Source organism: Streptomyces sp. AC558_RSS880 (genome assembly GCF_019049255.1).
Classification (GTDB): Bacteria; Actinomycetota; Actinomycetes; order Streptomycetales; family Streptomycetaceae; genus Streptomyces.
Window position 1 is genome coordinate 57672 of the sequence record NZ_JAGMUJ010000060.1, and the last position, 55807, is coordinate 113478.

At 72.6% G+C, this 55807-nt stretch carries 53 protein-coding genes, 3 tRNA genes and 2 pseudogenes (2 of these 58 only partly in view); 27 read left to right on the plus strand and 31 right to left on the minus strand.

Annotated elements, in window-relative coordinates:
* On the minus strand, positions 1-1024 hold the 5' portion of the coding sequence (locus KUM38_RS21000; protein ID WP_217130954.1) for a VanW family protein. It extends 719 nt beyond the left edge of the window; the window shows 1024 of its 1743 coding nt (coding positions 1-1024); the start codon lies at positions 1022-1024; its stop codon lies off the left edge, out of view.
* Positions 1025-1371: 347 nt separating this feature from the next.
* On the opposite strand from KUM38_RS21000, the gene KUM38_RS21005 reads away from it, so the two are divergent.
* From KUM38_RS21005 to KUM38_RS21015, 3 genes are read left to right on the plus strand one after another with little or no spacing between them, the layout of a single operon-like run.
* Entirely contained in the window at positions 1372-1956 is a 585-nt protein-coding gene (locus tag KUM38_RS21005) for a helix-turn-helix domain-containing protein (protein ID WP_217130955.1), read from the plus strand.
* The gene (locus tag KUM38_RS21010; RefSeq protein ID WP_217130956.1) at positions 1953-2498 is read left to right on the plus strand and encodes a GNAT family N-acetyltransferase; all 546 of its coding nucleotides are present in this window, start codon (positions 1953-1955) and stop codon (positions 2496-2498) included. Before KUM38_RS21005 ends, KUM38_RS21010 begins: the two co-directional genes overlap by 4 nt.
* Positions 2499-2528: 30 nt before the next feature.
* Entirely contained in the window at positions 2529-2888 is a 360-nt protein-coding gene (locus KUM38_RS21015; protein ID WP_217130957.1) for an MmcQ/YjbR family DNA-binding protein, read from the plus strand.
* Between the two features lie 152 nt (positions 2889-3040).
* Here KUM38_RS21015 and KUM38_RS21020 read toward each other — a convergent pair whose 3' ends face one another.
* Both KUM38_RS21020 and KUM38_RS21025 read right to left on the minus strand, forming a co-directional pair.
* Positions 3041-3733 (minus strand): metal-dependent transcriptional regulator, encoded by a 693-nt coding sequence (locus KUM38_RS21020; RefSeq protein ID WP_217130958.1) that lies wholly within the window; start codon positions 3731-3733, stop codon positions 3041-3043.
* Positions 3734-3742: 9 nt separating this feature from the next.
* Positions 3743-4276, minus strand: a complete 534-nt coding sequence (locus KUM38_RS21025) for a YbhB/YbcL family Raf kinase inhibitor-like protein (RefSeq protein WP_217130959.1) — start codon at positions 4274-4276, stop codon at positions 3743-3745.
* Positions 4277-4435: 159 nt separating this feature from the next.
* On the opposite strand from KUM38_RS21025, the gene KUM38_RS21030 reads away from it, so the two are divergent.
* The 9 genes from KUM38_RS21030 to KUM38_RS21070 all read left to right on the plus strand — a co-directional run bounded on the left by KUM38_RS21030 (position 4436) and on the right by KUM38_RS21070 (position 12645).
* Entirely contained in the window at positions 4436-5128 is a 693-nt protein-coding gene (locus KUM38_RS21030) for a GntR family transcriptional regulator (protein ID WP_217130960.1), read from the plus strand.
* Between the two features lie 118 nt (positions 5129-5246).
* The gene (locus KUM38_RS21035; protein ID WP_217130961.1) at positions 5247-6203 is read left to right on the plus strand and encodes a GlxA family transcriptional regulator; all 957 of its coding nucleotides are present in this window, start codon (positions 5247-5249) and stop codon (positions 6201-6203) included.
* A gap of 112 nt (positions 6204-6315) precedes the next feature.
* Positions 6316-7314 carry a type I glyceraldehyde-3-phosphate dehydrogenase gene (gene gap, locus KUM38_RS21040; RefSeq protein WP_217130962.1) on the plus strand — a complete coding sequence of 333 codons (999 nt, stop codon included), beginning with the start codon at positions 6316-6318 and terminating at the stop codon, positions 7312-7314.
* Between the two features lie 127 nt (positions 7315-7441).
* Positions 7442-7515: transfer RNA gene (locus KUM38_RS21045), tRNA-Pro, on the plus strand.
* A gap of 1 nt (position 7516) precedes the next feature.
* Complete coding sequence (locus tag KUM38_RS21050; RefSeq protein ID WP_217130963.1) at positions 7517-8230, plus strand: LuxR C-terminal-related transcriptional regulator; 714 nt, start codon at positions 7517-7519, stop codon at positions 8228-8230.
* Between the two features lie 168 nt (positions 8231-8398).
* Positions 8399-9682, plus strand: coding sequence for an ABC transporter substrate-binding protein (locus KUM38_RS21055; RefSeq protein WP_217130964.1), 1284 nt, complete (start codon positions 8399-8401; stop codon positions 9680-9682).
* 5 nt (positions 9683-9687) lie between these two features.
* Complete coding sequence (locus KUM38_RS21060; protein ID WP_217131018.1) at positions 9688-10608, plus strand: carbohydrate ABC transporter permease; 921 nt, start codon at positions 9688-9690, stop codon at positions 10606-10608.
* Positions 10608-11441 (plus strand): carbohydrate ABC transporter permease, encoded by an 834-nt coding sequence (locus KUM38_RS21065; RefSeq protein WP_217130965.1) that lies wholly within the window; start codon positions 10608-10610, stop codon positions 11439-11441. Before KUM38_RS21060 ends, KUM38_RS21065 begins: the two co-directional genes overlap by 1 nt.
* Positions 11442-11466: 25 nt before the next feature.
* Complete coding sequence (locus KUM38_RS21070; protein WP_217130966.1) at positions 11467-12645, plus strand: ABC transporter ATP-binding protein; 1179 nt, start codon at positions 11467-11469, stop codon at positions 12643-12645.
* Positions 12646-12656: 11 nt separating this feature from the next.
* Here KUM38_RS21070 and KUM38_RS21075 read toward each other — a convergent pair whose 3' ends face one another.
* From KUM38_RS21075 to KUM38_RS21100, 6 genes are all read right to left on the minus strand, one after another.
* Entirely contained in the window at positions 12657-13193 is a 537-nt protein-coding gene (locus KUM38_RS21075; RefSeq protein WP_217130967.1) for an NUDIX hydrolase family protein, read from the minus strand.
* Positions 13194-13215: 22 nt separating this feature from the next.
* Positions 13216-14028: an SAM-dependent methyltransferase gene (locus KUM38_RS21080; protein ID WP_217130968.1), complete on the minus strand. Its 813-nt coding sequence runs from the start codon at positions 14026-14028 to the stop codon at positions 13216-13218.
* 116 nt (positions 14029-14144) lie between these two features.
* Positions 14145-14801 (minus strand): endonuclease, encoded by a 657-nt coding sequence (locus KUM38_RS21085; protein ID WP_217130969.1) that lies wholly within the window; start codon positions 14799-14801, stop codon positions 14145-14147.
* Between the two features lie 5 nt (positions 14802-14806).
* Positions 14807-15139 carry a DUF3140 domain-containing protein gene (locus tag KUM38_RS21090; RefSeq protein ID WP_217130970.1) on the minus strand — a complete coding sequence of 111 codons (333 nt, stop codon included), beginning with the start codon at positions 15137-15139 and terminating at the stop codon, positions 14807-14809.
* Between the two features lie 42 nt (positions 15140-15181).
* Positions 15182-15664, minus strand: a complete 483-nt coding sequence (locus tag KUM38_RS21095; protein WP_217130971.1) for a Dps family protein — start codon at positions 15662-15664, stop codon at positions 15182-15184.
* Positions 15661-15921, minus strand: a complete 261-nt coding sequence (locus KUM38_RS21100) for a WhiB family transcriptional regulator (RefSeq protein ID WP_217130972.1) — start codon at positions 15919-15921, stop codon at positions 15661-15663. The genes KUM38_RS21095 and KUM38_RS21100 overlap by 4 nt, the downstream gene beginning before the upstream one ends.
* A gap of 159 nt (positions 15922-16080) precedes the next feature.
* On the opposite strand from KUM38_RS21100, the gene KUM38_RS21105 reads away from it, so the two are divergent.
* Both KUM38_RS21105 and KUM38_RS21110 read left to right on the plus strand, forming a co-directional pair.
* Positions 16081-17268, plus strand: coding sequence for a thiolase family protein (locus KUM38_RS21105; RefSeq protein WP_217130973.1), 1188 nt, complete (start codon positions 16081-16083; stop codon positions 17266-17268).
* Positions 17269-17344: 76 nt separating this feature from the next.
* Positions 17345-18118 carry a sulfite exporter TauE/SafE family protein gene (locus KUM38_RS21110; RefSeq protein WP_217130974.1) on the plus strand — a complete coding sequence of 258 codons (774 nt, stop codon included), beginning with the start codon at positions 17345-17347 and terminating at the stop codon, positions 18116-18118.
* Here the strand turns inward: KUM38_RS21110 and KUM38_RS21115 are convergent.
* Positions 18104-19555 carry a diacylglycerol kinase family protein gene (locus tag KUM38_RS21115; protein WP_217131019.1) on the minus strand — a complete coding sequence of 484 codons (1452 nt, stop codon included), beginning with the start codon at positions 19553-19555 and terminating at the stop codon, positions 18104-18106. The two genes, KUM38_RS21110 and KUM38_RS21115, sit on opposite strands and share 15 nt — an antisense overlap.
* Positions 19556-19676: 121 nt before the next feature.
* Between KUM38_RS21115 and KUM38_RS21120 the strand changes: the two genes are divergently transcribed.
* The gene (locus KUM38_RS21120) at positions 19677-20426 is read left to right on the plus strand and encodes a cobalt-precorrin-6A reductase (protein ID WP_217130975.1); all 750 of its coding nucleotides are present in this window, start codon (positions 19677-19679) and stop codon (positions 20424-20426) included.
* Between the two features lie 136 nt (positions 20427-20562).
* On the opposite strand, the gene cobF is transcribed toward KUM38_RS21120, so the two are convergent.
* The gene (cobF, locus tag KUM38_RS21125; protein WP_217130976.1) at positions 20563-21336 is read right to left on the minus strand and encodes a precorrin-6A synthase (deacetylating); all 774 of its coding nucleotides are present in this window, start codon (positions 21334-21336) and stop codon (positions 20563-20565) included.
* A gap of 56 nt (positions 21337-21392) precedes the next feature.
* On the minus strand, positions 21393-21923 hold the full coding sequence (locus KUM38_RS21130; protein WP_217130977.1) for a DUF309 domain-containing protein: 531 nt from the start codon (positions 21921-21923) through the stop codon (positions 21393-21395).
* Between the two features lie 99 nt (positions 21924-22022).
* Here KUM38_RS21130 and KUM38_RS21135 point away from each other — a divergent pair.
* Positions 22023-22096: transfer RNA gene (locus KUM38_RS21135), tRNA-Pro, on the plus strand.
* 138 nt (positions 22097-22234) lie between these two features.
* On the opposite strand, the gene KUM38_RS21140 is transcribed toward KUM38_RS21135, so the two are convergent.
* The 3 genes from KUM38_RS21140 to KUM38_RS21150 all read right to left on the minus strand — a co-directional run bounded on the left by KUM38_RS21140 (position 22235) and on the right by KUM38_RS21150 (position 28079).
* Complete coding sequence (locus tag KUM38_RS21140; RefSeq protein WP_217130978.1) at positions 22235-25543, minus strand: NACHT domain-containing protein; 3309 nt, start codon at positions 25541-25543, stop codon at positions 22235-22237.
* A 296-nt stretch (positions 25544-25839) separates the two neighbouring features.
* Entirely contained in the window at positions 25840-26898 is a 1059-nt protein-coding gene (locus KUM38_RS21145; RefSeq protein ID WP_217130979.1) for an endonuclease/exonuclease/phosphatase family protein, read from the minus strand.
* A gap of 458 nt (positions 26899-27356) precedes the next feature.
* On the minus strand, positions 27357-28079 hold the full coding sequence (locus KUM38_RS21150) for an SMI1/KNR4 family protein (RefSeq protein WP_217130980.1): 723 nt from the start codon (positions 28077-28079) through the stop codon (positions 27357-27359).
* A gap of 181 nt (positions 28080-28260) precedes the next feature.
* Between KUM38_RS21150 and KUM38_RS21155 the strand changes: the two genes are divergently transcribed.
* Positions 28261-29241 (plus strand): aldo/keto reductase, encoded by a 981-nt coding sequence (locus KUM38_RS21155; RefSeq protein ID WP_217130981.1) that lies wholly within the window; start codon positions 28261-28263, stop codon positions 29239-29241.
* Between the two features lie 14 nt (positions 29242-29255).
* Here KUM38_RS21155 and KUM38_RS21160 read toward each other — a convergent pair whose 3' ends face one another.
* Genes KUM38_RS21160 through iolC form a run of 5 tightly spaced genes read right to left on the minus strand, consistent with a single transcriptional unit; the run spans position 29256 to position 34748 of the window.
* On the minus strand, positions 29256-30041 hold the full coding sequence (locus KUM38_RS21160) for a GntR family transcriptional regulator (protein WP_217130982.1): 786 nt from the start codon (positions 30039-30041) through the stop codon (positions 29256-29258).
* A 32-nt stretch (positions 30042-30073) separates the two neighbouring features.
* A complete protein-coding gene (iolD, locus tag KUM38_RS21165) occupies positions 30074-31945 on the minus strand; it encodes a 3D-(3,5/4)-trihydroxycyclohexane-1,2-dione acylhydrolase (decyclizing) (protein WP_217130983.1) in 1872 nt (623 codons plus the stop codon).
* Complete coding sequence (iolB, locus tag KUM38_RS21170) at positions 31942-32835, minus strand: 5-deoxy-glucuronate isomerase (RefSeq protein ID WP_217130984.1); 894 nt, start codon at positions 32833-32835, stop codon at positions 31942-31944. The genes iolD and iolB overlap by 4 nt, the downstream gene beginning before the upstream one ends.
* A 28-nt stretch (positions 32836-32863) precedes the next feature.
* Entirely contained in the window at positions 32864-33742 is an 879-nt protein-coding gene (locus KUM38_RS21175; RefSeq protein ID WP_217130985.1) for a deoxyribose-phosphate aldolase, read from the minus strand.
* A gap of 13 nt (positions 33743-33755) precedes the next feature.
* Positions 33756-34748 carry a 5-dehydro-2-deoxygluconokinase gene (gene iolC, locus KUM38_RS21180; protein WP_217130986.1) on the minus strand — a complete coding sequence of 331 codons (993 nt, stop codon included), beginning with the start codon at positions 34746-34748 and terminating at the stop codon, positions 33756-33758.
* Between the two features lie 316 nt (positions 34749-35064).
* Here iolC and KUM38_RS21185 point away from each other — a divergent pair, with 316 nt between their 5' ends.
* Genes KUM38_RS21185 through KUM38_RS21205 form a run of 5 tightly spaced genes read left to right on the plus strand, consistent with a single transcriptional unit; the run spans position 35065 to position 40029 of the window.
* A complete protein-coding gene (locus KUM38_RS21185; protein ID WP_217130987.1) occupies positions 35065-36084 on the plus strand; it encodes a sugar ABC transporter substrate-binding protein in 1020 nt (339 codons plus the stop codon).
* Positions 36084-37160: an ABC transporter permease gene (locus tag KUM38_RS21190; RefSeq protein WP_217130988.1), complete on the plus strand. Its 1077-nt coding sequence runs from the start codon at positions 36084-36086 to the stop codon at positions 37158-37160. Before KUM38_RS21185 ends, KUM38_RS21190 begins: the two co-directional genes overlap by 1 nt.
* A gap of 5 nt (positions 37161-37165) precedes the next feature.
* Positions 37166-38077: an ATP-binding cassette domain-containing protein gene (locus KUM38_RS21195; protein WP_217130989.1), complete on the plus strand. Its 912-nt coding sequence runs from the start codon at positions 37166-37168 to the stop codon at positions 38075-38077.
* 1 nt (position 38078) lies between these two features.
* Complete coding sequence (locus tag KUM38_RS21200) at positions 38079-38981, plus strand: sugar phosphate isomerase/epimerase (RefSeq protein ID WP_217130990.1); 903 nt, start codon at positions 38079-38081, stop codon at positions 38979-38981.
* Between the two features lie 28 nt (positions 38982-39009).
* Positions 39010-40029 (plus strand): Gfo/Idh/MocA family protein, encoded by a 1020-nt coding sequence (locus KUM38_RS21205; RefSeq protein WP_217130991.1) that lies wholly within the window; start codon positions 39010-39012, stop codon positions 40027-40029.
* 116 nt (positions 40030-40145) lie between these two features.
* Here the strand turns inward: KUM38_RS21205 and KUM38_RS21210 are convergent.
* The 4 genes and pseudogenes from KUM38_RS21210 to KUM38_RS21225 all read right to left on the minus strand — a co-directional run.
* Positions 40146-41129 (minus strand): annotated as a pseudogene (locus KUM38_RS21210) (Gfo/Idh/MocA family protein); the annotation flags it as partial.
* Positions 41126-42130, minus strand: coding sequence for a Gfo/Idh/MocA family oxidoreductase (locus KUM38_RS21215; protein ID WP_217130992.1), 1005 nt, complete (start codon positions 42128-42130; stop codon positions 41126-41128). The pseudogene KUM38_RS21210 and the gene KUM38_RS21215, both read right to left, overlap by 4 nt.
* Positions 42131-42182: 52 nt before the next feature.
* Positions 42183-42959 carry an SDR family oxidoreductase gene (locus KUM38_RS21220; RefSeq protein WP_217130993.1) on the minus strand — a complete coding sequence of 259 codons (777 nt, stop codon included), beginning with the start codon at positions 42957-42959 and terminating at the stop codon, positions 42183-42185.
* Positions 42960-42977: 18 nt separating this feature from the next.
* On the minus strand, positions 42978-44153 hold the full coding sequence (locus KUM38_RS21225) for a phytanoyl-CoA dioxygenase family protein (RefSeq protein ID WP_217130994.1): 1176 nt from the start codon (positions 44151-44153) through the stop codon (positions 42978-42980).
* Between the two features lie 107 nt (positions 44154-44260).
* Here KUM38_RS21225 and KUM38_RS21230 point away from each other — a divergent pair, with 107 nt between their 5' ends.
* Complete coding sequence (locus KUM38_RS21230; RefSeq protein WP_217130995.1) at positions 44261-45295, plus strand: LacI family DNA-binding transcriptional regulator; 1035 nt, start codon at positions 44261-44263, stop codon at positions 45293-45295.
* Between the two features lie 159 nt (positions 45296-45454).
* Here KUM38_RS21230 and KUM38_RS21235 read toward each other — a convergent pair whose 3' ends face one another.
* The gene (locus KUM38_RS21235; RefSeq protein WP_217130996.1) at positions 45455-46615 is read right to left on the minus strand and encodes a Gfo/Idh/MocA family protein; all 1161 of its coding nucleotides are present in this window, start codon (positions 46613-46615) and stop codon (positions 45455-45457) included.
* A 91-nt stretch (positions 46616-46706) separates the two neighbouring features.
* On the opposite strand from KUM38_RS21235, the pseudogene KUM38_RS41995 reads away from it, so the two are divergent.
* Positions 46707-47003, plus strand: a pseudogene (locus KUM38_RS41995) (PIG-L family deacetylase); the annotation flags it as partial.
* Between the two features lie 228 nt (positions 47004-47231).
* Here the strand turns inward: KUM38_RS41995 and KUM38_RS21240 are convergent.
* Positions 47232-47810: a TetR/AcrR family transcriptional regulator gene (locus KUM38_RS21240; protein ID WP_217130997.1), complete on the minus strand. Its 579-nt coding sequence runs from the start codon at positions 47808-47810 to the stop codon at positions 47232-47234.
* A 355-nt stretch (positions 47811-48165) separates the two neighbouring features.
* On the opposite strand from KUM38_RS21240, the gene KUM38_RS21245 reads away from it, so the two are divergent.
* From KUM38_RS21245 to KUM38_RS21255, 3 genes are all read left to right on the plus strand, one after another.
* Complete coding sequence (locus KUM38_RS21245) at positions 48166-49608, plus strand: MFS transporter (protein ID WP_217130998.1); 1443 nt, start codon at positions 48166-48168, stop codon at positions 49606-49608.
* Positions 49609-49675: 67 nt separating this feature from the next.
* Positions 49676-49749 (plus strand) — tRNA-Pro (locus tag KUM38_RS21250).
* Between the two features lie 222 nt (positions 49750-49971).
* Positions 49972-50580: a hypothetical protein gene (locus KUM38_RS21255; protein ID WP_217130999.1), complete on the plus strand. Its 609-nt coding sequence runs from the start codon at positions 49972-49974 to the stop codon at positions 50578-50580.
* Here KUM38_RS21255 and KUM38_RS21260 read toward each other — a convergent pair.
* The 5 genes from KUM38_RS21260 to KUM38_RS21280 all read right to left on the minus strand — a co-directional run.
* Positions 50524-51801: an LLM class flavin-dependent oxidoreductase gene (locus KUM38_RS21260; RefSeq protein WP_217131000.1), complete on the minus strand. Its 1278-nt coding sequence runs from the start codon at positions 51799-51801 to the stop codon at positions 50524-50526. The two genes, KUM38_RS21255 and KUM38_RS21260, sit on opposite strands and share 57 nt — an antisense overlap.
* On the minus strand, positions 51798-53210 hold the full coding sequence (locus KUM38_RS21265; protein ID WP_217131001.1) for an NtaA/DmoA family FMN-dependent monooxygenase: 1413 nt from the start codon (positions 53208-53210) through the stop codon (positions 51798-51800). The genes KUM38_RS21260 and KUM38_RS21265 overlap by 4 nt, the downstream gene beginning before the upstream one ends.
* 120 nt (positions 53211-53330) lie before the next feature.
* Positions 53331-54281 carry a fumarylacetoacetate (FAA) hydrolase gene (locus tag KUM38_RS21270; RefSeq protein WP_217131002.1) on the minus strand — a complete coding sequence of 317 codons (951 nt, stop codon included), beginning with the start codon at positions 54279-54281 and terminating at the stop codon, positions 53331-53333.
* Between the two features lie 37 nt (positions 54282-54318).
* A complete protein-coding gene (locus KUM38_RS21275) occupies positions 54319-55626 on the minus strand; it encodes a pyridoxal phosphate-dependent aminotransferase (protein ID WP_217131003.1) in 1308 nt (435 codons plus the stop codon).
* A gap of 40 nt (positions 55627-55666) precedes the next feature.
* A protein-coding gene (locus KUM38_RS21280; protein WP_217131004.1) for an AMP-binding protein crosses the window boundary here: on the minus strand, positions 55667-55807 show its final stretch. The gene runs 1572 nt beyond the window's last position; the window shows 141 of its 1713 coding nt (coding positions 1573-1713); its start codon lies off the right edge, out of view — the gene reads right to left on this strand; it ends in the stop codon at positions 55667-55669.

Consider the following 55807-nt stretch of genomic DNA (forward strand, 5'->3'; position numbering starts at 1 on the left):
GCTGGATCCGCCGCGCGTCCACCTCGCCGGTGCGGGCGGCGCCCGACCCGGTGAGCAGGGGCAGGACGGCCTTGCCCAGGGCCTTGTCGGTGACCTCCACGCCGGGCCTGGCGTCGGCGGCCACCACGACCTTGTCGCCCTCGAGCCCCAGCCGGGCGTTCCGGGGGGTGGTGGGCAGACCGTTCAGGACGTCGGCCACCGCGGGCGCGGCACGCAGGCCCTTGCTGTCGAGTTCCGGTGTGAGCCTGCCGGCCTCGTCCGGCCGCATCGTCAGGTGATCGTCCAGCACGGCCGGGGTGATCGTGAACCGCTTGCCGCCCGCGGTGAGCGTGACCGGCGCCGACATCGCCGGCTGCGCGAACTCGCGCACCGCCCGCCGCACCTCGGCCGCCGTGACCTTCGGCTCGGTCTCGTGTGCGGGCAGCACCGTGACCGAGTCCGCCGCGCCGCGCAGGAAGGGGGCGCGCAGGGCACCGGTCGCGGCGTCCACGTCCAGCGCGTACCCGGTGCGCGGGGCGGTCTGCTCGACACGGCCGTCGGCGAAGGAGACGGCGCCGTCGCGGACCTTCTCGTCGAGCGTCGTCGCCAGCTTCCCGAGGGCGGCACGGGCCTTGTCCTCGTCGACCCGCACGACCGGCTCGATCTCACCGCCGGAGCGGAACAACCCGCCGATCACACTGACCGGACCGGTGCCCGTGGACGTCGCCCGGTCAAGGGTCTCCCGGATGCCGAAGGTGAGCCCCGCCTGCCGCGGATCGACCGCACCCTCGCGGTCGCCGACCTTCACCGCCAGCTTCCGCGGGCCGGCCGCCACCAGGCGCTCCTCCAGCTTCCGGGTGGCCTCCTCGCGGCTCAGGCCCCCGATGTCCACGCCGCGCACCGTCGTGCCCGCCTCGATCTCACCGCCGGTGAGCAGCAGCCCGGCGAGATACAGACCGCCGATGCCCACGGTCAGCGCACCGCCCGCCAGGGCGACGGGCGGGAGGGAGGATATGCGGGGGACGGCGGGTACGCGGGGGCGCATGGGTCTCCTGAACGATCGACGGGGCGTGCCCTCGATGTCACGGCACTGTGCGCGAGAGCCGTCGGCCAAGCTAGGCACGACCAGGTGCCAAAGGGTATATCCCAGGTCACGTCGGGCGTTGTGGATCAGCGGCCCGACGGACGGGCGGAACGGGACCCGGCATGCCCGGCCGCCCGGCCCTTCCCGTGAACGGGCGGCCGCTCCGGGGCCGCCCGCTCACGATCCGCCGCGGTCGGCCGTGACGCTTCTCTCCCTTTGTCGTGCTCACGGCAGGTGAAGGATGTACGGTCATCCGGCCGCCGTCCGTGACGGACAGGGAATCCCGGATATGGGATATTCTCCCGGATATGAAATGCGATGAACCGGGGCCGTCCCCGGACCCCGTCGATCTCCGGCTCGGCGCGCGACTGGCCGAGCTCAGAGCCGAGCACGGCTGGTCCCTCGGAGAGCTGGCGGAGCGCAGCGGTGTCAGCCGCTCCACCCTGTCCAGGGCCGAGCGGGCGGAGACGAGCCCCACCGCCTCCCTGCTGAACCGTCTCTGTGCCGTCTACGGCCGGACCATGTCCCAGCTGCTCAGCGAGATCGAGGCGGCCCCCGCGCCGGTGGTGCGGGCCGCCGACCAGCCGGTGTGGGAGGACAGGGCGTCCGGATTCGTCCGCCGGTCCGTGTCCCCGCCGCACGGCGGACTGCGCGGCGAACTCGTCGAGGGGCGGCTCGCGGCCGGTGCGGACATCGCCTACGACCGGCCGCCCGTACCCGGCCTGGAACAGCACATCTGGGTGCTGGAAGGAGCCCTCGCCGTGACGGACCGGGACGTCGAGCACCGTCTCGGCGACGGTGACTGCCTCAGGCTCCGCGTCTGGGGGCCGACCCGGTTCCGCTGCCCCGGTCCCGAAGACGTGCGCTACGTCCTGGCGGTGGTGCGGCCGTGAACGTCATCCGGCTCGACGCCACTCGACTGACCGGCCTGATACCGGAATTGGCCGAGCTGCTGGCCGACACGGTGGACGGCGGCGCCTCCGTCGGCTTCCTCGCCCCGCTCGACCGCGCGGAGGCGGCCGCCTGGTGGAGGGAACGGTCCACGGCCGTCGCCGCCGGCCGGCTCGCGGTGTGGGTGGCGTACGAGGAACCCGGACGGGTGCTGGGCACCGTGAGCCTCGCCCTTCCCGACAAACCCAACAGCACCCACCGCGCGGAACTGGTGAAGCTGATGGTGCACCGTGCGGCCCGTGGCCGGGGCCTCGGCCGGCGGCTGCTGGCCGTCGCGGAGGAGGCGGCCGCCGCGCGGGGCATCACCCTGCTGCACCTGGACACCGAGACCGGCAGCCCGGCCGAGCACCTCTACCGCTCCTCCGGCTGGACCCCCGTCGGAGCCATCCCCGACTACGCGGCGGACCCCGCCGGGGTGCTGCGGCCGACGACGATCTACTACAAGCGCCCGGGAGCGGGCCCCGTACCGGCCGGCACCGGGTGAGTGTCAGTGCCGGCCGCTACGGTGCCTGCCATGCCGGATGCCGAAGACGTACGACGGATCGCCCTGTCCCTGCCGGACACCACGGAGAAGGTCGCCTGGAGCATGCCCACGTTCCGGGTCGCGGGGAAGATGTTCGCCACCCTGCCCGAGGACGAGACCTCCATCGCCGTGCGCTGCCCCAAGGAGGAGCGCGACGAACTGGCCCTCGCCGAACCGGAGAAGTTCTGGATCGCCGGCCACGAGGCGCAGTTCGCCTGGGTCAGGGTCCGCCTCGCCGCCCTGGAGGACGAGGGCGAACTGCGCGACATCCTCGCCGACTCCTGGCGTCAGGCGGCCCCGCCGCGGCTCCTCGAGGCGCACCCCCGGCTGGGCCTGCCGCCCGCGGGCTGAGAACCGCTCGGGCGTCGTCGGCGCCCCGCGGCATGAGCCGTACGCCGCTGTCCTGACGGTCGTGGCGGATGACGCGGACGGGGAGGGTTCCCGACCACGACCGTGGTCGGGAACCCTCCCCGTCCCTGTCCCCGTCCGGGGCACTGCTGACCTCAGGGCCTGGTCACGAAGATGCGCGCGGCGGCCGGCGCGGGAAGCTCGGCGGTCGCCCGGTCGTCGCCGACCGCCACGCCGCCGGGCGACGGCCTCACACGCACGATCGCGCCGGGCCGCACCCCGGCGTGCCGCAGGGCGTACATCAGCCGGGAGTCGTTCTGGACCGGCTCCGCGATGCGGCGCACGACCGCGCTCACGCCGTCCGGTTCGGGCTCCAGGTCACTGAGGCTGACCGTGGTGTCGTCGGGGAACGGTTCCGCGGCGCTGTCCTCACCGAGCTCCGCCAGGCCCGGGATCGGATTGCCGTACGGCGAGTGGGTCGGGTGGTGCACCAGCTCCAGGACATGGCGCTCGACGGCCTCGCTCATGACGTGTTCCCAGCGGCAGGCCTCGGCGTGGACCTGTTCCCACTCCATGCCGAGCACGTCGAGGAGCAGGCACTCGGCGAGCCGGTGCTTGCGCAGGACACGCACGGCCAGTCGGCGGCCCTCGCCGGTCAGCTCGAGGTGCCGGTTGCCGGCGACGCGGAGCAGGCCGTCGCGCTGCATGCGGGCGACGGTCTGGCTGACCGTCGGGCCGCTCTGCTCCAGGCGTTCGGCGATGCGGGCGCGAAGGGGGACCACGCCTTCCTCCTCGAGCTCCAGGAGCGTACGCAGGTACGCCTCGGTGGTGTCGATGAGCCGGGACATGCCGACCCGTCAGGCGGGCGTCTCGGCGGTGGCGGTCAGCACCGCGCGGCCGAGGGTGTGGCCGGCCATGGTGAAGCCGAGGACGGCCGGGGTGGCGTCGGCCGGGACGCCGATGGAGGCGACGTCGAGGGCGTGCACCACCACGAAGTAGCGGTGCGGGCCGTGCCCGGCCGGCGGGGCGGCGCCGATGTAGCGGGCGGCGCGGGCGTCGTTGGGCAGTTGGAAGGCGCCTTCGGGCAGGCCCGGGCCGGCGTCGTCGCCGGCGCCCTCGGGCAGCTCGGTGACGGTGGCGGGGATGTCGGCGACCGCCCAGTGCCAGAACCCGGACCCGGTGGGGGCGTCGGGGTCGTAGACGGTGACGGCATAGCTCCTGGTGCCTTCGGGTGCGCCGCTCCAGGACAGCTGCGGGGAGACGTCCTTCCCGCCGGGCAGGCCGGAGGCGTGCTGCTCGGGCGGCCAGGCGGCCCCGTCGGTGACGGTGGTGCTGGTGACGGTGAAGGACGCCGCCTCGGGGAGGCGGGCGAAGGGGTCGTTGGCGCTCATCGCGTCGTTCCTTTCTGAGTTCTGCGCTGGGGCGGTGGTGGGGCCGGTCATCGGATCCGCACGGCCGACGGAACGGCATCGCCGGACAGCTGCCGCCCTCTGCAAAATCGACAGTACCACGAATAATCGATTATTCGTGAGATCGTCTATGCTGAGGCCATGACTGGTACGGCTCTTCCCCCGACCCCCTCCGGGAAGCGGATGCTTTCCGAGCAGGTGTACGCACACCTGCGGGACGCGATCCTGCGCGGTGACCACGCCCCCGGTGCCCCGCTGAAACCGCAGGACCTCGCCAAGGCACAGGGGGTGAGCCTGGCCGTCGTGCGCGAGGCGCTCGTGCGCGTGGTCGGCGAGGGCCTCGCCGACCGGCTGCCCAACCGCGGCTTCGCCGTCCCGGCCTTCTCCGACCGCCGCTGGCAGCAGATCGCGGAGGCCCGCCGGACCGTCGAGCCGGTCATGCTGCGCATGTCCATCGAGCGCGGGGACGTCGACTGGGAGGCCCGCGTGCGCGCCGCCCATCACCGCCTGGCACGCACCCCGGTGTACGTGCCGGAGGAGGGCGAGTACTACAGCGGCGCGTGGTCCGAGGCCCACCGGGTGTTCCACCGCACCCTGCTGGAGGGCTGCGGCAACCCCGTCCTGCTGGAGACGTTCGACCGGATGTGGACCGCGAGCGAGCTGGCCCGCCGCTGGTCGACGCACCGCAACCCCGGCCGGGACGGCGTCCTGGAGCACCGCCGGCTGGAGGAGGCGGCGCTCGCCCGCGACGCCGACACCGCGGCCGAGGTGTTGGCCCGGCACCTCACCCGGACCGCGGACGTGCTGACCGACCGCGCGCCCTCGAACCCGTGAGGGAATCCCGGTGCGCCTCCCCGCCCCGACGGGGGAGGAACCGACGGTCCGGCCGGTGCCGTCCGCCCGGTCCACGCGGTGGGCGTGGCAAGGCCACGCCCCGCGTAACCTCTCTCCTGTGTCAGCCTCACGCCTTCGTCGCGTCGCCGTCCTGATCCTCGAGGGGGCGAAGCCGCTCGACGTCGGCATCCCCGCCCAGGTGTTCACGACCCGCGCGAGCATGCCGTACGAGGTGCGGGTGTGCGGGGCCGCACCCGGTCCCGTCACCGGCGGCGACGGCCTGTCGTACCACGTCGCCCACGGCCCGGACGCGCTCGCGTGGGCCGACACCGTCTTCATCCCCGGCTACCGGTTCCCGGACCGCGACGACCCGCCGGAGGCCGTCGTCGACGCGCTGACCGCCGCCCACGCCCGGGGCACGCGGCTCGCCGCCATCTCCACGGGCGCCTTCGCGCTCGCCGCCACGGGTCTGCTCGACGGCAGGCGGGCCACGACGCACTGGCACTACACGCGGGCGCTGGCGGCGAAGCATCCGCGCGTCCGGGTCGACGAGAACGTTCTGTTCGTCGACGAGGGCAGCGTGCTGACGTCGGCCGGCGCCGCGTCGGGCATCGACCTGTGCCTGCACATCCTGCGCGGCGACCTCGGGGTGGCCGCGTCCAACCACGCGGCCCGCCGCCTGGTCGCGGCCCCCTACCGCAGCGGCGGTCAGGCACAGTACGTGCCGCGCAGCGTGCCCGAGCCCCTCGGTGAGCGGTTCGCCACCACCCGCGAGTGGGCACTGCACCGGCTCGGTGAGCCCCTCACCCTGGAGGTGCTCGCCCGGCACGCGGCGGTCTCGCCGCGCACGTTCTCGCGGCGCTTCGTCGAGGACACGGGCTACACGCCGATGCAGTGGGTCATGCGCGCCCGCGTCGACATGGCCCGCGAACTGCTCGAACGTTCGCAGCGGAGCGTCGAGCAGATCGCCGCCGACGTCGGCCTCGGCACCGGTGCCAATCTGCGGCTGCACTTCCAGCGCATCCTCGGCACCACGCCGAGCGAGTACCGGCGCACCTTCGCCCGGGGCGAGTAGCCGCCGGGCACGTGGCACGATCCTTGCGAACCGTGGCGATCACGCCGCTGTCAGGGGTGGATGCCGCACGCGACGCTGGTGGCGAACCGCAAGGACCGAAGGGACACCACTCATGACGCGTATCGCGATCAACGGATTCGGCCGCATCGGACGCAACGTGCTGCGCGCACTGCTCGAACGCGACAGCGACCTCGAGGTCGTCGCCGTCAACGACCTCACGGAGCCCGCCACCCTCGCCCGGCTGCTCGCCTACGACACGACGGCCGGCCGGCTCGGTCGCCCGGTGAACGTCGACGGCGACGCCCTCGTCGTCGACGGCCGCCGCATCACGGTGCTCGCCGAGCGCGAACCGGCACAGCTGCCCTGGGCCGAACTCGGCGTGGACATCGTGCTCGAGGCGACCGGCCGCTTCACCTCGGCCAAGGCCGCCCGTGCCCACCTCGACGCCGGCGCGAAGAAAGTGCTGGTCGGCGCACCGTCGGAGGGCGCCGACGTCACCCTCGCGTTCGGGGTCAACACCGACGCGTACGACCCGGCCGCGCACACGATCGTCTCGAACGCCTCGTGCACGACCAACGCGCTCGCGCCGCTGGCCGCGGTGCTCGACCAACTCGCCGGCATCGAGCACGGCTTCATGACGACGGTGCACGCCTACACGCAGGAGCAGAACCTGCAGGACGGTCCGCACCGCGACGCCCGCCGCGCCCGCGCCGCCGCCGTCAACATCGTGCCGACGACGACGGGCGCCGCCAAGGCGATCGGACTCGTGCTGCCCGGTCTCGACGGCAAGTTGTCGGGCGACTCGATCCGGGTGCCCGTTCCGGTGGGCTCCATCGTCGAACTCAACACCACCGTCGCCCGCGAGGTGACGCGCGACGACGTACTGGCGGCGTACCGCGCCGCGGCTCAGGGGCCGCTCGCCGGAATCCTCGAGTACTCGGACGACCCGCTGGTGTCGTCCGACATCACGGGAAACCCGGCGTCGTCGATCTTCGACTCGGCCCTCACCCGCGTCGACGGCCGTCACGTCAAGGTGGTCGCCTGGTACGACAACGAGTGGGGTTTCTCGAACCGCGTGATCGACACCCTCGAACTCCTCGCCGCCCGCTGACCGGGCACCGGAGCGGCGCCCCCGGCCTCGGCGGCCGCGCCCATAAACGCGTGCGCGATCACCGCCCCGAGTGCGGTATGGTTTCCATGCACGTTCGGCCGGGGGAAACCCCAGGTCAGACGGGCAACGGGACGTGGCGCAGCTTGGTAGCGCACTTGACTGGGGGTCAAGGGGTCGCAGGTTCAAATCCTGTCGTCCCGACTTGCTGAACAGCAGGCCGGAGGCCGCATCGGGGACACCCGAGGCGGCCTCTCCGTCGTTTCCTCGTGTTTCGGCCCGCCGCGCCGACCGGCTCGCCGAACTGGCCGGGCAACCGCGCCGCGAACAGGCGGACCGGATGCGCCGCGCGGTCGCCGAGGAGCAGCGCAGGATCGCCCGCGAGCTGCACGACGTGGTCGCCCACCACATGTCGGTGATCAACGAGGCCGCCGCGTCCCCGTCCGGACCAGGGACGCAGGCGGAGAGGCCGCCCCTGCCGCGCGTGCTGGTGCTCACTACCTTCGACCTCGACGAGTACGTGTACGCGACCCTGCGCGCCGGCGCGTCCGGCTTCCTCCTCAAGGACACCGGGCCCGAGCGGCCGCTGGAGGGGATCGGCGCCGTCGCGCGCGGGGACCTGCTCTTCGCGCCGAGCGTGACCCGCAGGCTCATCGAGGCGTACGTACAGCGCTCGGAGCCGGTGCCGGACTCCCCGGCGTCCCTGGAGGCGCTCACCGCCCGGGAACGCGAGGTGCTGCTGCTCACGGCGAGAGGGCTGTCCAACGCCGAGATAGCCGAACAGCTCTTCATCAGCGAGGCGACGGTCAAGACCCATCTGAACCGCACGATGACCAAGCTCGACCTCGACAGCCGCGCCCAGGCCGTCGTCGTGGCCTACGGGACCGGTCTGGTGGTGCCGGACGGCTCCACCGGCTGAAACGGCACCGGTGTCGGCGCCCGCACGCCGAGCGCCGTGGTGAGTCATGGGTGAGCCACGGATGAATGTCCTTGATATCGGCCTATGTCCTGTTTAGCGTTCGCCGGGTAGGCACCGCCGCGGGATCGGACACCCGCGCCGCGATCCCGGAAGCGAGGTGTGGAGCGCGTGCACGCGAGGCGCGGACGTACCGGAAGGCCGCGACGGACGCGGGCGCTGGTCGCGCTGACCCTGCTGGCATCGACGCTCGCCGCCTGCGGCGGCGACGAGGACACCTCACGCCCCACCCTCAACTGGTACAACTTCCCCGACGACTCCGGCGCCCTGCAGAAGGCCGCCGACCGCTGCAGCCGGGCGTCCGGCGGCCGCTACCGGATCAGCTACAACAAACTGCCCCGGGCCGCCGACGGCCAGCGCCAGCAGATGGTGCGCAGGCTTGCCGCGGAGGACGACTCCCTCGACATCCTGGGCCTGGACGTCACCTGGGCCGCGGAGTTCGCCGAGGCCCGCTGGATCCGCGAGTGGACGGGAGAGGCGAAGCGCCGGGCCACCGAGGGCACCCTCCGCGTCCCGCTGCAGACGGCCACCTGGAAGGGCAGGCTCTACGCCGTCCCGTACAACACCAACACCCAGCTCCTGTGGTACCGCGAGGACCTGGTGCCCACCCCGCCGAAGACCTGGTCCGAGATGCTGAACATGTCCCGCGGCCTCGCCCGGCAGGGCAGACCGCACTACGTGGAGATCCAGGGCGCCCAGTACGAGGGCCTCACCGTCTGGTTCAACTCGCTGGTCAACAGCGCGGGCGGCACCATCCTCAACGCGGGCGCCACCGAGCCCTCCCTCGGCCCGCCCGCCGTACGGGCCGCCTCGATCATGCGGGAACTCGCGAACTCCCCGGCCGCCGACCCCTCCCTGCCCAATCAGATGGAGGACCAGAACCGCCTGGCCATGGAGTCGGGCGTGGCGGCCTTCGAGCTCAACTACCCGTTCGTCTATCCGTCGATGAAGGCGAACAACCCGCGGCTGTTCGAGAACTTCCGCTGGGCGCCCTACCCCCGCGTCGACGCCGACCGCCCCGCCCGCCCCACCATCGGCGGCATCGACCTCGCCGTCAGCGCCTACTCCCGCCACCCCGGCCTGGCCTTCGAGGCGGCCCTGTGCCTGCGCAACCGGGAGAACCAGCTCACCGCCGCGCTCGAGGGCGGACTGCCGCCCACCCTGCGCGCCCTGTACGACGAGCCCGCCTTCATGAAGGAGTACCCCTTCTCCGAGGAGGTGCTGGCCGCCCTGGAGTCGGCGAGCGTACGGCCCCTCACCCCCGCCTACCAGAACGTGTCGATCGCCGTCTCCCACACCCTGTCCCCGCCGTCCGGGATCCAGCCGGAGAGCGCGGTCGACACCATCGGGGAACAGATCGACCAGGCCCTGCGATCCGAGGGTGTGATCCCGTGAGCACGATGGCGGAGCCGACCAAGGACAGGGCGAAGGACAGGAAGGCCCTCTCCGTCGGCGCCCAGCAGGAACGCCGCCTGGGCTGGCTGCTGTGCGCACCGGCCGTCCTCGTCATGACCGCCGTGACCGCCTACCCCATCGGTTACGCCGTCTACCTGTCCCTCCAGCGCTACGACCTGCGCTTCCCGGCACGGGCCGAGTTCGTGGGCCTGAGCAACTACGGCGCGGTGCTGTCCTCCCCGTTCTGGTGGGACGCCTTCTGGGTCACGGTGTTCCTGACCGCCGTGTCCGTGGCCATCGAGCTCGTCCTCGGCATGGGGCTCGCCCTGGTGATGCACCGCACGCTCTTCGCGCGCGGCACGGTGCGCACCGCCGTCCTCGTCCCGTACGGCATCGTCACCGTCGTCGCCGCCTTCTCCTGGCAGTACGCCTGGACCCCCGAACTCGGCTACCTCGCCGAGCTGTTGCCCAGCGGCGACGCCCCGCTCACCGAACAGTGGCCCGCGCTCTGGCTGATCGTCCTCGCCGAGGTGTGGAAGACCACCCCCTTCATGGCGCTGCTCCTGCTGGCCGGCCTCGCCCTGGTCCCGGAGGAGACCCTGAAGGCGGCCATGGTCGACGGCGCCACCCCCTGGCAGCGGTTCACCAAGGTCATGCTGCCGCTGATGAAACCCGCCATCCTGGTCGCCCTGCTCTTCCGGACCCTGGACGCGTTCCGGATCTTCGACAACATCTACGTCCTGACCTCGGGCGCCCAGGGCACCGGCTCCCTGTCGATCCTCGGCTACGACAACCTGTTCACCGCGCTGAACCTGGGCATCGGGTCGGCGATCTCGGTCCTGATCTTCCTCTGCGTCGGGATCATCGCCTTCACCTTCGTCAAGCTGTTCGGCGCCGCCGCACCGGGCGCGGAGGTGAAGCGCTGATGACCGCCGTCGGCAAGTCCCACGCCACCCGCTGGGGCGTCGTCAACGTCGTGGTGGTGCTGTACGCCCTGTTCCCGGTGTGGTGGATCGCCGCACTGTCGTTCAAGGACCCCGGCACCCTCACCGACGGCAACTACATTCCACGGGACTGGACCTGGGAGAACTACCGGGGCATCTTCGAGACCTCCGAGTTCACCCGGGCGCTGGTCAACTCGATCGGCATCGCCCTGATCGCCACCGTGATCGCGGTGATCCTCGGCACCATGGCCGCCTACGCGGTGGCCCGGCTGCGGTTCCCCGGCAAGCAGGTCCTCATCGGCATGTCGCTGCTCATCGCCATGTTCCCGCCGATCTCCCTGGTCTCCCCCCTGTTCAACATCGAGCGGATCATCGGGATCTTCGACACCTGGCTCGGACTGATCATCCCGTACATGACCTTCTCGCTGCCGCTGGCGATCTACACCCTGTCGGCGTTCTTCCGGGAGATCCCCTGGGACCTGGAGAAGGCCGCCAAGGTGGACGGGGCCACGCCCGCGCAGGCCTTCCGGCTGGTCATCGTGCCGCTCGCCGCGCCCGGCGTGTTCACCACCGCCATCCTCGTGTTCATCTTCTGCTGGAACGACTTCCTGTTCGCGATCTCGCTGACCTCCACCGAGTCCGCGCGCACGGTCCCCGCCGCGATCGCGTTCTTCACGGGCAGCTCGCAGTTCCAGCAGCCCACCGGGTCGATCGCCGCCGCCGCCGTGGTGATCACCATCCCGATCATCATCTTCGTCCTGCTCTTCCAGCGGCGGATCGTCGCCGGACTGACCTCCGGGGCGGTCAAGGGATGAGCGTGAAGGCAAGGAGGCGCCGCCCATGGCCGAGATCGTCCTAGAGGGAGTCACCAAGCGTTATCCGGACGGGTCCCTCGCCGTGCGGGACGTGGACCTCGACATCGCCGACGGCGAGTTCGTGATCCTGGTCGGCCCGTCCGGCTGCGGCAAGTCGACCACCCTGAACATGATCGCCGGCCTCGAGGACATCACCGAGGGCACCCTGCGCATCGGCGGCCGGGTCGTCAACGACCTCGCCCCCAAGGAGCGGGACGTCGCCATGGTGTTCCAGAGCTACGCCCTGTACCCGCACATGAGCGTGCGGGAGAACATGGGGTTCCCGCTGCGGCTGGCCAAGGTGGACAAGGCCACCGTCGACAGCAAGGTCGAGGAGGCCGCCCGGGTGCTCGACCTGAGCGAGTTCCTGGACCGCAAGCCCGCCAACCTCTCGGGCGGACAGCGCCAGCGGGTGGCGATGGGGCGGGCGATCGTCCGCGACCCCAAGGCGTTCCTCATGGACGAGCCGCTGTCCAACCTGGACGCCAAGCTGCGGGTGCAGATGCGCACCCAGATCTCCCGGCTGCAGCGCCGCCTGGGCACCACCACCGTGTACGTCACCCACGACCAGACCGAGGCGATGACGCTCGGCGACCGGGTCGTGGTGATGCGGCAGGGCCTGGTCCAGCAGGTCGGCACCCCCGCCCGGCTCTACGACATGCCGCGCAACCTGTTCGTCGCGGGCTTCATCGGCTCCCCGGCGATGAACTTCGTCAGCGCCTCCCTGTCCGGCGGCGTCCTGCGCACCCCGCTGGGCGACCTGCCGATCGACGACCGTGTGCGCCGGGCGCTGGAACGGCGGGACGCGCCGCGCGAGGTGATCGTCGGGCTGCGCCCCGAGGCCTTCGAGGACGCGAGCCTGGCGCCCGGGACGGGCGGCCCCGTCGTCACCGCCACCGTGGACGTGCTGGAGTCGCTGGGCTCCGACGCGTACGTCTACTTCAGCGCGGAGGGCGGGCCGGTGACCACCGCCGAACTGGAGGAACTCGCCACGGACTCGGGCGCGCGCGACACCGGGGCCCAGGGAGCCCAGCAGATCGTGGCCCGGCTGAACGCCGCCACCCGGGCCCGTGAGGGCGCACCCGTCGAGCTCCGGATCGACATGGGCAAGGCCCATGTCTTCGACCCGTCGACCGGCACCAACCTCACCCACGCGGAGAGCTAGCGCCCCCTGTGTCAGATCACGCAGCCCGCGTGGGCCAGTGCCTGCTTCAGCAGCACCCCGTGACCGCCCGGCATCTCGCTCTGCACCGCCTGCGACACGGCATCCTGCGGGCTGAACCACACCAGGTCGAGGGCGTCCTGCCGGGGCCGGCAGTCACCCGCCACCGGCACGATGTACGCCAGCGACACCGCGTGCTGCCGGGGGTCGTGGAAGGGGGTGACGCCCTGTGTGGGGAAGTACTCCGCGACCGTGAACGGCTGCAGCGACGCCGGGACGCGCGGCAGCGCCACCGGGCCGAGGTCCTTCTCCAGATGGCGCAGCAGGGCGTCACGGACCCGTTCGTGGTGCAGCACCCGGCCGGAGACCAGAGTCCGGCTGACCGTTCCGTCGGGCCCGATGCGCAGCAGCAGACCGACGCTGGTGACTTCACCGCTGTCGTCGACGCGCACGGGCACGGCCTCGACGTACAGGATCGGCATCTGGGCGCGTGCCATCTCCAGATCGTCGGAGGACAGCCAGCCCGGCGTGGTTTCGGTCATGTCAGACATTGCTTGATCATACTTTCAGCGGTCAGGGCTTCACGGCCACCGCGCCGTACTGCGGCACCACGGCGGCGGAGTCGGAGGCGGCGTGCCACCGCGAGCAGGACACCAGGCCGGGCTCGACCAGGTCCAGTCCCTCGAAGAAAGCGGTGATGTCCGCGGCACTGCGGGCGGTGATCGGGGGAGTGGCGTTCTCGTTCCAGAACTCCATGGCCGGGACCTGCAGTTCGCCACCGACCTCGGGGTCGAACGTGGGGTGCGTGAGGACCAGGAAGCTGCCGGAGGGCACCGACGCCATGATCCGGCGGACGATCTCCCGGGCCTTGTCGGTGTCGAGCACGAAGTTGAGGATCCCCAGCATCATCACCGCGACGGGCCGTGTGACGTCCAGGGTCCCGGCGGCGCGTTCCAGCAGGGCGTCCGGGTCGTGCACGTCGGCTTCGACGTAGGCGGTGGCGCCCTCCCGCGTGCCGGCCAGCAGGGTACGGGCGTGGACGAGCACGAGCGGGTCGTTGTCGACGTAGACGATCCGTGAGTCCGGCGCGATCCGCTGCGCGATCTCATGGGTGTTGTCCGCCGTCGGCAGGCCGGTGCCGATGTCGAGGAACTGCCGCACACCGCGCTCGCGGGCCAGATACGTCACCGCCCGGCCCAGGAAGGCCCGGTCCGCGCGGGCGATGTCCCGGACGACCGGGTTGATCGAGGCGACGTGGTCGCCGACCTGCCGGTCGACCTCGTAGTTGTCCCTGCCGCCGATCCAGTGGTTCCACACACGCGCGTTGTGCGCCACACCGGTGTTCAGCCGCGTCGAGCCGCTCGGTGGGGTGTGGCTCTCACTCACGGTCCCTCCCTCTCCCTCGCCCGTACGGCCGTGGCCGGGCCGCCGCGGTCATTGTGCCGCGTGGCGATCACGGTGTCCCGCGAACGGGGGAGGGGAAGAACCCTGCTGACGGAGGGTCACGGGGAATCGGCCCGGCGCAGCGAGTCCTCGGCCACGTGCCTGTCGATCGCCGCACGGACCAACGCCGCCGCCAGGACGGCCGGTTCGGTGCGCCCCGCGAGGCCGAGGAGCCGGTCCGGGTCCTGCGGCAGCTTCAGCCGCTGCGCGCCCTGAAGGGCCTTGGCGTCCAGCCACGGCGCCACCTCCGGCCAGACGCGCTGGACCTCGCGCAGGAAGATGTCGGCACCGGCCGGCCCCACACCGGGGAACTCCTGCAGCAGGCGGCGCAGTTCGCCGACGTCACCGTCCGCGTCCTTGCGGAGCCCGCGCAGGTCACCGCCCCAGCGCTCGATCAACAGCTCGGCCTCGTCGCCCAGTTGGGTCGCGGTGCGTTCGTCGTAGCGCCGGTAGCCGCCCCGGCCGAGCGCGTCCACCCGTTGCTGCCAGCCGGCCTCCGCCATGCGGCGGGGATCGCGCAGCCCCGCCTCGTGCAGGGCACGGGCGGAGGCCACGGCGATCGATCCCTTGATGCGGGCGCTGAGCAGATGGGCCAGCACCAGCAGCCGGTACAGCGGCTGCGGGGTGTCCTTCAGCCCGATGCCGGCCTCCTCCGCGTACGTCCGGCCGTACGCGCCGACGAGGGCACGCACCACCCGTTCGTCCCGGCCGGCCACGGCGGCTACGGCTTGAGCGGGTCGTGGCCGAGGGTCATCAGGCGGTGCCGACGGGGCGTGTCCTCGGCCACGGGCTCGTTCTCCGGGTCCGTCTGCGCCGTGACGGTGTCCACGACCTCCGCCATCACCCGCAGGTCGTCCTCGGTGAGGTCGGTGCGGCGTTTCTGCAGGATGGCGAGGACGTGCTGCCCGGTCTCGGAGCCGGCCCGGTCGGGCAGCGGCTCGGTCGTCTCGTCGGCGTCGCTCACCCGCAGCCAGGCCGCCAGTTCCGCCGAGGTCATGTTCACCACGCGGTGGAAGTCGTCCCACAGCGCGTCCATCTCGAGGGCGTCGCTCATGATGTGCCCCTTACGTGCGTGCGTCTGCCGGTACCGGGGCGGTCAGGACTCGCCCGGGAAGTTCTCCGCCTCGAACATCCAGCGCTGCTTCTCCAGGTCCGCCGTGATCGAGATCAGCAGGTCCTGGGTGACCAGGTCCGCCTTCTCGGTGGCGTCGATGCGCTCGCGCAGGCGCGTGACGGCCGTGCCGAGCGCCTCCGTCATCACCTGCACGGCCTCCGAGTCGCGCAGCCAGCCCTCCTTCGGGGCCGGCAGCGAGAAGACCTTGGCGATGGTCTCCGGGCGGCCGTCCGGCGGCACACCGAGCGCCGCGGCCCGCTCCGCCACCGTGTCGGCGTGGGCGCGCGCGGCGGAGACCACCTCGTCCAGCTGGAGGTGTACGGAACGGAACCGCGGACCCACGACGTTCCAGTGCGCCTGCTTCCCGATCAGCGACAGTCCGAGCAGGTCCACCAGGGTGTCCTGGAGGGCCTCGCAGGAGACCCGGCGGGCCTCGTCGGGCAGGGTGCTCCTCACAACGGTCATGGAGTGCTGTTCCTCCTTCTCGAATCGTCCGTGGTACCGCGGAGCGGTGTCGTGCGCCCGTCCTCGCCGGGGTCGCCCCGGACGCCCGGGGCCGGGCCGCCGTCGAGCGCGAGACCGGGACACGGTGCGGTCACCCGGCACCGCGCGCGGACGCGCTCGGCGGCGGCGAGGTCCCGCGACGCCGGTCCCGTCGGCCCGACGGGGAGGAACGGCTCCGGGTCCTCTCCCGCACAGGCCGCGCTCCGCAACCACTCCATGAACGCGCGGGTGCCCCCGGCCCTCCGGCGCAAACACGGCCCCGAAGCGGGCAACTTCCCAGGGAGCCGCCCGCGGTCTATAGTCCGAAACTAGCGGTGCTAATTAATAGTGTCGCCGGTCACACAGCACAGCCATCGGCATCGGTCAGGAGTCCTGTCGTGCGTCCCGTCCACTTCGCGGCCGCCCGCCGCACCCCCATCGGCAAACTGCGCGGAGCCCTCTCCACCGTACGGCCCGACGACCTCGCCGCCGCCGTGATCCGCGGCCTGGTCGCCGACGTGCCCGCGCTGGACCCGGCCCGCGTCGACGAGGTCTACTGGGGCGCCGCCAACCAGGCCGGCGAGGACAACCGCAACGTCGCCCGCATGGCCGCGCTGCTCGCCGGGCTCCCCGAGTCCGTCCCGGGCGCCACGGTCAACCGGCTGTGCGCCTCCGGCCTCGAGGCCGTCACCACCGCCGCCCGCACCATCGCGGCCGGCGAGGCCGACATCGTCATCGCCGGCGGTTCCGAGTCGATGAGCCGGGCCCCCTTCGTCCTGCCCCGCCCCGACGAGGCCCTGCCGCACCGCATGGAGACCGCCGACACCCGCCTCGGTTGGCGGCTGGTCAACCCCGCGATGAAGGAACTCCACGGGGTACTGGCCATGGGCGAGACGGCCGAGGAGGTCGCCGCCCGGTACGGCATCCCGCGCGAACGCCAGGACGAGTTCGCGCTGCGCAGCCACCAACGGGCCGCCGACGCCCGCAAGAACGGTCACTTCGACGACGAACTCCTGCCCGTGACCCGCCCGGACGGAGTGGTCGTCGACGCCGACGAATGCGTCCGCGAGGACACCTCCATCGAGAAGCTGGCCCGGCTGAAGCCGGTGTTCCGCGCGGGCGGTTCGGTCACCGCGGGCAACGCCTCCCCGATGAACGACGGCGCCGCCGGCCTGATCCTGGTCAGCGAGGAGGCCCTGAACGAGCTGGGTCTGGAGTCGCTCGGCCGCTACGTCGCCGGCGCCTCCGCCGGCGTCCACCCGGACGTCATGGGCATCGGCCCCGTCCCCGCCACGCGCAAGGTGCTCGCCCGCGCCGACTGGACCGTCGGCGACCTCCAGGAGGCCGAGTTCAACGAGGCGTTCGCCGCCCAGGCCCTGGCCTGCGTCGACGAGCTCGGCATCGACCCCGGCCTGGTCAACCCCAGCGGCGGCGCCATCGCGCTCGGCCACCCGCTGGGCTGCTCCGGCGCCCGCATCCTCACCACCCTGCTGCACCGCATGCGCCGCACCGGCGCCGGACGCGGCCTGGCGACCATGTGCGTGGGCGTGGGGCAGGGCAGCGCGGTGCTGGTCGAGCGGCACTGACCACCGCTTTGGGGCGCCATCAGGCGAGACGGTCCTTACGGGCGTCGATTGCTTGCGCATAGCATCGGTCCCCGCAATGAACACGATGACGCTCTGGCACCTCAACGGCTGGGAATTCGCCGCGCTCGCCTTCGCGGCCCTGCTCGTCGGCTTCTCCAAGACCGCCGTCAGCGGGGCCAACACGGTCAGCCTCGCCGTCTTCGCCGCCGTGCTGCCCGCCAAGGCCTCCACCGGCGTCCTGCTGCCCATCCTGATCGCCGGGGACCTGCTCGCCGTCCTCACCTACCGCCGGCACGCCCACTGGCCCACGCTGTGGCGGCTCTTCCCGGCGGTCGCGGCGGGCGTCGTCGCGGGAACCCTGTTCCTGGTGTGGGCGGACGACGGGAGCGTACGGATCTCCATCGGGGCGATCCTGCTGCTGATGACCGGGGTGACGGTGTGGCGGCGGCGGACGGCCGACGCGGACAAGGAGCCCGACGGGGTCGCCACCCGGGCCGGCCGCGCCAAGGCCCGCTCCTACGGCGTCCTCGGCGGCTTCACCACCATGGTCGCCAACGCGGGCGGCCCGGTGATGTCGCTGTACCTGCTCTCCACGGGCTTCCGGAAGCTCGGCTTCCTGGGGACCTCGGCGTTCTTCTTCCTGATCGTCAACACCTCCAAGCTGCCCTTCAGCGCCGGTCTCGGCCTGATCGACGCCGACTCGCTGCTCCTCGACGCGGCGCTCGTGCTGTTCGTGGTGCCCGGTGCGCTCCTCGGCAAGTGGGCCGTGAACAGGATCAACCAGCGGCTCTTCGAGCGGCTGGTGATCGCGGCGACGGTGGTGGGCGGCGTGCAGCTACTGCTGCCCTGAGCGGGGCCCGGCCGTCTCGTTCCGCCCGTCCGGCTCGCCCGGACCGGCGTGCGGTCCGGCCGGCGGCCGCGGTCCGTGGGGTGCCTCGTACGGTCGGTGGAGCCGGCTCGGCGCGGCGGTACGGCCGACCGTCGCCGCCAGCTTGCGCAGCCGCCGCCAGTCCAGCCGCGGCGGAGCCTGGGTGACGCCGGGCCGCCTGCGCGGGACCCGGACGCGCAGCGCGCCGGGTGCGATGCGGCAGTGGACGGGGGCGGGCAGGATCATGGCCTCCCCGTCGACCCCGGCCTCGATCTCCGCGCGGTCCGCCTCGACGACGACCTCGGTGGCGGTCACGATGGTGAGCCCGCTCGGCTCGGGGTTCAGCAGCAGGGCGGCGGCGCTGATGGCGCCCTCCAGCTTCACACCGAGGACGCCGAGCGCGGCGGAGTCGAGCCGTTCCCGCCGCCCGAGGCCGAAGGGGTCGCCGGTGCGATACGGATTGTTGCTGACCAGCACGGCCTGCGGCGCGATGAGCGTGGTGTCCCCCGCGCGGGCGACCAGCCGGGGCCCCTGCTGCCCGGTGAGCAGACCGGGCAGCATCTCCAGGCTGGTGCCGATCTTGTCGTCGCGGTAGGCGGGGCTCTGCACGATCGCCGCGTACGCGCCGAAGGAGGCGTTGTTCACGAACGGCTGCTCACCCGCGAAACCCAGGTCGACGCGGAGCTCGACGCCGTCCGTGAGCGCGTCGAGACAGGCGGCCGGGTCGCCGCGGTCGAGGCCGAGGTCCAGGGCGAAGTGATTGCGCGTCCCGGCGCTGATCACCAGGAACGGGATGTCGTGCTCCGCGGCCACGGCCGCCACCAGCGCCTGCGTGCCGTCGCCGCCGGCGGCGCCCAGCAGATCCGCGCCGTCCGCGACGGCGGCCCGGGCCAGTGCGGTGACGTCGTGCTGCTCGCCGGGCTCGAGCAGCACCACCCGGGCGCCCAGACGCTCCGCCTTCTCCCGCAGCCGGAACCGGCCCACCTTGCCGCCGCCCGACCGGGGATTCATGATCAGCACCGGCTTCCGGGGCGGCGGCAGCCGCCGCTCGCGCACCTGGGCCTGCCCGCCGCCCGTGCCGCGCAGCGCGAACCTGCCGCTCCACACCGCCAGCCCCCACAGGCCCAGGGAGACCAGCAGCGCCCAGAACAGCGTCACCGCGAACAGCGCGATCAGACCCGCCGGCACACACACGGCGACCAGCGCGGACACCCACCGCAGCGGGCCCCGCAGGGTCAGCGTCCACCACACGGCGGCCGCGCTGAGCCCCAGCCCCGCGACCCCGCACACCAGCAGCAGCAGACCGCGCGGCCCGCCGTAGACGAGGGGGGTCGCCACCGCGAGCGCGGCGGCGGCCAGCGCCCCCCGCGCCGCCCACCGCTGGGCGTGATAGCCCCGCCTGCTCCAGTCCACGACCATGCTTCCTCCAGTCACCCGGCGTCATCGTAGGGCGTGTGCGTACGGGTGTGCGGCCGGATGCCGATCTTCGTCGGGCGGGCCGGTGCCGGACCCGGCATCCGGGCCTCGTACCCTCGGCGCCATGTCCCCCCACGTCCTGGTTCTCGGCGGCACCACCGAGGCACGCGCACTGGCCGCCGAGCTGTCCGCCCGCCCCGGAACCAGGGTGACCACCTCCCTCGCCGGACGCGTGACCCGGCCGGGCGCGGTCGCCGGTGAGCTGCGCGTCGGCGGTTTCGGCGGCGCGGAGGGGCTGGCGGACTGGCTGCGCGAGCAGCGCGTGGACGCGGTGGTGGACGCCACGCACCCCTTCGCGGAGACCATCACGGCGAACGCGGCACGGGCCGCGGCCGCCACCGGGCTGCCCCTGGTGGTCCTGCGCCGCCCCGGCTGGCAGCCGGGCCCCGGCGACCACTGGCACCCGGTCCCGTCACTGGCGGCGGCGGCCGGCCTGCTGCCCCGGCTCGGACACCGGATCCTCCTCACGACCGGCCGCCTCGGCCTCGCGGCCTTCGCCCACCTGACGGAACCCCACTTCGTCGTACGGTCGGTGGAGCCCCCCGAGCCGCCCATGCCCCCGCACACGCACGTCCTGCTGGCCCGCGGCCCCTTCACCGTGGCCGGTGAGACGGCCCTGCTGCGCGCGCACCGCGTCGACGTACTGGTGACCAAGGACAGCGGCGGCGCGGCGACCGCCGCCAAACTCACCGCGGCCCGCGACCTCGCCCTCCCGGTCGTCGTCGTACGCCGCCCGCCCCTGCCGGACGGAGTGACCGCGGTCGGTGACGTGCCGGCGGTCCTGAGCCGACTGGACGCGCTCGGCCGGCCGTGACGGGCGGCCCGGTCTGCCGTGACCGGTTTGCCCGGTCCACGCCCTGCCGCTCGGCCCGCCGCCGACCGTGCTCGGCGGCCCGGTGCTCGCCCGGCCGTGTCCCGGCGGGTGGTCGTCGGCCGGCCGGACGGGCCGCTCAGCCCTCGGCCGGTCTCCGGCGCAGCAGATACGTGTCCATGATCCAGCCCTTGCGTTCCCGGGCCTCCGCGCGGAGCCGCTCGATACGGGGAGCCGCCTCGGCCAGCGGCCCGGAGACGAGGATCTCGTCCGGCGTGCCGATGTAGGCGCCCCAGTAGATGTCGACGTCCTGGTCGGCGTACGCGCGGAAGGCCTGGTGGGCGTCGAGCATCACCACCACGTCGTCCACGCCCTCCGGGAACCCCTCGGCGAGCCGCCGCCCCGTGGTGATCTGCACCGGGCGGGCGACCCGGTTGAGCCCGGTCCGGTGCCGGGCGACGAGCGCCGACACACTGCTGATGCCCGGCACGACGTCGTAGTCGAAGGCGACACGGCCCCGCTCCAGGATTTCCTCGAGGATGCCGATCGTGCTGTCGTACAGCGCCGGGTCCCCCCACACCAGGAACGCCCCGGTCTGGTCCTCACCCAGCTCCTCGGAGATCATCCGCTCGTAGATGTCCGCGCGGGCACTGCGCCAGTCCCCGACGGCGGGGGAGTAGGCCGAACCTCCGGCCGCCCGGTCCCGCTCCGGGTCACGCGCCTCGACGACGCGGTAGGCACCCCCCGGTATGTGCGCGTCGAGCATGTCCCGGCGCAGCCGGGTCAGGTCCGCCTTCGCCTCGCCCTTGTCCAGGATGAAGAACACGTCCGTGCTCCGCAGTGCCTTGACCGCCTGCAGGGTCAGCTGGTCGGGGTCGCCCGCGCCGATACCGATGACATGAATCTCTCGCACGCCCCCGAGTCTGCCGCACGGCACTGACAGCGCGTGCACCGCACCCGATCCCTCCGTCAGGATGCCCCGCGCAGCCGGGGCGCCCGCGCCCCCGCGTCCACGGGAACGCCGCCCTCCACCTCGGCCGCCAGTTCCCGGGCCCAGACGATCACACCGGGAAGATCGATCCCGTGCGGCCGACGCCCGTCCCCCGCTCCCGCGGCCCACGCCTCCGCCGCACCGGCCCCCCGCCGCAGCAGCCGCGCCCCGCCGGTGACGTTCCCGCGCGCGGCATGGGTGAGCCCCACGGCGAGCTGGGCCAGCCCCCGCCACAGCTCCCGCTCCTCCTGCGGCCCCGACTTCCAGGCGTCCTCGAACACCTCGTGCGCGTGGAACGGCTTCCCCTCGTCCAGCAGCCGCTGCGCCTCCGCGACGCTCTCCTCCGGCCGCCGCACGATCCCCTCCGGCTGCCGGGGCACCCCCGGCGCTCCGTACGGCAGTGGCCGCCCGAGCCCGTCCCGCGGCCGGGCGTTGCGTGCCCGCCCCTCACCGTCCCGGTCCCGCGCGGCGGTCGTCCGGCCCGAGGAAGTGCTCTCCGTGCTGCCCATACGCCGATTGTCCCGCGCCCGGTCCGATTCGGGTCGGCCCGGGTGCGTGGGGTAAAGTGCTGTTCGCGCGATCACGCGGTTCACCGCACGTGAGCGCACCGGGACGTGGCGCAGCTTGGTAGCGCACTTGACTGGGGGTCAAGGGGTCGCAGGTTCAAATCCTGTCGTCCCGACTTGTGAGAGTCGCAGATCAGGGCCGGTTTCAGAGATCTCTGAAACCGGCCCTGGCCGTTCTCCTGATCGAGTCCCGGCAGCACACCCGGAAGGCGGGACTCGTCGGGCACGAGGTACGGCCGCAGCCGGTGGGAGGCTCACCCGTTGTCCAGCTTCCACACCCGGACGCTTCCGTCACCGCCTGCCGAGGCGAGGCGCGTGTCGTCCGCGTCGAAGGCCAGCCTGGAGATCACCTGGGACGGGTCGTGGCCGGTCAGGTCGTAGAGGTGGGCACGCGTGCCGGTGTCCCACACATGGATGTGGCCGTCGCTGTGGGCCGTCGCGAGCCGCCGGGAGCTGGGGCTGAAGGCCAGCGCCTCGAACGAGGCGTCGGTGAAACGGTGGACGGCGATGCTGCCCGCGGGTTCCCCCGACGCAGGGTCCCACAGCGCGACCCTGGGGCGCAGACTCTCGTTGTCGGTGTGATCCGTCGCGAGCAGGCCGCGGTCGGGGCTGACGAGGGAGTAGTACTCGCCGCTCTCACACCCCTTCCGGTCGGCGTCACCCCCGAGAGCGAGAGGGCGGCCGGTCGCCACGTCCCACAGGTAGCGGACCCCGGCTGACTCGCACGCGTCGACGAGCACGGGCGGAGGGGCGTCACCGAGCCACGGCATCGCGTTCCATTCGTCGTCCTTGTCGAGTGGCAGGTAACCGAGTTCTTCCCCGGTCCGGGTGTCCACCACGGTGGCATCGTCGATCCCCAGCTTCCGGAGCCGTTCGCGCACGGCGGGGGTGGAGAACCGCGGTGCGAGATCGTCGCCCGACCGGACGCGTGGAGCCGGCCGGGACGTGTCCGGGCCGTAGGTCCGCGTGTCCCACCGGCTCAGCCGTCCGTCGCCGCTCGCGAGCAGGACGTCGCCGTCGAACTGGAGCAGGTCGACACGGTGGCCGACGTGGAAGCGTGCCGTGGAGACGTCCTCGGGGGCGACCGCGCGTCCGGACAGGAGGGCGGCCAGTACGGCGGCCACCGTTCCGGCGGCGGCCACCGCTCGTCGGAGCCGACGCCGTCGCACCGACGGGTTCGGAGCGGTCAGGGAGTCCCCCGTGAAGGCCGGTGACCGGGACACCAGAGTCTCCTGCAGCCGGATGTGCCGGAACTGGTACTGCCCGCCGGACTGCCGCAGCACGCCCCGTGCGTGGGCGTCGGCCAGAAAACCCATCAGCCGCCAGGGCAGCCGGCCGCGCACCCCGGCCGCCAGCCGCAGCAGGACGAACCTGGTCCACGCCCGGGACAGCAGCACGAGCAGGGCGGTGACCGTTCCGGGAAGCAGGAAGCACAGCGCGGCGAACGCGGTCGGGGAAATGCTGTCCGGCGCTTGCGGCCGGAAGCCGAAATCAGCCGCCTCACGGTACGCGCGGGCCGTCAGCAGTTGGGCCGGCGACGGTTCGTGCGACCAGCCGCTGATCCAGGTGAGCAGGATGTCGCCCAGCAGCCACTGGCACACCACGAGGAGCGGGAAGGCACAGGCACCGACGATCGCACCCGTGGCCAGCGCGCCGACGAGCGCGGAGCGCCGTTCGTCCCGGAGCGATCCGACCGGGTCCGCCTGGGCGGCGTGGCTCGGCGGGGCGTCGAGGCATTCGTGCGCCGCGAGACCGCAGGCGATGGCCAACGCGAGGGCGAGCGCGAGCACCACCGCGTCGTGCAGGTACGACACGTCGTACATATCTGCTTCGTCCTGCGTGGCGGTCAGCGCCATGAAACCCAGGACCGGCACGGCCGGAACCACGGTGAGCGCCAGCCCCGTCCGGAACCCCCGGCTGAACCGGGGCACGCTGCCGCGCAGCGACAGGGACAGGCGGCCCGGCAGGCGGCCGGCCGTCCCGTACCAGATGAGCATGGCGAGCACGGCGAAGCAGGAGCCCAGCAGGGCTCCGTAGGTGAGCGAGTCGATGCCGCTTCCCAACCCGAGCAACGGCAGGGCGACGGCGGTCAGCGCCCAGAGCAGGGCGCCGCACGCGAGCCCCACGCCGGGACCGGCCCACGCCGAGTGCAGCCGTCCGCTCATCAGCCACCAGCTCAGATCGCGCTCGCGGTGCCGGTGCAGATACAGGGCGAGGAAGGTCAGCCACTTGCGGGCCTTGACCGGGTCCGGACCGGCCTCACCTTCGCCGTCGGCCGGTCCGCCGGTCGACGGCGGTCCGGGCGCGTAGGCGGCCTCGATGAAGTGCTCGGTCAGGTGGTCCTCCACCGCGTGCCGACTGCCGAAGCGGCCGGTGTCGGCCAGTTCCCCGGGATCACCGCCGCGGCGCTCGTACACCGTGCGGGCCAGCGAGATCATCAGCGGTGTGGCCAGGGCCTGGGCCAGGGGGCTGCCGGGGCTGGACCTGAGGTGCCGGTACACCGGTTCCCAGTCGGTGCCGTCGGGCCAGGACACATCCGCCAGGTAGCGGACGGCGTCCTCGGCGGCGACCGGCCCGATCTCCACGACCGGGGCGCGATGGAGCGCGGGCGAACCGGCACGCAGCACGTCCTCGTACTCCGTCGAGCGACAGGTGATCACCACCGGGCGCTCCTGGCCGAGCGCCTGGTTCAGGGCCCGTACGGCGGTCCGTCGGGCGGCCTCGGGGATCTCGTCGAGGCCGTCGAGCACGGGCAGCAGCAGCCCGTGGCGGAGCAGGGTGCGCGGAATCTCCGGACGACCCGCGTAGTACGCCTCGGCCAGCCTGCGCACCAGCCAGTCGTTCAGCGACCAGCGCACCGGGTCCCAGGACGACACGGGCACGAGCACCGGCACCGGGCCGCCGGACTCCCGCCGTCCCTCGTCCAGCAGACCCAGGGTCAGCATCAGGGCCAGCACGGTCTTCCCCGAGCCGGGCTCCCCCAGGACCACCAGGCGTCCGCTGCCGATCCGCCGGTAGCCGGCAGCGAGCCGGTCCGCTGCCTCGTCGAACCGTCCGTCGAGCCGTCCGTCCAGGCGCAGTCGGACGACCCTGGCCGGCTGCCCCGCTCCGGCGGGGCCCGGTCCGGCCCGCCGGGTCCCCGGCACCCGGCCGGCGGCGGACCGTGCGGCACCGTCGCGCGGTGGCCCGGAGGGCACCAGCGCGTCCAGCCGGTCACTGACGTCGCGTTCGGTCGCCGACCACTCCAGCGGCAGCACACGGGGGTTGCGCAGCCCGCGCGACGCGGCTTCCGTGAGCCACTGGTCGCGCAGGATTCCGGCGAGGTCGTCCGCGAGGTCGGCGGGCCCGGGCGGCGGCTCCGCCTCGCCGCGCAGGAAGTCCGCCACCGATACGGCGAGTCCGGCCGCTCCCAGCAGGGCCCCGAGGATGCCGGCCACCTCGTTTCCCCGGGACGCTCCCCGGGTCAGGGACAGCACGATGATGCCGAAACTGACCAGGGCGAGCACCACGAACAGCCACATGTGCACGCGCCGTCGCCACGGACGGTCACTCCTCCACGCCATGCGGCTGAGCATGGCGGACGGGCGCGGAGAACTTCGGCGAAGCGGCCGGATGTCCGTCAGGCGGGTGACACCGGGCGAAGGACGCTGACGCCGGTGACCTCCCGGCCGGAACCGGTACGCGGCGGCGTGGTCGCCGGCCGGGCGGGCAACCGGCGCGGCAGGACCCCGACGAGGCACGAGAAGGGCGACTCGCCCTCCGGCCTCAGAAGGCTGCGGTGGTCATCGTCGCCGCCTGTGCTGTGGGGAGCGACTCATCCGCCTCGCCCCACAGGACCCGGTCTTGAGGGAGCACCTCTTCAGCGCAGTGTGATCCGCGCGGTGACCGGCAGGTGGTCGCTGCCGGTCGCGGGCAGGGTGCGGATGTGGGCGACGGTCGCCGAGCGGGCCATGACCTGGTCGATCCGGGCCAGCGGGAGGGCGGCGGGGAAGCTGAAGGCGAAGCCCCGCCGCGCCACGTCCATCCGTGAGGTGAGCGGGTCCAGTCCGCGGTCGTCGACCGTGCCGTTGAGGTCGCCCAGCAGGAGCACCGTCTTCAGCGGTTCGGCGGCGACGGCCTCGCCCAGCAGGCCGGCGCTCTCGTCGCGCGAGGAGGACGCGAGGCCGCTCGCCCCCACCCGGACCGAGGGCAGGTGCGCGACGTACGCCGCGATCTCGCCGTGCGGCGTGTGGACCGCGGCCCGCAGTCCGCGGTTCCAGGGCTCCGTGACGCCCTGCGGTCTGATGTCCAGGAGCCGGGCATCGGTGAGCGGATGCTTCGACCACAGTCCGACGGTGCCCCGGACCGCGTGGTACGGGTAGTCCGGGGCGAGCGTCTTCTCGTAGACCGCGAGCGCCGGGGCCACCAGTTCCTGCAGCGCGATGAGATCGGGCCCGGCGTCGGTCAGGGCGCGGGCCGTGCCCGCCGGGTCGGTGTTCTCGTCGCTGACGTTGTGCTGCACCACCACCAGGTCGTGCGGGCCGGACTCCTCACCGGGCAGGAGCAGCCCGCCGAAGTGGTACGTCCAGGCCGCCGTCGGCAGGAGCAGGGCCACCAGGGCGGTGGCCGAACGGCGCAGCAGGGCCAGGCCGAGCAACAGGACGACCACCAGCCCGAGCCAGGGCAGGAACACTTCCAGCAAACTGCCCAGGTGACCCGGCGAGTTGGGCACCGCCCGGTGGAACGCCAGCAGTCCGGCCGTCAGCACCGCGAACGCGGTGAGCACCCGTCCCCGCGTCCAGGCCCACCGGCGCCCGGCCTTCCCCTCCCCGCCCCCGCCCGGAACCCACTGCCCGGCCCGGCGCCGTGCCCATCGGGGCACCCGGGTCCTTCCCGTCGGTGCCGCACCGCTGTTCTCCCGCTCCACCTGGTTTCCCATCCGCTCGGCTCGTTGTCCAGGACGAATCGCCGAGTGGATCAGTTTCCGCTTTCCCGTGAACGCGTGCGGCGTTCCCGGCTTCGGGCGGTTCGGAGCCGTGGCGGCGCACCGCCGCCGACATGGCGGACACCGACCGTGCGGAGCCGTCCGACCGGAGTCCGCGGACGTGGTCCGGGCCCGTCCTCGCTCGGCGACGCCCGTCGGATGGCGTCGAGTCCGACCTCCTCGTGGACCCGGTCCCACCAGGTGTCCCTCTCGAACGCCGGCGGGTCGGGCCCCCGAAGGCGGTCCCTGGTCTCCAGCCCGAAGGCGATCCGGGCTGCCTGCGACGGGGCCGGCAGGAGCACCCGCCCGTCGCGCACGGCCTGCGGCCGACCGCCGGAGTCCGAGAGCGCGTCGGCGTCCAGTTCCAGAACGCCGTCAGCCACCGAGGGGTGTACTCCACCAGGATCCTCTCCTCAGGAGCCCCGCTCCCAGCGGCCCGGGATGCTCCGGCGGATGCCTTCGGCCGTTTCATCGGTGCAGCCGCGGACGTACAGCCAGCTGAGGTCCTCCACGCCGTCACGCCGCAGCAGACAGCCCGGCCCGGCGTACCACCGTACCGGTGAGTCGTCGGGGCCGACCCACATCGGGTAGTCGGGGAGGTCCACCCGCGTGAACGCGGCCTCCAGGGCCGGAAGGGAGCTCAAGGGCGGCTCGCAGGCGTCGTGCGGCCCGCGCCCCGGTGCGGCGTCGGCGAAAAGGGTTTCGCTCAGAACCAGTTCGACCCAGGCGGTGGACATCCTGTCCAGGAACGGAATCCACCCGTCGGGTGATTGCACGACGACAGGCGGGTCGTCCTGCTCCACCTCGTCCAGCGGGATTCCCCAGAAGGCGCAGTCCTGGTTCTCCCGGCGGAACACCAGTACCCCGTCGTCGACGAACAGGCCCGCCGGCCGGACCAGTGGGTCCTGGTTCCTCGTCAGGTCGTCGCGGGAGCCGAGCAGGAGGAAACCCGCCCGGACGCAGGACGGCAGAACGAAGCCCAGTTCCCGTTCGGCCGCGTCCAGCTCTTCGGCACGTGAACCGTGCTCCTCGGTGAGGGGGACGCCGACCCATTCCGCGGCGAAGGAACGAACGAACCGCCAGGCGTGCCCGGGGTCCTCGACGCCACCCCTCAACGCGTCCGCCACGTCGAACACGGCGCAAGCCTACCTTCCGCGAAACGGCCGGGAACGCCGCGGACCGGCGCCTCCGCCCGCACCCACGAGAGCGGTGGCCCGGGCGAGGAGGGCGAGGACACGCTTGACTTGAAGCGCGCTTCAACAGGAAGACTCCCGTTCCGTGCCCCGACAGCGGGGTGCGAAACGGGAGGAGTCAGGCATGAAGTACCGCACCATCGGCACCGGTCCGCACAGCCGCGAGGTGAGCGTGCTCGCGCTCGGCGCGATGCTGTTCGGATCGGTGACCGACGAGAAGACCTCCTTCGCCCTGCTCGACCGCTATGTCGAGGCCGGCGGGAACTTCATCGACACGTCCGACAACTACGCCTTCTGGACCGACGGCGGCCAGGGCGGACAGAGCGAGGAACTGCTCGGCCGCTGGCGCCGCAGCCGCGGGGTCGGCGACGAGATCGTCTTCGCGACCAAGCTCGGCGCCCGTCCGCTCGCCCCCGGCACGAGCTACACCGACAACGCCGAGGGCCTGTCCGCGAAGGTGATCCGGGAGTCGTCCGAACGCAGCCGCGAACGGCTCGGGCTGGAGCGGCTGGACCTGCTGTACGCGCACATCGACGACCACACCGTCCCCCAGCGCGAGACGGTCGAGGCCTTCGGGGCGCTGGTCGCCGAGGGAACGGTGGGGCTGCTCGGCGTGAGCAACCAGGCCGTGTGGCGGGTGGAGCGGGCCCGCGCCCTCGCGGCGGCGGCCGGGCTGCCCGGCTACGAGGTCCTGCAGTACCAGCACAGCCATCTGCGCCCCCGCACCGACGTCCCCGACGCCCTCTTCCCCGACGGCAGCCTCGGCCACGCGGGCGCGGAGCTGGCCGGCTATCTGCGCGCCGAGCCCGCCCTGACCCTGGTCGCCTACTCGCCGCTGCTCAAGGGCGCCTACACCCGCCCCGAACGCCTGCCCGGCGACTACGACCACCCGGGCACCCCGGCCCGCCTCGCCGTGCTGCACGAGGTCGCCCGGGAGACCGGCGCGACCGTCAACCAGGTCGTACTGGCCTGGCAGATCGGCCACGAGCTGCCGATCCTCCCGCTGGCCGGGGTGTCGTCGCCGGCCCAACTGGAGGAGAACCTGGCGGCGGTGGACCTGGAACTGTCGGCGGAGCAGCGGGCCCGGCTGGACGCGGCGCACTGACCCGCCGCCCCGCCTCACGGTCTGACCAGCAGCTGGAAGTCGAACGAGTACCGGGACGCACGGTAGACGTGGGTGCCGTACTCCACCGCCCGCCCGGTGTCGTCGTACGCCGTGCGCTGCATGGTGAGCAGGGCGGCGCCCTCCTTCTCGTCCAGGCGGGCGGCCTCCGCCGCGGTGGCCGCGCGGGCGCCGACCGTCTGGCGGGCGCTGTGCAGGGTGATGCCGGCCGAGCGCATCATCCGGTAGAGGCCGGTCGCCTCGAGCCGGGCGCTGTCGAGGCCGAGCAGGTCCGACGGGAGGTAGTTGCACAACAGGGCCACCGGCTGGCCGTGGGTGCGGCGCAGGCGTTCCAGCAGGACCACCTCGCCGCCCTCGGCCAGCCCCAGGGCGGTCGCCACGTCCGCGGGCGCGGGGACCGTCTCGTTGCGGACCACCTGTGTGGTCGGGTCCTGTCCGGCCGCCTCCAGGTCGTCGTAGAGGCTGCTCAGCTCCAGGGGGCGCCTGACCTTGCTGTGCACCACCTGCGTGCCCACCCCGCGCCGCCGGACCAGCAGCCCCTTGTCGACGAGGGACTGGATGGCCTGGCGGACGGTGGGGCGGGACAGGCCGAGCCGCACCGACAGGTCGACCTCGTTGCCCAGCAGATTGCCCGGGGCGAGGACGCCCTGCTCGATCGCCGCCTCCAGCTGCTGCGCGAGCTGGTGGTACAGCGGCACCGGACTGCCCCGGTCCAGGGCGAAGTCCAGGGTGCTCAGCGCGGGTCCGGTCGCGGCACGTGCGGGGTCACCGGTCTTCGCCATGGACGTACCTTCCTGTAGCAGCGTGGGCGGGGTCAGAGGTGGCGGCGGCGTTCGGCGACCTCGGTGTCGTACCGTGCGCGGGCCCGGGTGGCGGCCTCACGGGCGGACACCTCGGCCACCGGCACGTCCCACCAGGCCTCGGCCGGGGGCGCGGTGGGGGCGGGGTCGGTCTCGATGTACACGCACGTCGGCCGGGAGGAGGCACGCGCCTCGGCCAGCGCGTCGCGCAGCTCCCGCACGGTCTTGGCGCGCAGTACGTCCATGCCGAGGCTGGCCGCGTTCGCGGCGAGGTCCACGGGCAGCGGGGCACCGGTGAAGGTGCCGTCACCGGCCCGGTGACGGTAGGCGGTGCCGAAGCGCTCGGCGCCCACCGACTCCGACAGGCCGCCGATGGAGGCGTACCCGTGGTTCTGCACCAGGACCAGCTTGACCGGGAGGTTCTCCTGGACGGCGGTGACGATCTCCGTCGGGTTCATCAGGTACGTGCCGTCGCCGACCAGCGCCCAGACCGGGGTTCCGGGAGCGGCCTGCTGGACACCCAGCGCGGCCGGGATCTCGTAACCCATGCAGGAGTAGCCGTACTCCAGGTGGTACTGGCGGGGGCTGCGCGACCGCCACAGCTTGTGCAGGTCACCGGGGAGCGAACCGGCCGCGTTGATCACCACGTCCTCGTCGCCGACGACCGCGTCGAGCGCGCCGAGCACCTGCGTCTGCGTCGGTACGGCCGTGTCGTCCTGCGCGCGGTAGGCGGTCTCGACGACCTGCTCCCAGCGCTCCTTGCCGGCCCGGTACTCGGCGGCGTACGGCTCCTCCACGCGGTGCCCGGCCAGCGCCTCGGTGAGCAGCTCCAGACCGCTCCGCGCGTCGCAGACCAGGGTGCGCGCCGCCAGCTTGTGCGCGTCGAACCCGGTGATGTTGAGGTTGAGGAAGCGGACGTCCGGGTTCTGGAAGAGGGTGCCGGAGGCGGTGGTGAAGTCGGTGTAGCGGGTGCCGACGCCGATCACCAGGTCGGCGGTGCGGGCCAGTTCGTCGCTGACCGCCGTGCCGGTGTGGCCGATGCCGCCGAGGTCGGCGGGGTGGTCGTGGCGCAGGGAGCCCTTGCCGGCCTGGGTGGAGGCGACCGGGATGCCGGTGGCGTCCACGAACGCCTTCAGCGCCTCCTCGGCCTCGCTGTGGTGGATCCCGCCGCCCGCGACGACCAGCGGGCGGCGCGCGGCCCGTACGGCCGTTACGGCCGCCGCCAGCTCCGCCGGGTCCGGGGCGGGACGGCGTACGGACCAGACGCGCTCGGCGAAGAACTCCTCCGGCCAGTCGTACGCCTCCGCCTGCACGTCCTGGGGGAGGGCCAGTGTCACCGCACCGGTCTCGGCCGGGTCGGCGAGCACCCGCACGGCGCCCAGCGCGGAGGGGATCAGCGCCTCGGGGCGGGTGACGCGGTCGAAGTACCTGGACACCGGGCGGAGCGTGTCGTTGACCGACACGTCCGCCTCGACCGGGTGCTCCAGCTGCTGGAGCAGCGGGTCGGCGACGCGGGAGGCGAAGTAGTCGCCGGGGAGCAGGAGCACCGGCAGCCGGTTGACGGTGGCCAGGGCGGCGCCGGTGACCAGGTTGGTCGCGCCGGGACCGATGGACGTCGTCACCGCCTGCGCCGAGAGCCGGTTGAGCTGGCGGGCGTACCCGACGGCGGCGTGCACCATGGCCTGCTCGTTGCGCCCCTGGTGGTACGGCATCACGTCGGCGTACTCGACGAGCGCCTGCCCGATCCCCGCCACGTTGCCGTGGCCGAAGACGCCCCAGGTGCCCGCGATCAGCCGGCGGCGCACGCCGTCGCGTTCGGTGTACTGGGCGGACAGGAACCGCACCAGGGCCTGGGCGGTCGTCAGTCGGCGGGTGGCGGCGCTCATACGGACCTCTCCGGTGCGGTGTAGAGGGGGAGTCGGGGGTCGACCGCCTGGTCCGGCCAGGTGGCGCGGATCCAGGCGTGGTCGGGGTGGTCGCAGATCAGCCAGGCGCGTTCGGCCCCGGGGCCTGCCATGACGTTGAGGTAGTACATGTGGTGGCCGGGCACGGCCATCGACGGGCCGTGCCAGCCGTCCGGGATGAGGACGACGTCGCCGTCGCGCACCTCCGCCAGCACGTCCGTCTCGCGGCCCGGACCGGACGGGGAGACCCGCTGGTAGCCGAGGCCGGGGGTGCCGTCGTGACCGGCGAACTCGAAGTAGTAGATCTCCTCCAGCACGGACTCCTCGCCGGGCCGGTGCTCGTCGTGCTTGTGCGGCGGGAAGGACGACCAGTTGCCGCCCGGGGTGAGCACCTCGACCGCGATCAGCTTGTCGCACTCGAACACGCCTGCCGCACCGAAGTTGTTGACCTGCCGTGAGCAGTTCCCGGTGCCGCGCAGCTCGACGGGGACGCCGGAGGCGGGGCCGTACCGGGCGGGCAGCCGGCGGGTGCAGCGGGCGCCGGTGAGCGCGAACCGTCCGCCGTCCGTGGCGGACACCGTCGTACGGGCGTCGCGCGGGACGTAGGCGAAGTCGGTGACGCCGTCGAACACACCGGTGCGGCCGGTGAGTTCGAAGGTGTCGTGGCCGAAGTCGTCGACGGCGGTGACCGTGCAGCCGCCGCTCAGCGGCAGCACGATCCACTCGCTGTCGCCGGTGTCGAAGGTGTGCGCGCCGCCCGGGGGCAGCTCCAGGACGCGCAGGCCGGCGTGGCCCCAGCCGGCGGATTCCGGGGTCACGTCGACGGCATAGGGGCCGGCGAGGGCCTTGCCCGCGGGAAGGTGATGTGCCATGCGATGCCTCCGTCTTCGTACGGGCTTCTCACAACAGGCCGACGGCCGTGTCGACCGCCGTCTCCACACTGCCCTCGGCCGGGTAGAGCAGCGAGCGGCCGACGACCATCCCCATCACGGTGGGCAGCCGCAGCGCCTTGCCCCACCGCTCGTACGCCGCCTCCTGGTCGCCGACCTCGCCGCCGAGCAGGACGACGGGGAGCGTGGAGGCCCCCAGCACCTCCGGCATGGCGTCGACGTCGTCGGTGACGGGGAGTTTCAGCCAGGTGTAGGCGGAGGTGCCGCCCAGCCCGGAGGCGATGGCGATGGAGCGGGTGACGGCCTCGGCGGACAGGTCGTTGCGGACCCGGCCGTCCGCACCCCGGCGCGATATGAACGGCTCCACGAACACCGGCAGCCGTCGTTCGGCCATGGCGTCGACGGCGCGGGCGGCGGACTCCAGGGTGGTCAGCGAGCCCGGGTCGTCGTAGTCGATACGGACCAGCAGCTTGCCCGCGTCGAAGCCCAGCCGGGCGATGTCCTCCGCGCGGTGGCCGGTGAAGCGGTCGTCCATCTCGAAGGACGCTCCGGCCAGGCCGCCGCGGTTCATCGAGCCCATGACGACCTTGTTCTCCAGCGCCCCGAGGAGCAGCAGGTCCTCCAGGATGTCGGCGGTGGCCAGCACGCCGTCGACGCCCGGGCGGGACAGCGCGGTGCAGAGACGTTCCAGCAGGTCGGCGCGGTGGGCCATGGCCAGCCGGCGGTCGCCGATGCCGAGCGCGCCCCGGGCGGGGTGGTCGGCGGCCACGATCATCAGCCGCCCGCTGTCGCCGATCAGCGGGCGCCGTGCCCGACGGGCGGCGGCCTCGGCGACGGCCTCCGGATTGCGGGCCCGGACCGTGGTGAGGTCGGGGATGCTGAGGTTCAAGGAAGGGCTCCGTTCAGGACTGGCTCGGCAGGTCCGCCGCGTCCGGCGACGCGGCCCGCGCGAGGAGGTCCGCGACCTCCGGCCCGGTCGGCATGGCGGACGAACAGGCGAGGCGTGAGGCGACGAGGGCGCCGGCGGCGTTGGCGTGGCGCATGGTCTTCTCCAGGTCCCAGCCGGAGAGCAGGCCGTGGCAGAGCGAGCCGCCGAAGGCGTCGCCCGCACCGAGGCCGTTGACCACCTCGACCGGCACCGGGGGCACCTCGGCCCGGGTGCCGTCGCGGTGCACGGCGAGCACGCCCCGGGGGCCCTGCTTGACCACGGCCAGCTCCACCCCGGCCGCCAGCAGCGCCTCGGCGCAGGCCTCGGGCTCGCGCACACCGGTGGCGACCTCGCACTCGTCGAGGTTGCCGACGGCGACCGTGGCGTGGCGCAGCGCCTCGCGGTAGTACGGACGGGCCTGGTCCGGGTCGCGCCAGAACATGGGGCGCCAGTCCAGGTCGAAGACGGTGGTGCCGGACCTGTCCCGCGCCTCCAGGGCGGCGAGCGTGGCCGAGCGGCTGGGCTCCTCGCTCAGACCGGTGCCGGTGATCCAGAAGATCCCGGCCGCGCGTACGGCGGTCAGGTCCAGCTCGTCGGCGCGGATCTCCAGGTCGGGGGCCTTGGGGCGGCGGTAGAAGTACAGCGGGAAGTCGTCCGGCGGGAAGATCTCGCAGAACGTGACCGGCGTGGGATACGCGGCGACCGGCGTGACCCAGCGGTCGTCCACGCCGAACCCCTTGAGCGCCTCGTGCAGAAAGGTGCCGAAGGGGTCGTCACCGGTGCGGGTGATCAGCGCCGTGGAACGGCCCATCCGGGCGGCCGCCACCGCGACGTTCGCGGCCGATCCGCCCAGGAATTTCCCGAACGTCTCCACCCGCGACAACGGAACGCCGGTCTCCAGTGGATAAAGATCGACCCCGATGCGACCCATGGTGATCAGGTCGAAATACTGTGGTGAGTGGGCCATTGAGCGACGCTCCTCGAGCAGCTGGGGATGCGGGTCCCGGGGTGCCCTGCCACGGTGGGGATGGATTCCAGGGACCTGCCGCCTCTCAGGTGTAGGTCTCGAAGGGCGACGCTGTCAATAGTTTGTACTTACATTCGGACTAGCTCGTGAAATGATGTCTTAACAAAGTATTGACAGCAGGCGGTTCTGGGGATTGGATCGCGTCCCAGCACAACCGCCGTGTTCCATGGCACACCCCCCGGACTTCCGGGGCTCCGCGCACCGGATCCTCGGACTCCCGCCCTTTCCCCGCGTAGCACAGTGAGGTGCAGGACAGATGGACCGCTCTTCTCACACCCGCTCCCGCAGAATCGCGCCGTTCGTCGCGGTCGCGGCGGCAGCCGCCCTTGCCCTCGCCGGCTGCTCCAGCGGTTCCGGCGGCAAGAAGTCGGAGGAGGGCGGAGCCGACGCCTCCGCGGGCAAGGCCTCGACTCCCCGCATGAAGGTTGCCCTGGTCACCCACCAGGCGCCCGGTGACACCTTCTGGGACATCGTCCGCAAGGGCGCCGAGGCCGCGGCCGCCAAGGACAACGTCGACCTCGTCTACTCGGCCGACCCCAACGCCGGCAACCAGGCCACCCTGGTGCAGAACGCGATCGACCAGAAGGTCGACGGCATCGCCGTCACCCTCGCCAAGCCGGACGCGCTCAAGGAGGTCATAGCCGAGGCGGACGCGGCCGGCATCCCCGTCGTCGGCCTCAACTCCGGTCTGAGCGACTGGAAGGACCTCGGCCTGCTGGAGTTCTTCGGCCAGGACGAGTCGGTGGCGGGTGAGGCGTTCGGCAAGAAGCTGAACGAGGTCGGCGCGAAGAACGCCGTCTGCGTCGTCCACGAGCAGGGCAACGTCGGCCTGACCCAGCGGTGCGACGGGGTGAAGAAGACCTTCGAGGGCGAGACCCAGATCCTCAACGTCAACGGCACCGACATGCCGTCGGTGAAGTCGACGATCACCGCGAAGCTGAAGCAGGACTCCTCCATCGACTACGTCGTCACCCTCGGCGCGCCCTTCGCGCCGACCGCGGTGCAGTCGGTGGGCGACGCGGGCAGCAAGGCGAAGGTCGCCACCTTCGACCTCAACAAGGAGCTGACCAAGGCGATCGAGGCCGGCGACATCCAGTTCGCCGTGGACCAGCAGCCCTACCTGCAGGGCTACCTCGCCGTCGACGGCCTGTGGCTCTACAAGAACAACGGCAACTACAGCGGCGGCGGTGAGCAGCCCGTGCTCACCGGCCCGGCGTTCGTCGACAAGTCCAACGTCGACGCGGTCTCCGAGTACGCCGCGAAGGGCACTCGGTGATGAGCATGGCCCGACAGGCTGAGCCGGCGGTGAACACACCGCCGGCCCCCGGCCCGAAGCAGACCGACGGCCGCACCGTGCGGCGCTCGCCGGCGCTGCGTCTGCTCGCCCGGCCCGAGGTCGGCGTGTTCCTCGGGGCCGTGGCCGTCGTGGTGTTCTTCCTGTTCGCCGCGCCGCCGGTGCGGGACGGCAGCTCCATGGCGAACATCCTGTACCAGTCGTCGGTCATCGGGATCATGGCGCTGCCCGTGGCCCTGCTGATGATCGGCGGAGAGTTCGACCTCTCGGCCGGTGTCGCCGTCGTGGCCTCGGCGCTGACCGCGAGCATGCTCAGCTACCAGCTCACCCTGAACGTGTGGATGGGCGTGATCGTCGCCCTGGCGGTCTCCCTGGGCATCGGCGCGTTCAACGGCTGGATGCTGGTCAGGACCGGGCTGCCCAGCTTCCTGGTCACCCTCGGCACCTTCCTGATCCTGCAGGGCGTGAACCTGGCGGTGACCAAGCTGGTCACCGGCAACGTCGCCACCGACAGCATCAGCGACATGGACGGCTTCGACCAGGCCAAGGCGATCTTCGCCTCCGGCTTCGAGGTCGCCGGCGTCCAGGTGAAGATCACCGTGGTGTGGTGGCTCGTCTTCGCCGCCCTCGCCACCTGGGTGCTGCTGCGCACCAAGTACGGCAACTGGATCTTCGCCGTCGGCGGCAACCAGGACAGCGCCCGCGCGGTCGGCGTCCCCGTCACCTTCACCAAGATCTCCCTGTTCATGCTGGTCGGCTTCGGCGCCTGGTTCGTCGGCATGCACAACCTGTTCTCCTTCAACACCGTGCAGTCCGGCGAGGGCGTGGGCCAGGAGCTCATCTACATCGCCGCGGCGGTCATCGGCGGCTGTCTGCTGACCGGCGGCCACGGCTCCGCGATCGGCCCGGTCTTCGGCGCCTTCATGTTCGGCATGGTGCAGCAGGGCATCGTCTACGCCGGCTGGAACCCCGACTGGTTCAAGGCCTTCCTCGGCGTGATGCTGCTCGGCGCCGTCCTCATCAATCTGTGGGTCCAGCGCACGGCGACCCGGAGGTGACCGCAATGACCGACAAGACCACCGGCACCCACGGCTCCGTCCGTGAGGACACCGCGCCCGACGGCGACCGCCCCCTGGTCGAACTCCGCGGAGCCGGCAAGTCCTACGGCAACATCCGCGCCCTGCACGGCGTCGACCTCACCGTCCACCCGTCCAAGGTGACCTGCGTCCTCGGCGACAACGGCGCGGGCAAGTCCACCCTCATCAAGATCATTTCCGGTCTGCACCAGCACACCGAGGGCGAGTTCCTCGTCGACGGCGAGCCGGTGCGCTTCTCCACCCCGCGCGAGGCCCTCGACAAGGGCATCGCCACCGTCTACCAGGACCTCGCGGTCGTCCCGCTGATGCCGGTGTGGCGGAACTTCTTCCTCGGCTCCGAGATGACCAAGGGCCCCTGGCCCGTCCGCCGCCTCGACATCGACCGGATGAAGAAGACGGCCGACGAGGAACTGCGCAACATGGGCATCGTCCTGGACGACCTGGAGCAGCCCATCGGCACGCTCTCCGGCGGCCAGCGCCAGTGCGTCGCCATCGCCCGCGCCGTCTACTTCGGCGCCCGCGTCCTCATCCTGGACGAGCCGACCGCCGCCCTCGGCGTCAAGCAGTCCGGCGTGGTGCTCAAGTACATCGCGATGGCCCGCGACCGCGGTCTCGGCGTCATCTTCATCACCCACAACCCGCACCACGCCTACATGGTCGGCGACCACTTCAGCGTGCTGCGCCTGGGCACCATGGAACTCAGCGCCGACCGCAGCGAGGTCGGCCTCGAGGAGCTGACCAACCACATGGCGGGCGGCGCCGAACTGGCCGCCCTCAAGCACGAGCTGGCGCAGGTCGGCGGCGTCGACACCGAGGAACTCCCCGAGGAGGGCGACCTCCAGGCCCCCGTAGTCGCAACTCCGGAAGGAAAGTCCTGACATGGCAGTCGCGCTCGACCGCATCCGGGTCGGTTCCGCCCCCGACTCCTGGGGCGTCTGGTTCCCCGACGACCCGCAGCAGGTGCCCTGGCAGCGCTTCCTCGACGAGGTCGCCGAGGCCGGCTACTCCTGGATCGAACTCGGCCCCTACGGCTACCTCCCCACCGACCCGGCCCGCCTCGGCGACGAGGTGAAGAAGCGCGGCCTCAAGGTCTCCGCCGGCACCATCTTCTGCGGACTGCATCGCGGCCCGTCCGAGTGGGACACCACCTGGGAACAGGTCAGCCGCGTCGCCGCGCTCACCCGGGACATGGACGCGAAGCACCTCGTCGTCATCCCGTCCTTCTGGCGCGACGACAAGACCGCCGAGATCCTGGAGCCCCCGGAGCTCACCACCGAGCAGTGGGGCCACCTCACCCGGGGCATGGAACGTCTCGGCCGCGAGGTGAAGGACACGTACGGCCTGGACATCGTCGTCCACCCGCACGCCGACACCCACATCGACACCGAGGCGCACGTCGAGCGCTTCCTCGACTCGACCGACTCCGGCCTGGTCAACCTCTGCCTGGACACCGGCCACTACGCCTACTGCGGCGGCGACAGCGTCAAGCTGATCGAGACCTACGGCGAACGGATCGGCTACCTCCACCTCAAGCAGGTCGACCCGGAGATCCTCGCCGACGTCGTCAAGAACGAGGTCCCGTTCGGGCCGGCCGTGCAGCGCGGGGTGATGTGCGAACCGCCCGCCGGAGTCCCCGAGCTGGGCCCGGTGCTCACGGCCGCGCAGAAGCTGGGCGTGGACCTGTTCGCGATCGTCGAGCAGGACATGTACCCCTGCGAGCCGGACAAGCCGCTCCCCATCGCCGTACGGACCCGCAAGTTCCTCCGCTCCTGCGGCGCCTGACGAGCCCGACGAAGGGGAGGCGAGAGACATGAACCGGCGCGAGCCGCTGCGCGTCGCCGTCATCGGAGCCGGCCGGATGGGCGCGGACCACGTACGCCGTATCGACCGGGTCGTCAGCGGCGCGCGGGTCACCGCCGTCGTGGACGTCGACGCCGAACGGGCCGAGGCCGTCGCCGCGGGCGTCGACGGCTGCACCGCCCACACCGACCCGGCCGCCGCGCTGGCGGCGGCCGACGTCGACGCCGTACTCGTCGCCTCCTCCGGGCCGGCCCACGAGGCCGCCCTGCTCACCGCCTTCGAGCACGACCTGCCCGTCCTGTGCGAGAAGCCGCTCACACCCGACGCGGCCTCCGCCCTGCGCGTCATGGAAGCCGAGCAGGCCCTCGGCCACCGCCGGGTCCAGGTCGGCTTCATGCGCCGCTACGACGCCGAGTACGTGAAGCTGAAGGCGCTGCTGTCCACCGGCCGGCTGGGCCGCCCGCTGATGCTGCACAACCGGCACCGCAACGTGGCCAGCCCGCCCTTCTTCACCAGTGCCATGCTCATCAGCGACTCCGTGGCCCACGAGGTGGACGCCACCCGCTGGCTCCTCGGCCACGAGATCACCGCCGTGACGGTCCTGCGCCCCACCCCGTCGGCCGGTGCCCCCGAGGGACTGACCGACCCGCAGTTTGTTGTTTTGGAGACCGACGGCGGCGCGCTCTCCGACGTCGAGATCTTCGTCAACTGCGGCTTCGGCTACCAGGTGCAGGCCGAAGTGGTCTGCGAACACGGCACCGCCCGCATCGGCGACGGCCACACCCTGGTCACCCACGTGGCCGGCCGCTGGGGCGGCACCATCACCCAGGACTGGACCGAACGCTTCGCCCAGGCCTACGACGACGAGATCCGGGCCTGGGTCGACGCCACGCGGCGCGGCGAGGTCACCGGGCCCAGCACGTGGGACGGGTACGCCGCGGCGGCCGTGTGCGAGGCGGGGGTACGGGCGCTGGAGGAGGGCGGCCGGGTGCGGGTCGACCTGGTGGAGAAGCCCGCGCTGTACCAGTAGCCAGCCGCTGTGGGCAGTCGTTCCGCAGGGCGATGGGGGCACCTCCCATGCCCTTGAGGCAATGGGGGAGGGTGGGCACAGCCAACAACGCGGGCCACCGCTCGACAAGGGGCCACTGCACACGCGTAGCACGCGTCGATCAACCGCATCGTCGTCACCGCGTCGTCCGCGTCCAGGGGAAGCGCCGTACCGGCGCGTACCCGGGCGGCGAACGCCTCCAGTTGGTACGTGTACGACGACCGGGTGCCGAGGTGTTCCGTGCGTTCGCCGTCCGGAGTGCGGACGACGACCCGGTCGTCCCTCTGCGGGAGCACGAAGTTCGGGGCCGTCGCCTCGCCCCGGCTGCCGACGACCCGGATGCTCATCTCCAGCCGGTCGTACGCCATGTGGCAGCGGGCGCTGCCCGTCGCGCCGGACGGGAACCCCAGGTCGGCGTCCAGCCACTCGTCCACGCCCGGAGCGCCCTCCCGCTCACCGGCCCGCGCGGACAGCAGGCGCGGGGCGCCGCCCGCCCAGGGGGCCAGCATGCGCAGCGCGTGCACGCTGTAACAACCCAGGTCCATCAGGGCACCGCCGGCCAGCGGCAGCGACCAGCGGGGGTCGGTCGCCTCCGGGGCGGGGATCGCCACCATGGCCTCCGCGTGGCGGAGCTCGCCCAGCTCACCGGAGGCCAGCAGCTCGTGCAGCCGCCGGGTGACGGGGTGGAAGAGGTAGTGGAAGGCCTCCATGAAGACGGTGCCGGACTTCGCCGCGGCCTCCCGCACCTCCTTTGCCTCCTCGGCGTTGCTCGCCGACGGCTTCTCGCTGAGGACGTGCTTGCCGGCCGCCAGGGCCGCCAGGTTCCACGGGCCGTGCAGGCCGTTGGCGAGCGGGTTGTAGACGACGTCGACCTCGGGGTCGGCCAGCAGTTCGGCGTACGAGCCGAGGGTGCGCTCCACGCCGTGTGCCGTGGCGAAGGACTCGGCCCGTGAACGGTCGCGGGCGGCCACCGCCACCAGGCGGTGGCCGGTGGCCCCGGCCGGGGCGACGAGGGAGCGCTCGGTGATCCGCGCGGCTCCCAGGATTCCGATGCGCAAGGGTTCCCGGCCGGACTCGCTCATGCGTGCCGTACCTCCTCGATGGTGACGGGACGGTGCTCGTGCAGCGACAGTGTGCACGCCTCGGCGATCCAGCCCGCCTCCAGGGCGTCCGCGATGGTGCACGGAGAGGGCCTCGACCCCGCCACGACCTCGGTGAACGCGGTCAGTTCGGCGCGGTAGGCGGCCGTGAAGCGGTCCATGAAGAAGTCGTGCGGGGTGCCCGCAGGGAAGGTCGTGCCCGGCTCCACCGACCGCAGCGGCAGCTTGTCCTCCAGGCCCACCGCGATGGAGTCGGCGAAGCCGTGGATCTCCATGCGGACGTCGTACCCCCGGCCGTTGTGGCGGCTGTTGGAGACCACCGCGAGGGTGCCGTCGTCCAGCGTGAGGACCGCGCCGGTGGTGTCGGCGTCGCCCGCCTCCCTGATGTAGCCGGCGCCCCGGTTGCCGCCGGCCGCGTACACCTCGGTCACCTCGCGGCCGGTCACCCAGCGGATGATGTCGAAGTCGTGCACCGAGCAGTCCCGGAAGATGCCCCCGGACGCGGCGATGTACGCGGCGGGCGGCGGCGCCGGGTCCAGCGTGGTCGAGCGCACGGTGTGCAGCGTGCCCAGCTCCCCGCTCCGTACGGCGGCCCGCGCGGCGACGAACCCGGCGTCGAAGCGGCGGTTGTAGCCGATCTGGACCGGCACGTCCCGGCCCTCGACGGCCTTCAGCACCTCCACCCCCTCGGCCATGGTGCGGGCCACCGGCTTCTCGCAGAAGACGGGCACGCCCGCCTCCACACAGGCGAGGATCAGCGCCGGGTGGGCGTCGGTCGCGGCGGCGACGACCACGCCGTCCACCCCGGCCGCGAGCAGGGCCTCGGGGGAGTCCGCGACCTCGGCGCCGAACCGCTCGGCGGCGGCCTTCGCGGCGTCCGTGAACGGGTCGGAGACGACGAGGGACTCGACGGCGCCGAGCCCGGAGAGGGTCTCGGCGTGGAAGGCGCCGATGCGGCCGAGGCCGAGGATTCCGATGCGCATGGGGGCGGTGCTCCTTGCTTGCGGGTTCGTACGAGCGGGGCGTGCGGGGAGGTCAGTCGAGGCCGCCGAGGACGTTCTGGTCCCAGTCGATCACGGAGCCGGTGACCACCCCGGAACGGTCGGAGAGCAGCAGGACCACGAAGTCGGCGATCTCGTCCGGTTGGCCGAGCCTGCCCATCGGCAGCCGCGCGGCGGCCTGCTCGCGCCAGTCGTCCCCGGCGCCGTGGAAGGCGCGCTGGGTGGCGTCCTCGCCCTCGGTGGCGGTCCAGCCGATGTTCAGGCCGTTGATCCGGATCCGGTCCCAGCGGTGGGCGTGCGCCGCGTTCCGCGTCAGGCCGATCAGTCCCGCCTTCGCGGCGACGTACGGCGCCAGGAACGGCTGCCCGCCGTGCGCGGACGAGGTGATGACGTTGACGACCGTGCCGGGCGCCGCGCGCCGCACCATGTCCGCGACGGCGGCCTGCATGGCGAAGAACGGTGCCTTGAGGTTGACCGCGATGTGCTGGTCGAACAGTTCGGGCGTGGTGTCGAGCAGCGTCCCGCGCGAGGTCAGACCGGCGGAGTTGACCAGGCAGTCGATCCGCCCGTAGGCCTCCACCACCCGCGCGACACAGGCCTTGGCCTGTTCGGCGTCCGCCAGGTCGGCCCGTACGAACATCGCCTTGCCGCCCGCGGCGGCCAGTTCGGCCACCAGCGCCTCACCGGGCTCCGGGCGCCGCCCGCTCACGGCCACGACCGCCCCCTCGCGGACCGCGGCCCGCGCGACGGCCGCACCGACGCCCTGACTGCCGCCGTTGACGAGGACGGCCTTGTCGTCGAGAAGTCCCATGCCGGTGTCCGGTTCCTTTCAGCTCTCGCGCCGCTTGGCGCCGGCCCGCAGTTCGCCCCGCAGGGTCCGGGCGGTCCATCCCTCGCGCAGGGCCCGGCGTACGACGTCGGCCTGCGAGGGCGGGGCCAGGCCCTCGACGGGCGGGTCGCTGTCGAGGTTGGTGGGGAAGGGGTAGCCCTCGGCGCTCGCCGCGATCACGTTCTCCAGCCACCGTTCGCCGGCGCCCTCGCCCCGCCGCTTGAGGAGCACCGGGTAGACGGCGCCCACCACGGCCTCGCGGTCCACCGTCTCCATCGCCCGGCCGAACGCCGAGGACACCTGGAGCAGGTTGGCCATGCGCCGGATGTCCGCCGAGTGGTTGGCGCCGGCGGCGTGGAACAGCGCCGGGTTGAAGAACACCGCGTCGCCCTTGGCGAGGGGGAGTTGCACGTGGTGCTCCTCGAAGTACGCCCGGAACTCCGGCAGCCGCCAGGCGAGGTAGCCGGGCTCGAACTTCTGCGAGTGCGGCAGGTACAGCGTGGGCCCGGACTCGACGGGCATGTCGCAGTGCGCCACCGCGCCCTGGAGGGTGAGCACGGGGGAGAGGTGGTGCACGTGGGCCGGGTAGCCGGCGGCGACCTCGTTAGAGAGGAAGCCGAGGTGGTAGTCGCGGTGCACGGTCTGCGCCGCGCCGCCCGGATTGACCACGTTGACCTGGGAGGTGACCTGGTAGCCGGGGCCGAGCCAGGCCGAGGAGACCAGCGCGATCATCTCGTTGGCGTAGTACTCGGCGAACGCCTCGGGGTCGTACAGGGCCGCCTTCTCCAAGGCGTTCCACACCCGGTCGTTGGCGCCCGGCCGGGCGAAGTGGTCACCGGCGCCGGCGCCCGAGGCGCGCTGCTCGGCGATCAGGGCGTCGAACACGGCGGTGGTCCGGTCCACGACCGCCGGGTCGGCGAAGGCCCCGCGGATCACCACGATGCCGGGGCCGTCCGCGAACGCGCGCACCAGCTCGGTCTGTACGGCACGGCGGTCGGCGAGGGCGAGCCGGTCGGCGTCGTACAGCGGCACGTTCCGCTCGACGCCACTGGCGTGCGGGTAGGCGGCGGCATCCGTCGGCTGCTCGACCAGCGCGCGGAAGGCGTCCAGGTCGCAGTCCCGCTCGGACAGCCAGGCGGCGGGCGCGGGGATTCGCTGGTACGTGGATGCGGACATGGGGCCGTCCCTTCGGGTCACGGAGCGACGCGGCTGATGTCATTCTTGTCAGTACAAACCCTTCGAACAACCAGCAGCAAGCCATCAAAAACCCCTCAGGAGCGGATGTGGGCCACCCCTTCCCGATCCGGGAAATCGCACGTCAGGCCGGGTTGAGCGAGGCCACGGTGGACCGGGTCCTCAACGGCCGGGGCGGCGTGCGGGAGAGCACCGCGCGGGAGGTGCGCCGGGCGATCGCCGACCTGGACCGGCAGCGCACCCAGGTCCGGCTGGTCGGCCGGACGTTCATGGTGGACATCGTGATGCAGTCGCCGGAGCGGTTCTCCACCGCCGTACGGGCCGCCCTGGAGGCCGAACTGCCCTCCCTGCACCCGGCGGTGGTCCGCTCCCGCTTCCACTTCCGGGAGACGGGCCCGGCGGGGGAACTGGTCGCCGTCCTGGACCGGATCGGCCGGCGCGGCTCCCAGGGCGTGCTCCTCAAGGCCCCCGACGTTCCCGAGGTCACCGCGGCCGTCGGCCGGCTCGCGGCGGCCGGGGTTCCCGTGGTGACCCTGGTGACGGATCTGCCGGCGAGCGTCCGGGTCGGGTATGTCGGCAGCGACAACCGGGCGGCGGGCGCGACCGCCGCCTACCTCATGGGGCAGTGGCTGGGTGACCGCCCCGGCAATGTGCTCACCAGCCTCTCCAGCGGCTCCTTCCGCAACGAGGAGGAGCGCGAGATGGGCTTCCGCGCCACCATGCGCGCCCGGTTCCCCGGGCGGGCCCTCGTCGAGATCGCGGAGGGGCAGGGTCTGGACGCCACCCAGTACGACCTGGTCCGGGCCGCTCTGGAACGCGACCCGGGGATCCGCGCGGTCTACTCGATCGGCGGCGGCAACATCGCCACCCTGCGCGCCTTCGAGGACGCCGGGCGGGAGTGCGCGGTGTTCGTCGCGCACGATCTCGACCACGACAACACCCGGCTGCTGCGCGAGCACCGGCTGTCCGCCGTGCTCCACCATGATCTGCGGCACGATCTGCGCGAGGCCTGCCACCTGGTGATGCGGGCGCACGGTGCCCTGCCGCCGGCGGGCCCCACGCTTCCCTCCGCGATCCAGGTCGTGACCCCCTACAACATGCCGCCCCCGACGACGGCGGGGTGACGGCCGGGGCTGAGCCGAAGGGTTTCTCGCCCCCGCCGCCCCTTCCCGTCCCGTCCCTGGGGGCTGCGCCCTCAGACCCCCTTCGCGCAGTTCCCCGCGCCCCTATAGGGGCGCGGGGTCGTGTCGATGTGCGGCTCCGACGCGGGGCGAGGAAAAACGTCAGGACACCTCCGGCGTCACCCAGGCCCCGCTCTCCGCCGACCGGGCCATCGCGTCCAGCACCGCCGCGCTGTGCACGGCGTCCGCGAGCCCCGCACCGTACGGAACCCCTTCCGCGACGGAGCGCAGGAACCGGTACGCCTCGATCACCTTCAGGTCGTCGTAGCCCATGGCGTTCGCCGCACCCGGCTGGAAGGCCCCGAACTCCCCATGCGCCGGGCCGACGTAGACCGTGCTGACGGGCTGGTCCTGGTAGACGGTGCCCCGGCTGACGCCCAGTTCGTTCATCCGGCGGAAGTCCCAGAACACCGCTCCCTCGGTGCCGTGCACCTCGAAGCCGTAGTTGTTCTGCTCGCCGACCGACACCCGGCAGGCCTCCAGCACCCCGCGCGCACCGGAGGCGAACCGCAGCAGACAGCTGACGTAGTCCTCGTTCTCCACCGGGCCGAGTTCACCGCCGGCCGCGCGGGAGTGACCGGCCGTGGCGCCGGCGGGACGGGCCCGCTCGGGCACGAAGACCGCCGTGTCCGCGGTCAGCGAGGCGATGTCGCCGAGCAGGAAACGGGCCAGGTCGGCGCCGTGCGAGGCCAGGTCGCCGAGCACCCCGCTGCCTCCGCGCTCCCGCTCGTAGCGCCAGGTCAGCGCGCCCTCGGGATGGGCCGCGTAGTCGCTGAAGAGGCGGATGCGGACATGGGTGACGGTGCCGATGTCACCGGAGGCGATCAGCTCGCGGGCCGCCTCCACGGCGGGCGCGTTGCGGTAGTTGAAGCCGACCGCGCCCTGGACTCCGGCCTTGGCGACCGCGTCCGCGACCGCACGGGCGTCGTCCGCGCCCAGGCCCACCGGCTTCTCGATCCAGATGTGCTTGCCGGCCTCGGCCATCGCGACACCGATCTCGCGGTGCAGGAAGTTCGGGGCGGTGATGCTGACGGCCCGCACCCGGGGATCGGCGGCCACCTCCCGCCAGTCGCGGGTCGTCGAGGCGAACCCGAACTGCGCGGCGGCCTCCTCGGCCCGGCCCGGCACCTCCTCGGCGACCGTGACCAGTTCGGGGCGGAGGGCCAGCTGCGGATAGTGGTGCCGCACGCGTGCGTACGCCTGGGTGTGCACCCGCCCCATCCAGCCGAATCCGACGACGGCGACGCCCAGCGCATCCACCATGAAAGCCTCTCTCCGGCCCGGTCCGTGTCCTGTCCGCCTACCCTCCGCGCGGACCCCGCATCCTGTCAACCTTTTGACAGGACAAAGGGAGGACCTGCCGGCCGCCCACCGCATGGCCCTCCAGGCCCGCGTCCTCGCCCAGGCCATCGGCTACCCGGGCGAGGGCGAGATCATCGGCGCCCCGCCCGTCTTCTGCTTCGAGCCGCACCGGCCCGAGACGAGCGGCTTCAGGCCGGAGGTCCTGCTCGACATCACCGAGGTGTGGGAGACCAAGCGCAAGGCCATGGAGTGCCTCGCCGCCCAGCGGCACCTGTGGGGCTACTGCACCGACCTGGCCGTCCGCCGCGGCGTCCAGCTCAAGCGCAACGCGGGCCCCAACCTGGGCCTGCCGGTGGCAGAGGGCCCCGACGGTGTGTTCCACCCCGGTGAGCGCGGCGCGGCCGTGGCGGCCGAGCGGGGGATACCGGTGACGCCGAAGGTGTGGCGCGAGCTGAACGAGAGCGCCGCACGGCTGGGGGCACGCCCCCGCCGACGGCACACCGCTGATCGCGCACCACCCGACAGATCCGCGGGGCGGCCCCGGGGGAGGAGGGGCCGCCCCGCGGCGCGTCGCGACTCAGTGCCCGGCGCGCACCCCGTCCAGGGCGACGGCCAGCACCCGGTCGCGCTGGGCGTCGTCGAGGAAGTTCGTCGCGGTGATCCCGGCGACCATCCGCAACAGGTCGTCGAAGGTGATGTCGTCCCGCGCCTGTCCGGCCCGCTGCGCCCGCTCGAACAGCGGACCGCCCGCCGCGTACATCGACTCCCGGGACGCCAGGAAGATCTCCGACTCGCCGTCCAGCGCCTCCCGGACGGCCCGCTTGGTGGCGGTGTAGTCCACGAACCGGCGCAGCCACGCCGTCAGCGCCTCCCACGGCTCCCCGTCGGCGACCTCCTCCGCGAACCGGCACAGGTCATCGACCTCGCCCGCGTAGACGCTCTCGAACAGGTGCCGGCGGGTCGGGAAGTTCCGGTAGAGGGTGCCGATGCCGACGCCCGCCCGGCGCGCGACGTCCTCCAGGGAGGCTTCCGAGCCGTGCTCGGCGAACGCCTCGCGGGCCGCGGCCAGCAGGGCGTCGTAGTTGCGGGCGGCGTCCTTACGGTGCGGTCGCCGGGACGCCACGATCTCGCTGACGGGGAACGGCTGGGCGGTCACGACTGCCTCCCGGACGGGGCTCGGATTGAAACGGAGGTATGCCTCCGCTACAGTGGAGGGGTACCTCCACTTTAGCAGTGCGGGGTTCGATCGCCGTCGACGCGTGCGGCCGCACGCGTCGACGAACGCTTCGGCACCCCACACCCCCTTGCTCCCGTACCTCCGCGTACGACCTCCCTCACGGGCCCTGCGCCAGGCGCACCGCCCCCGTCCCGTGCCGACGTTCCGCGACCGCCTCCCGCGGCCGCCGGAGTGCCCGATGCCGCCCGCGTGCGCACCGGCCCGCACCCGGCCGCCGTGGCACGCCGACCGCGGAACGACGGCCGCACCCCGTTCGGATTCGGAGAGGTTCTCCATGCCCCGCACGTCCACCCGCCTCACCTTCGCGGTCCTCGCGACCGGTGCCGGTGTGTTCTCCATGCTGCAGTCGTTGATCGCGCCGGCCCTGCCGACCGTCCAGCACGCGCTGCACACCTCGCAGTCCACCGCGACCTGGGTGATGACCGCGTATCTGCTGTCCGCCTCGGTGTTCACCCCGATCCTCGGCCGCGTCGGCGACCTGGTCGGCCGTAAACGGACCCTCGTCGGCGTCCTCGTCGCCGTGGCGGTCGGCTGTCTGCTCGCCGCCCTCGCGCCGACCATCGGCGTCCTCATCCTCGCCCGGGTCGTCCAGGGCGTCGGCGGCGCCCTGTTCCCGCTCTCCTTCGGCATCATCCGCGACGAGTTCCAGGCCTCCGAGGTGAGCGGCAGCATCAGCAACCTGTCCGCCGTGATCGCTGCCGGCGGTGGCGTCGGCATGGTGGCGGCAGGCCCGATCGTCACCGCACTCGACTACCGCTGGCTGTTCTGGATCCCCGTGGCCGTCGTCGCGGTGACCACCCTGATCGCCCTGCGCTACGTACCCGAGTCCCCCAATCGATCCGAAGGCGGCGTCAGCTGGACGGGCGCCGGGCTCCTCTCGGCATGGCTGGTGGCCCTGCTGCTGCCGCTCAGCCAGGCCGGCAGCTGGGGCTGGGGCTCCGCCCGCGTCCTCGGACTCCTCGGCGCCGCCGTCGTCCTGTTCGCGCTGTGGCTGTACGCCGAGTCCCGCTCCCGCAGCCCGCTGATCGACCTGCGTGTCATGCGGCTGCCCGCCGTGTGGACCACCAACACGGCCGCACTGCTCTTCGGCGCCGGCATGTACGCGATCTGGTCCTTCCTTCCCGGTTTCGTGCAGACCCCGGACTCGGCGGGCTACGGCTTCGGCGCGAGCGTCACCACCGCCGGGCTCCTGATGCTGCCCATGCTGGTCGCGATGTTCCTCTCCGGGGTGCTCAGCGGCCGGCTGGAGCCGGTCGTGGGCGCCAAGACGCTCCTGACGGCCGGCGCCGCGCTCGGCTCGCTCGCCTGCGGCATCCTCGCCCTCTGGCACGAGCAGCAGTGGCAGATCGCCCTGGCCGCCGGCGTGTTCGGCCTCGGCATCGGACTGGCTTTCGCAGCCATGGCCAACCTCATCGTCGGCAGCGTCCCCGTCGACCAGACCGGCGCCGCGACCGGCATGAACGCCAACATCCGCACCATCGGCGGCTCCGTCGGCGCCGCGATCACCAGCGTCCTGGTCACCGGCCGGCTCCAGCCCTCGGGCCTGCCGTACGAGTCCGGCTACACCCAGGGCTTCGCCCTGCTCGCCGTACTCTGCCTCGCGGCGGCGGGCGCGGCCCTCCTGGTCCCGGCCCGCCGCGCCACACGCCTGGCCTCCCCCTCCGCACGGCCGGCCGTCCCGGAACCGAAGCCCGCGTCCCCCGCCGTACGGGGCTGACCACCCCAGCGTCCCGATGCGGTAATGTTGACCTGCGTGATCACGCGGTTCACCGCGCGAAACGCATCGGGACGTGGCGCAGCTTGGTAGCGCACTTGACTGGGGGTCAAGGGGTCGCAGGTTCAAATCCTGTCGTCCCGACTTTGCGAAGTCGCAGGCCAGAGGCCGTTTCAGAGGAGATCTGAAACGGCCTTTTGATTATTTTCGGGGACCGGTTGGGGACCGGCGCACTTGACGGGGCTGAGGCGCACCTTGACCCGGTCGAGGTGCGCCACGCGCTCGGTTGACGTGCGCGCTTTCCGCTCCCTGTGGGGCGATGACCGTACGGCCGCGTCCATCCCACATCCCGGTCGGGAGCGGCCGGTGCTCGTGCTTATGTTCTGGGTGCCGACCGATGACAGTGGCCGCGGTGCCGTCGCGGTCGTCTCACCCCACGACCCGACGGCCCGCTACGCGCGCCGCGGACACGTCACCCGTTGGAAAGGGCTCGTCGCGCGTCTCACCGAGACCTGTGATCCTGACGGCGTCAACGTGATCACTGATGTGGCCGCCACCGACGCCATCGGCTACGAAGCGAAGGCGCTGCCCGGCATCCGCACCCGGCTCAAACACCGCGGGCTGCTGTCCGCCGAGCACCTGGTCGACGGCGGCTACACCTCCCTGGTCCATCTGGAACAGGCAGCCCGCGACCACCCGGTCACGGTCACCGGACCACTGCCGGTCAACTCCACCCGGCACGGGAAGCCCGCGCCGTGCGCGAGCGGTGGCTGTGGGCCGGCGGTCGCCTCGAGTACGACAGTGGTGCGCGGCCGGCATGCGCTGATGACGGTCCGCCCCGGATCCATGACGGAGCCCCGCACCCGGGTGCTGAACGTCGGCGGTGGGTGCCGGGGGCAGGCTCCCGTCGGTGAGGCGTCAACCAGCTCTGGAATAGCGGCTGGTGGGGCGTGCCAGCCCCAGGTGTCCGCGTAGCGTGGTGGACGTGTACTCCGTACGGAAGGCCCCGCGCCGCTGCAACTCCGGGACCAGGCCCCTGGTGATCGCCGTGAGGTCGTGCGGGAGGGTGCCCGGGCGGAGACGGAAGCCGTCCAGGCCGGTGGAGCGCCAGTCCAGGAGGAGGTCGGTCAGTTCGGTGGGCGTACCGGTGAAGATCTCGGCGTCCGAGGCGAGTTCTGCTCCGGCCACCTCGTCCAGGCGGACCTTGCGCCGTGCGGCGGCGCCCGGTTCGTCGTCCAGGAAGACGACGAGATCCGCGAAGGTCCGCAGCGGGCGTTCCGTCACGTCACGGCCGGTGCGCTCCACCGCCTCGGCGACCTGGGCGAGGACCGCCGCCGTGCCCGGCCGGTCGTGTGGGGTGACGGCGACGACGTCGGAGCTGAGGGCGGCGAACTCGTACGGGATGGTGGCGTGCGCGAGGCTCACCACCAGAGGCTGGCCCTGGGGGGTGCGCGGGGTGATCGACGGGCCCTTCACGCTGAAGTTCGAGCCCTGGAAGTCGATGTGGTGGACCTTGTCGCGGTCGAGGAAGCGGCCCGTCGCCGCGTCCCGTATCTCCGCTCCGTCCTCCCAGCTGTCCCAGAGTCGCCGGGCTGCCTCCACCACCTCGGCGCCCTCCGCGAAGAGCGCGCGCAGCGGCTGGGAGATCAGCTCCGGGTCGGTCACGTCGTCCTCGGTGAGCTGGGGCGTGGTCCGGCGGCCGAAGTGCGCGGCGTCGGCCGCGCGGGACGATATCTGCGGGCGCCAGCCGGCCCGGCCCTTGCTCGCGTGATCGAGGGTGGCGATGCCGATGGCGAGGTGGAACGGTTCGGTGTGGGTGACGTTGGTGGTCGGGACCAGGCCGATGTGCGTGGTGAGCGGGGCGAGGTGGGCGGCGAGCAGCACCGCGTCGATGCTCCCCCTGACGTGGTCGGTGCGGTCGTCGGGCAGGTGGAAGGCGGCGGACTGGAGGCCGAGCGCGTCCTCGAAGGTGACGAAGTCGATCAGGCCCCGCTCGGCCTCGGCGACCAGGTCGGCCCAGTACACGGCGTCGAGGAGCTCACCCGGCCGGGCGCCCTCCTCCCGCCAGGCCGCCGGGTGCCAGCCCGCGCCGTCGAGGGCGACGGCCAGGTGCAGGGGAGCGGTGGGCGTGCCGGAGGCGGCGGCCGGGGTGCCCTTCGGGTCGGGGGCGCCGGTCGGGCCGGTCGTGCCGGTCATACTGAGGTCTCCTTCCGGCCGCGCGGACGCTCGTCGCGCAGGGGTTGTCCGGGGCCGCCCCACGCGGCCGGGCGGGGTGCGGCGGACAGGCCGAGGTGGTCCCGGAGTGTGGTGCCGGTGTAGTCGTCGCGGTGGACCCCCTTCTCCTGAAGGATCGGCACCACCCGGTCCACGAAGTCGTCCAGGCCACCGGGGGTCAGGTGAGGTACGAGGACGAAGCCGTCGGCGCCCTCGGTCTGGACGTAGTCGTCGATGGCGTCGGCGACCGTCCGCGGGCTGCCGACGAACGTCTGCCGCCCACCGACCTCGATGACGAGCTCCCGGATGGAGAGGTTCCGTTCCTTCGCGAGCCTGCGCCACTGTCGCGCCGTCTCCGCCCGGCCCTTGCGGAACACCGAGTGCCCCTTCAGGAAGTGGGCGTCGTCCTCGGGCTCGATGTCGGGCAGTGGCCCGTCAGGGTCGTACGCGGACAGGTCGCGGCCCCAGACCGCCTCCAGGTGGGCGATCGCTGTCTGCGGGCTGACCAGCTTGCGGCTGATCTCCTCCGCGTACGCGGCGGCCTCCTCGTCGGTGTCGGCGACAACCGCGTTGGCGGTGGGGAGGATCAGCAGGTCATCGGGGCTCCTGCCGTAAGTGGCCAGGCGCCGCTTCACATCCCGGTAGAACTCCCGCGCCACATCGATCCGGTTGTGCTTGCTGAAGATGACCTCGGCGTCGGACGCGGCGAACTCGCGGCCCGCGTCGGACTCGCCGGACTGGACGATCACCGGGTGGCCCTGCGGTCCCGGCGGGGTGGTGAACCGGCCGGAGATGTCGAAGTGCTGCCCCCGGTGGGCGAAGCGGCCGGCTCCGGAGGTGACGAACTCGCCCGTCGCCGCGTCGGCCTTCAGGTCGCTTCCCGACCAGCTGTCCCACAACTCCCGTGCTGTGGTGAGGAATTCGGCGGCCCGGGTGTAACGGTCGGCCTCGTGGAGGAAGCCGCCCCGGCGGAAGTTCTCGCCGGTGAAAGCGTCGTAGCTGGTGACCACGTTCCAGCCGGCCCGGCCGCCGCTGAGCCGGTCCAGGGTGGCGAACCGGCGCGCCACCTCGTACGGCTCGTTGAAGGTGGCGTTGACCGTGGCGACCAGGCCCAGGTGCGTGGTGACGGCGGCCAGGGCGCTCAGCACGGTCAGGTTCTCCGGCCGTCCCGCGATGTCCAGGTCGTAGACCTGCCCCTTGTGCTCGCGCAGCCGCAGTCCTTCGGCAAGGAAGAAGAAGTCGAACTTGCCGCGTTCGACGGTCTGCGCGAGCCGCATGAAGGAGCCGATGGCTATCTGGCTCTCGGAGCGCGGGTCCGACCAGACGGTCACATTGTGGATGCCGGGCAGCTGCGCTGCGAGATGCACCTGTTTCTTGGTGGTGGCGGGCACGGTGCGGCCTCCTCCTGCGAAGTCCGGCGGCGGAACGGGGTGGGCGGGGTGGTGGTCCTCAGAGCGTGCCTGGGCCGGACTCCGTCTGCACAGATCGACCGGCCCGGTTTCACGCGGTGTTCATGCCGTGGTGACAGGCGCGGGAGCGGCGGCCGGGGTGGTGGACGGGGCCGTGGAGACATACCGCACCTGGTTCTCGAAGGCGACCCCGTGGCTCTTCACGTCGATGGCGATGCGGTCGCCGTCGGCGATCCGGAACCCGTCGTGGAAGCTCGCCTCGTCGGCGCCCAGGAGCACGTAGTTGACCAGCCCGGGACGCCGTACCGCCGGGAACGTGAACAGGTGGTCCGCCATGTCGCGCACCCGGTGGTAGAGGGCGTCGTCGCCGCAGTCGAACGGGCCCTCCCAGGCCGTCGCGCCGTCCCGGACGATGGTGACCCTGCCGGTCACCGTACGCGGCGGCGGGCCGAGGAAGAGCAACGGAGAGAGGGCGGTGTCGCACAGCTTGCAGTACGGGTTGTAGCCCGGGTCCTGGCGGTGCAGGCCGATGTCGCACAGGTCGTTGCCGAAGGTGTAGCCGGCGTAGTGCGGGGTGCCGTCGGCGTCGTTGACGTAGACGAGGGCGACCTCGGGCTCCTCGATGAGGGCGACCGGCCGGGCGGGCACGTTCAGATCCTCGCCGGGCAGCCTCACCCAGTCGCCGAACCCTTTGAAGAACCACTTGGGCGGGATGAACTCCCCGTCTTCCGGAGCGGTCTCGCCGCCCCACTTCTTCTTGTGCGTGCCCATGAAACCGCTCAGCAGGGCGTTACCGGTGGCCCCCGGAAGCAGGGGAGGCAGCAGGCGCAGTCCCGGGTCCCTGGCCGTGACGACGACGGTCGCCGCGCCCTCGGTGAGAGCGGCCCGCAGGGCCTCCTCCGAGCCGTCGGTGGCGATGAAGGCGGCGGCGACCTGGCCGTCCTCCACCCGGTACAGGGTCTGTTGCGTGCCCTCCTCGGGGCGGCCGAAGCCGACATGGCGTTCGCCGTCGTACCGGGCCTCGAAGAGGACGGGGAGGTGGGAGTGGGGCATCGGTGACTCCTTCAGTACGTGGACGAGTCGGGTGACATCAGGCGTGCGGGGCGAGAGCGGGGACCGGCGACCCCGCCAGGTCGGCCAGGACCTCGCCGACCCGGTCGACGGATTCCCTTATCCACGGCAGGGAGAGCGGATCCGCCGATCCCGCCGTCTCCAGCGCCGCCGTCTGCTGCTCGGCGGTCTCGCCGTAGAAGCGGCTGGTCGCCGCGCGGATGCGCAGGGGGCGGCCGGGCTCCCCGAAGGCGGTGGCGGCCAGGACGCCGACCCCGTACCGCTCGGAGAGCAACGCGGCCAGGCCGTCGCCTCCGTGCACGCCGTGGGCCTCGGCCAGGTGCTCCCGCAGGGGTTCGAAGTCCGGGTAGAGGTAGCAGGTCGCGGCGGTGGGGGCGAGCTCCGCGCCCACGGCGGTGAAGCGGGCGGCGACCGCGCGCACCACCGCCCGGTGCAGCCGCCGGCTCGCCGCGACGCGTTCGGTGACCTCCGGCGGCTCCCCGAACGCGTACGCGGCCGCCGTCTGCACCGGGGCGGGCGGGCTGGACCAGATCTGGCTGGCGACCGCGGTGAGCCGGGTGTGCAGGGCGCGCCCCAGCTCGCTGTCGGGCAACCGGGCCACGCCCGTGCGCCAGCCGCCGAGCGCCAGGTTCTTGGTGAGCCCGGTGGTGACGACGGTCCGCTCGGGTGCGTGCAGGGCCGGGGAGACGGCCGGTTCGGAGCCGTCGTGGACCAGGTCGCGGTAGATCTCGTCGGAGACGATGACGAGGTCCAGTTCGCGGGCCGCCTGCGCCAGCCGCCGTACGGTGGTGGCCGAGGCGATCGTCCCGGTCGGGTTGTCCGGCACGGTCACGACCACCGCCCGGGGGTGCTGCCCGGCCGTCCGCGCGTCGGTGACCGCCTCGCGCAGCCGGTCCGGGTCGGGCACCCCGCCCTGCCCCGGCAGGATCGGTACGGGGACGGACCGCGCCCCGGCCAGCCGGGCCTGGGCCGCGTAGCTCACCCAGCTCGGCACCGGCACGATCACGTCCCCGCCGATGGCCAGGAGCAGGGCGAACAGCAGCGACTTGCTGCCGGGGCCCGCCACGACGAGCCCCGGGTCGACGGCCAGGCCGCGCCGCTCCCAGTACCCGGCGACGGCGGAGCGCAGGGCGGGGCTTCCGGCGACGGCGCCGTACGCGTTCTCGCCGGCCGCCGCCGCGAGCCGGTCCCTGAGGGCGGGGAGGACGGGCAGGCCGATCTCCCCGCTCGCCATCGACAGGACCCGCTCCCCGGCCCGGCGCCGTCGGGCCAGGGCCTCGTCGGCGGCGAGGGTCGCCGACATGGAGACCGGTGTGGGTTCGGGCATGGCAGCAGCTCCAGTGCTCGGTGGGTGTACGTGTACGGGGTCAGGCGGGGGTGCGCGCGGCGTACCGCTCCCGCAGCTCGGCCTTGCGGACCTTGCCGGTCAGGGTCTTGGGGAGGGCGGGGACGTGTTCCACCCGGTCGGGAAGGAAGCGGGCGTCGTGGCCCGCCTCCGTGACCCGGGC

Coding starts and splice junctions, on each gene's coding strand:
- KUM38_RS21005 (WP_217130955.1), top strand. CDS start 1,372: ATGAAATGCGATGAACCGGGGCCGTCCCCGGACCCCGTCGATCTCCGG.
- KUM38_RS21015 (WP_217130957.1), top strand. CDS start 2,529: ATGCCGGATGCCGAAGACGTACGACGGATCGCCCTGTCCCTGCCGGAC.
- KUM38_RS21020 (WP_217130958.1), bottom strand. CDS start 3,733: ATGTCCCGGCTCATCGACACCACCGAGGCGTACCTGCGTACGCTCCTG.
- KUM38_RS21025 (WP_217130959.1), bottom strand. CDS start 4,276: ATGAGCGCCAACGACCCCTTCGCCCGCCTCCCCGAGGCGGCGTCCTTC.
- KUM38_RS21030 (WP_217130960.1), top strand. CDS start 4,436: ATGACTGGTACGGCTCTTCCCCCGACCCCCTCCGGGAAGCGGATGCTT.
- gap (WP_217130962.1), top strand. CDS start 6,316: ATGACGCGTATCGCGATCAACGGATTCGGCCGCATCGGACGCAACGTG.
- KUM38_RS21060 (WP_217131018.1), top strand. CDS start 9,688: ATGGCGGAGCCGACCAAGGACAGGGCGAAGGACAGGAAGGCCCTCTCC.
- KUM38_RS21065 (WP_217130965.1), top strand. CDS start 10,608: ATGACCGCCGTCGGCAAGTCCCACGCCACCCGCTGGGGCGTCGTCAAC.
- KUM38_RS21070 (WP_217130966.1), top strand. CDS start 11,467: ATGGCCGAGATCGTCCTAGAGGGAGTCACCAAGCGTTATCCGGACGGG.
- KUM38_RS21075 (WP_217130967.1), bottom strand. CDS start 13,193: ATGTCTGACATGACCGAAACCACGCCGGGCTGGCTGTCCTCCGACGAT.
- KUM38_RS21090 (WP_217130970.1), bottom strand. CDS start 15,139: ATGAGCGACGCCCTCGAGATGGACGCGCTGTGGGACGACTTCCACCGC.
- KUM38_RS21095 (WP_217130971.1), bottom strand. CDS start 15,664: ATGACCGTTGTGAGGAGCACCCTGCCCGACGAGGCCCGCCGGGTCTCC.
- KUM38_RS21100 (WP_217130972.1), bottom strand. CDS start 15,921: ATGGAGTGGTTGCGGAGCGCGGCCTGTGCGGGAGAGGACCCGGAGCCG.
- KUM38_RS21110 (WP_217130974.1), top strand. CDS start 17,345: ATGAACACGATGACGCTCTGGCACCTCAACGGCTGGGAATTCGCCGCG.
- KUM38_RS21115 (WP_217131019.1), bottom strand. CDS start 19,555: ATGGTCGTGGACTGGAGCAGGCGGGGCTATCACGCCCAGCGGTGGGCG.
- KUM38_RS21120 (WP_217130975.1), top strand. CDS start 19,677: ATGTCCCCCCACGTCCTGGTTCTCGGCGGCACCACCGAGGCACGCGCA.
- KUM38_RS21130 (WP_217130977.1), bottom strand. CDS start 21,923: ATGGGCAGCACGGAGAGCACTTCCTCGGGCCGGACGACCGCCGCGCGG.
- KUM38_RS21140 (WP_217130978.1), bottom strand. CDS start 25,543: ATGGCGTGGAGGAGTGACCGTCCGTGGCGACGGCGCGTGCACATGTGG.
- KUM38_RS21145 (WP_217130979.1), bottom strand. CDS start 26,898: ATGGGAAACCAGGTGGAGCGGGAGAACAGCGGTGCGGCACCGACGGGA.
- KUM38_RS21155 (WP_217130981.1), top strand. CDS start 28,261: ATGAAGTACCGCACCATCGGCACCGGTCCGCACAGCCGCGAGGTGAGC.
- KUM38_RS21160 (WP_217130982.1), bottom strand. CDS start 30,041: ATGGCGAAGACCGGTGACCCCGCACGTGCCGCGACCGGACCCGCGCTG.
- iolD (WP_217130983.1), bottom strand. CDS start 31,945: ATGAGCGCCGCCACCCGCCGACTGACGACCGCCCAGGCCCTGGTGCGG.
- iolB (WP_217130984.1), bottom strand. CDS start 32,835: ATGGCACATCACCTTCCCGCGGGCAAGGCCCTCGCCGGCCCCTATGCC.
- iolC (WP_217130986.1), bottom strand. CDS start 34,748: ATGGCCCACTCACCACAGTATTTCGACCTGATCACCATGGGTCGCATC.
- KUM38_RS21185 (WP_217130987.1), top strand. CDS start 35,065: ATGGACCGCTCTTCTCACACCCGCTCCCGCAGAATCGCGCCGTTCGTC.
- KUM38_RS21190 (WP_217130988.1), top strand. CDS start 36,084: ATGAGCATGGCCCGACAGGCTGAGCCGGCGGTGAACACACCGCCGGCC.
- KUM38_RS21195 (WP_217130989.1), top strand. CDS start 37,166: ATGACCGACAAGACCACCGGCACCCACGGCTCCGTCCGTGAGGACACC.
- KUM38_RS21200 (WP_217130990.1), top strand. CDS start 38,079: ATGGCAGTCGCGCTCGACCGCATCCGGGTCGGTTCCGCCCCCGACTCC.
- KUM38_RS21205 (WP_217130991.1), top strand. CDS start 39,010: ATGAACCGGCGCGAGCCGCTGCGCGTCGCCGTCATCGGAGCCGGCCGG.
- KUM38_RS21215 (WP_217130992.1), bottom strand. CDS start 42,130: ATGCGCATCGGAATCCTCGGCCTCGGCCGCATCGGCGCCTTCCACGCC.
- KUM38_RS21220 (WP_217130993.1), bottom strand. CDS start 42,959: ATGGGACTTCTCGACGACAAGGCCGTCCTCGTCAACGGCGGCAGTCAG.
- KUM38_RS21225 (WP_217130994.1), bottom strand. CDS start 44,153: ATGTCCGCATCCACGTACCAGCGAATCCCCGCGCCCGCCGCCTGGCTG.
- KUM38_RS21235 (WP_217130996.1), bottom strand. CDS start 46,615: ATGGTGGATGCGCTGGGCGTCGCCGTCGTCGGATTCGGCTGGATGGGG.
- KUM38_RS21245 (WP_217130998.1), top strand. CDS start 48,166: ATGCCCCGCACGTCCACCCGCCTCACCTTCGCGGTCCTCGCGACCGGT.
- KUM38_RS21260 (WP_217131000.1), bottom strand. CDS start 51,801: ATGACCGGCACGACCGGCCCGACCGGCGCCCCCGACCCGAAGGGCACC.
- KUM38_RS21270 (WP_217131002.1), bottom strand. CDS start 54,281: ATGCCCCACTCCCACCTCCCCGTCCTCTTCGAGGCCCGGTACGACGGC.
- KUM38_RS21275 (WP_217131003.1), bottom strand. CDS start 55,626: ATGCCCGAACCCACACCGGTCTCCATGTCGGCGACCCTCGCCGCCGAC.